This is a genomic window from Oxobacter pfennigii, assembly GCF_001317355.1.
Classification (GTDB): domain Bacteria; phylum Bacillota; class Clostridia; order Clostridiales; family Oxobacteraceae; genus Oxobacter; species Oxobacter pfennigii.
In genome coordinates this window covers 1-57,671 of the sequence record NZ_LKET01000062.1, presented here as the reverse complement: position 1 = coordinate 57,671, position 57,671 = coordinate 1, and the positions used below count along the sequence as shown (strand labels likewise).

General features: G+C 39.4%; 69 protein-coding genes, 2 tRNA genes and 2 other annotated features (1 of these 73 running past the window's edge). Of the genes, 70 read left to right on the top strand and 1 reads right to left on the bottom strand.

What is annotated here, in order from left to right:
• The 4 genes from OXPF_RS19055 to disA form a co-directional block, all read left to right on the top strand.
• Positions 1-321, top strand: the 3' portion of a protein-coding gene (locus tag OXPF_RS19055) for a protein arginine kinase (RefSeq protein ID WP_054876801.1). The gene continues 705 nt to the left of window position 1, outside the view; only the last 321 of its 1,026 coding nucleotides appear in the window; its start codon lies off the left edge, out of view; its stop codon occupies positions 319-321.
• A gap of 9 nt (positions 322-330) precedes the next feature.
• On the top strand, positions 331-2,763 hold the full coding sequence (locus OXPF_RS19050; RefSeq protein WP_054876800.1) for an ATP-dependent Clp protease ATP-binding subunit: 2,433 nt from the start codon (positions 331-333) through the stop codon (positions 2,761-2,763).
• Positions 2,764-2,887: 124 nt separating this feature from the next.
• Positions 2,888-4,240, top strand: coding sequence for a DNA repair protein RadA (gene radA / locus OXPF_RS19045; protein ID WP_054876799.1), 1,353 nt, complete (start codon positions 2,888-2,890; stop codon positions 4,238-4,240).
• A gap of 2 nt (positions 4,241-4,242) precedes the next feature.
• A complete protein-coding gene (gene disA, locus OXPF_RS19040; protein ID WP_423230589.1) occupies positions 4,243-5,316 on the top strand; it encodes a DNA integrity scanning diadenylate cyclase DisA in 1,074 nt (357 codons plus the stop codon).
• 26 nt (positions 5,317-5,342) lie between these two features.
• On the opposite strand, the gene OXPF_RS19035 is transcribed toward disA, so the two are convergent.
• On the bottom strand, positions 5,343-5,750 hold the full coding sequence (locus OXPF_RS19035) for a nucleoside triphosphate pyrophosphohydrolase family protein (RefSeq protein ID WP_054876798.1): 408 nt from the start codon (positions 5,748-5,750) through the stop codon (positions 5,343-5,345).
• A gap of 257 nt (positions 5,751-6,007) precedes the next feature.
• Here OXPF_RS19035 and OXPF_RS19030 point away from each other — a divergent pair, with 257 nt between their 5' ends.
• The 66 genes from OXPF_RS19030 to OXPF_RS18700 all read left to right on the top strand — a co-directional run bounded on the left by OXPF_RS19030 (position 6,008) and on the right by OXPF_RS18700 (position 57,338).
• Positions 6,008-6,496 carry a CarD family transcriptional regulator gene (locus OXPF_RS19030; RefSeq protein ID WP_054876797.1) on the top strand — a complete coding sequence of 163 codons (489 nt, stop codon included), beginning with the start codon at positions 6,008-6,010 and terminating at the stop codon, positions 6,494-6,496.
• Between the two features lie 156 nt (positions 6,497-6,652).
• Positions 6,653-7,762: a PIN/TRAM domain-containing protein gene (locus OXPF_RS19025; protein WP_054876796.1), complete on the top strand. Its 1,110-nt coding sequence runs from the start codon at positions 6,653-6,655 to the stop codon at positions 7,760-7,762.
• Between the two features lie 75 nt (positions 7,763-7,837).
• Positions 7,838-8,554, top strand: coding sequence for a 2-C-methyl-D-erythritol 4-phosphate cytidylyltransferase (gene ispD / locus OXPF_RS19020; protein WP_242854459.1), 717 nt, complete (start codon positions 7,838-7,840; stop codon positions 8,552-8,554).
• A 4-nt stretch (positions 8,555-8,558) separates the two neighbouring features.
• Positions 8,559-9,038 (top strand): 2-C-methyl-D-erythritol 2,4-cyclodiphosphate synthase, encoded by a 480-nt coding sequence (gene ispF, locus OXPF_RS19015; protein ID WP_054876795.1) that lies wholly within the window; start codon positions 8,559-8,561, stop codon positions 9,036-9,038.
• Positions 9,022-10,683, top strand: coding sequence for a YbaK/EbsC family protein (locus OXPF_RS19010; protein ID WP_054876794.1), 1,662 nt, complete (start codon positions 9,022-9,024; stop codon positions 10,681-10,683). Before ispF ends, OXPF_RS19010 begins: the two co-directional genes overlap by 17 nt.
• A gap of 292 nt (positions 10,684-10,975) precedes the next feature.
• Positions 10,976-11,184 (top strand) — a binding site (T-box leader).
• A 79-nt stretch (positions 11,185-11,263) separates the two neighbouring features.
• Positions 11,264-12,661 (top strand): cysteine--tRNA ligase, encoded by a 1,398-nt coding sequence (gene cysS, locus OXPF_RS19005; RefSeq protein ID WP_054876822.1) that lies wholly within the window; start codon positions 11,264-11,266, stop codon positions 12,659-12,661.
• A gap of 205 nt (positions 12,662-12,866) precedes the next feature.
• On the top strand, positions 12,867-15,899 hold the full coding sequence (locus OXPF_RS19000) for an EAL domain-containing protein (protein ID WP_054876793.1): 3,033 nt from the start codon (positions 12,867-12,869) through the stop codon (positions 15,897-15,899).
• Between the two features lie 39 nt (positions 15,900-15,938).
• Positions 15,939-16,364, top strand: coding sequence for a Mini-ribonuclease 3 (locus OXPF_RS18995; protein WP_054876792.1), 426 nt, complete (start codon positions 15,939-15,941; stop codon positions 16,362-16,364).
• 98 nt (positions 16,365-16,462) lie between these two features.
• Positions 16,463-17,350, top strand: coding sequence for a 23S rRNA (guanosine(2251)-2'-O)-methyltransferase RlmB (gene rlmB, locus OXPF_RS18990; protein ID WP_083480049.1), 888 nt, complete (start codon positions 16,463-16,465; stop codon positions 17,348-17,350).
• Between the two features lie 10 nt (positions 17,351-17,360).
• Complete coding sequence (locus OXPF_RS18985) at positions 17,361-17,873, top strand: NYN domain-containing protein (protein ID WP_083480047.1); 513 nt, start codon at positions 17,361-17,363, stop codon at positions 17,871-17,873.
• A gap of 81 nt (positions 17,874-17,954) precedes the next feature.
• On the top strand, positions 17,955-18,605 hold the full coding sequence (gene sigH, locus OXPF_RS18980; protein ID WP_152967812.1) for an RNA polymerase sporulation sigma factor SigH: 651 nt from the start codon (positions 17,955-17,957) through the stop codon (positions 18,603-18,605).
• Positions 18,606-18,691: 86 nt separating this feature from the next.
• Positions 18,692-18,765 (top strand) — tRNA-Gly (locus OXPF_RS18975).
• A gap of 4 nt (positions 18,766-18,769) precedes the next feature.
• Positions 18,770-18,845 (top strand) — tRNA-Thr (locus OXPF_RS18970).
• 77 nt (positions 18,846-18,922) lie between these two features.
• Positions 18,923-20,119 (top strand): elongation factor Tu, encoded by a 1,197-nt coding sequence (tuf, locus tag OXPF_RS18965; protein ID WP_054876777.1) that lies wholly within the window; start codon positions 18,923-18,925, stop codon positions 20,117-20,119.
• Between the two features lie 250 nt (positions 20,120-20,369).
• Positions 20,370-20,519 (top strand): 50S ribosomal protein L33, encoded by a 150-nt coding sequence (gene rpmG / locus OXPF_RS18960; protein ID WP_054876791.1) that lies wholly within the window; start codon positions 20,370-20,372, stop codon positions 20,517-20,519.
• Between the two features lie 61 nt (positions 20,520-20,580).
• Positions 20,581-20,829, top strand: a complete 249-nt coding sequence (gene secE, locus OXPF_RS23685) for a preprotein translocase subunit SecE (protein ID WP_054876790.1) — start codon at positions 20,581-20,583, stop codon at positions 20,827-20,829.
• A 37-nt stretch (positions 20,830-20,866) separates the two neighbouring features.
• Positions 20,867-21,388, top strand: coding sequence for a transcription termination/antitermination protein NusG (gene nusG / locus OXPF_RS18950; protein WP_054876789.1), 522 nt, complete (start codon positions 20,867-20,869; stop codon positions 21,386-21,388).
• 97 nt (positions 21,389-21,485) lie between these two features.
• Positions 21,486-21,911, top strand: a complete 426-nt coding sequence (gene rplK / locus OXPF_RS18945; protein ID WP_054876788.1) for a 50S ribosomal protein L11 — start codon at positions 21,486-21,488, stop codon at positions 21,909-21,911.
• 50 nt (positions 21,912-21,961) lie between these two features.
• Positions 21,962-22,657 (top strand): 50S ribosomal protein L1, encoded by a 696-nt coding sequence (gene rplA / locus OXPF_RS18940; RefSeq protein ID WP_054876787.1) that lies wholly within the window; start codon positions 21,962-21,964, stop codon positions 22,655-22,657.
• 28 nt (positions 22,658-22,685) lie between these two features.
• Positions 22,686-22,807 (top strand) — a sequence feature (ribosomal protein L10 leader region).
• A 32-nt stretch (positions 22,808-22,839) separates the two neighbouring features.
• The gene (gene rplJ / locus OXPF_RS18935) at positions 22,840-23,334 is read left to right on the top strand and encodes a 50S ribosomal protein L10 (protein ID WP_054876786.1); all 495 of its coding nucleotides are present in this window, start codon (positions 22,840-22,842) and stop codon (positions 23,332-23,334) included.
• A 72-nt stretch (positions 23,335-23,406) separates the two neighbouring features.
• A complete protein-coding gene (gene rplL / locus OXPF_RS18930; RefSeq protein ID WP_054876785.1) occupies positions 23,407-23,781 on the top strand; it encodes a 50S ribosomal protein L7/L12 in 375 nt (124 codons plus the stop codon).
• Positions 23,782-24,120: 339 nt separating this feature from the next.
• Complete coding sequence (rpoB, locus tag OXPF_RS18920) at positions 24,121-27,897, top strand: DNA-directed RNA polymerase subunit beta (RefSeq protein WP_054876783.1); 3,777 nt, start codon at positions 24,121-24,123, stop codon at positions 27,895-27,897.
• Between the two features lie 36 nt (positions 27,898-27,933).
• A complete protein-coding gene (gene rpoC / locus OXPF_RS18915; RefSeq protein ID WP_054876782.1) occupies positions 27,934-31,449 on the top strand; it encodes a DNA-directed RNA polymerase subunit beta' in 3,516 nt (1,171 codons plus the stop codon).
• 216 nt (positions 31,450-31,665) lie between these two features.
• Positions 31,666-31,908 carry a ribosomal L7Ae/L30e/S12e/Gadd45 family protein gene (locus tag OXPF_RS18910; RefSeq protein WP_054876781.1) on the top strand — a complete coding sequence of 81 codons (243 nt, stop codon included), beginning with the start codon at positions 31,666-31,668 and terminating at the stop codon, positions 31,906-31,908.
• A 20-nt stretch (positions 31,909-31,928) separates the two neighbouring features.
• On the top strand, positions 31,929-32,306 hold the full coding sequence (rpsL, locus tag OXPF_RS18905) for a 30S ribosomal protein S12 (RefSeq protein ID WP_054876780.1): 378 nt from the start codon (positions 31,929-31,931) through the stop codon (positions 32,304-32,306).
• 129 nt (positions 32,307-32,435) lie between these two features.
• Complete coding sequence (gene rpsG / locus OXPF_RS18900) at positions 32,436-32,906, top strand: 30S ribosomal protein S7 (protein ID WP_054876779.1); 471 nt, start codon at positions 32,436-32,438, stop codon at positions 32,904-32,906.
• 100 nt (positions 32,907-33,006) lie between these two features.
• A complete protein-coding gene (fusA, locus tag OXPF_RS18895; protein WP_054876778.1) occupies positions 33,007-35,076 on the top strand; it encodes an elongation factor G in 2,070 nt (689 codons plus the stop codon).
• A gap of 40 nt (positions 35,077-35,116) precedes the next feature.
• Complete coding sequence (gene tuf, locus OXPF_RS18890; protein ID WP_054876777.1) at positions 35,117-36,313, top strand: elongation factor Tu; 1,197 nt, start codon at positions 35,117-35,119, stop codon at positions 36,311-36,313.
• Positions 36,314-36,687: 374 nt separating this feature from the next.
• Positions 36,688-36,996 (top strand): 30S ribosomal protein S10, encoded by a 309-nt coding sequence (rpsJ, locus tag OXPF_RS18885; protein ID WP_054876776.1) that lies wholly within the window; start codon positions 36,688-36,690, stop codon positions 36,994-36,996.
• 84 nt (positions 36,997-37,080) lie between these two features.
• A complete protein-coding gene (rplC, locus tag OXPF_RS18880) occupies positions 37,081-37,713 on the top strand; it encodes a 50S ribosomal protein L3 (RefSeq protein WP_054876775.1) in 633 nt (210 codons plus the stop codon).
• A 24-nt stretch (positions 37,714-37,737) separates the two neighbouring features.
• Positions 37,738-38,358: a 50S ribosomal protein L4 gene (rplD, locus tag OXPF_RS18875; protein ID WP_054876774.1), complete on the top strand. Its 621-nt coding sequence runs from the start codon at positions 37,738-37,740 to the stop codon at positions 38,356-38,358.
• On the top strand, positions 38,358-38,645 hold the full coding sequence (gene rplW, locus OXPF_RS18870) for a 50S ribosomal protein L23 (RefSeq protein ID WP_054876773.1): 288 nt from the start codon (positions 38,358-38,360) through the stop codon (positions 38,643-38,645). The genes rplD and rplW overlap by 1 nt, the downstream gene beginning before the upstream one ends.
• 32 nt (positions 38,646-38,677) lie before the next feature.
• Positions 38,678-39,511 (top strand): 50S ribosomal protein L2, encoded by an 834-nt coding sequence (rplB, locus tag OXPF_RS18865; protein ID WP_054876772.1) that lies wholly within the window; start codon positions 38,678-38,680, stop codon positions 39,509-39,511.
• A 34-nt stretch (positions 39,512-39,545) separates the two neighbouring features.
• The gene (gene rpsS, locus OXPF_RS18860) at positions 39,546-39,830 is read left to right on the top strand and encodes a 30S ribosomal protein S19 (RefSeq protein ID WP_054876771.1); all 285 of its coding nucleotides are present in this window, start codon (positions 39,546-39,548) and stop codon (positions 39,828-39,830) included.
• Positions 39,831-39,852: 22 nt separating this feature from the next.
• Complete coding sequence (gene rplV / locus OXPF_RS18855; protein WP_054876770.1) at positions 39,853-40,188, top strand: 50S ribosomal protein L22; 336 nt, start codon at positions 39,853-39,855, stop codon at positions 40,186-40,188.
• Between the two features lie 14 nt (positions 40,189-40,202).
• A complete protein-coding gene (gene rpsC / locus OXPF_RS18850; protein WP_054876769.1) occupies positions 40,203-40,880 on the top strand; it encodes a 30S ribosomal protein S3 in 678 nt (225 codons plus the stop codon).
• 18 nt (positions 40,881-40,898) lie between these two features.
• A complete protein-coding gene (gene rplP, locus OXPF_RS18845; RefSeq protein ID WP_054876768.1) occupies positions 40,899-41,342 on the top strand; it encodes a 50S ribosomal protein L16 in 444 nt (147 codons plus the stop codon).
• Positions 41,332-41,544, top strand: a complete 213-nt coding sequence (gene rpmC / locus OXPF_RS18840) for a 50S ribosomal protein L29 (protein ID WP_054876767.1) — start codon at positions 41,332-41,334, stop codon at positions 41,542-41,544. The genes rplP and rpmC overlap by 11 nt, the downstream gene beginning before the upstream one ends.
• 18 nt (positions 41,545-41,562) lie before the next feature.
• Complete coding sequence (gene rpsQ, locus OXPF_RS18835) at positions 41,563-41,817, top strand: 30S ribosomal protein S17 (RefSeq protein ID WP_054876766.1); 255 nt, start codon at positions 41,563-41,565, stop codon at positions 41,815-41,817.
• Positions 41,818-41,845: 28 nt separating this feature from the next.
• Positions 41,846-42,214, top strand: a complete 369-nt coding sequence (rplN, locus tag OXPF_RS18830; RefSeq protein WP_054876765.1) for a 50S ribosomal protein L14 — start codon at positions 41,846-41,848, stop codon at positions 42,212-42,214.
• Between the two features lie 23 nt (positions 42,215-42,237).
• Positions 42,238-42,567 (top strand): 50S ribosomal protein L24, encoded by a 330-nt coding sequence (gene rplX, locus OXPF_RS18825; RefSeq protein ID WP_054876818.1) that lies wholly within the window; start codon positions 42,238-42,240, stop codon positions 42,565-42,567.
• Between the two features lie 20 nt (positions 42,568-42,587).
• Positions 42,588-43,130 carry a 50S ribosomal protein L5 gene (rplE, locus tag OXPF_RS18820; protein ID WP_054876764.1) on the top strand — a complete coding sequence of 181 codons (543 nt, stop codon included), beginning with the start codon at positions 42,588-42,590 and terminating at the stop codon, positions 43,128-43,130.
• A 16-nt stretch (positions 43,131-43,146) separates the two neighbouring features.
• Positions 43,147-43,332 (top strand): type Z 30S ribosomal protein S14, encoded by a 186-nt coding sequence (locus OXPF_RS18815; RefSeq protein ID WP_054876763.1) that lies wholly within the window; start codon positions 43,147-43,149, stop codon positions 43,330-43,332.
• A gap of 29 nt (positions 43,333-43,361) precedes the next feature.
• Positions 43,362-43,760 (top strand): 30S ribosomal protein S8, encoded by a 399-nt coding sequence (gene rpsH / locus OXPF_RS18810; RefSeq protein ID WP_054876762.1) that lies wholly within the window; start codon positions 43,362-43,364, stop codon positions 43,758-43,760.
• 27 nt (positions 43,761-43,787) lie between these two features.
• A complete protein-coding gene (rplF, locus tag OXPF_RS18805; RefSeq protein WP_054876761.1) occupies positions 43,788-44,330 on the top strand; it encodes a 50S ribosomal protein L6 in 543 nt (180 codons plus the stop codon).
• A gap of 15 nt (positions 44,331-44,345) precedes the next feature.
• Positions 44,346-44,714 (top strand): 50S ribosomal protein L18, encoded by a 369-nt coding sequence (rplR, locus tag OXPF_RS18800; RefSeq protein WP_054876760.1) that lies wholly within the window; start codon positions 44,346-44,348, stop codon positions 44,712-44,714.
• 13 nt (positions 44,715-44,727) lie between these two features.
• On the top strand, positions 44,728-45,225 hold the full coding sequence (gene rpsE / locus OXPF_RS18795; protein WP_054876759.1) for a 30S ribosomal protein S5: 498 nt from the start codon (positions 44,728-44,730) through the stop codon (positions 45,223-45,225).
• Positions 45,226-45,237: 12 nt separating this feature from the next.
• Positions 45,238-45,417 (top strand): 50S ribosomal protein L30, encoded by a 180-nt coding sequence (gene rpmD, locus OXPF_RS18790; protein ID WP_054876758.1) that lies wholly within the window; start codon positions 45,238-45,240, stop codon positions 45,415-45,417.
• A gap of 26 nt (positions 45,418-45,443) precedes the next feature.
• A complete protein-coding gene (gene rplO / locus OXPF_RS18785) occupies positions 45,444-45,884 on the top strand; it encodes a 50S ribosomal protein L15 (protein WP_054876757.1) in 441 nt (146 codons plus the stop codon).
• Positions 45,885-47,156: a preprotein translocase subunit SecY gene (secY, locus tag OXPF_RS18780; protein WP_054876756.1), complete on the top strand. Its 1,272-nt coding sequence runs from the start codon at positions 45,885-45,887 to the stop codon at positions 47,154-47,156. It abuts the gene before it with no gap.
• A 287-nt stretch (positions 47,157-47,443) separates the two neighbouring features.
• On the top strand, positions 47,444-48,190 hold the full coding sequence (map, locus tag OXPF_RS18775; RefSeq protein ID WP_054876755.1) for a type I methionyl aminopeptidase: 747 nt from the start codon (positions 47,444-47,446) through the stop codon (positions 48,188-48,190).
• A 21-nt stretch (positions 48,191-48,211) separates the two neighbouring features.
• Positions 48,212-48,490 carry a KOW domain-containing RNA-binding protein gene (locus OXPF_RS18770; RefSeq protein ID WP_242854457.1) on the top strand — a complete coding sequence of 93 codons (279 nt, stop codon included), beginning with the start codon at positions 48,212-48,214 and terminating at the stop codon, positions 48,488-48,490.
• A gap of 28 nt (positions 48,491-48,518) precedes the next feature.
• Complete coding sequence (infA, locus tag OXPF_RS18765; protein WP_054876754.1) at positions 48,519-48,737, top strand: translation initiation factor IF-1; 219 nt, start codon at positions 48,519-48,521, stop codon at positions 48,735-48,737.
• A 13-nt stretch (positions 48,738-48,750) separates the two neighbouring features.
• Entirely contained in the window at positions 48,751-48,864 is a 114-nt protein-coding gene (gene rpmJ / locus OXPF_RS18760) for a 50S ribosomal protein L36 (RefSeq protein ID WP_054876753.1), read from the top strand.
• Positions 48,865-48,976: 112 nt separating this feature from the next.
• Complete coding sequence (gene rpsM, locus OXPF_RS18755; protein ID WP_054876752.1) at positions 48,977-49,348, top strand: 30S ribosomal protein S13; 372 nt, start codon at positions 48,977-48,979, stop codon at positions 49,346-49,348.
• Positions 49,349-49,364: 16 nt separating this feature from the next.
• Positions 49,365-49,766, top strand: a complete 402-nt coding sequence (gene rpsK / locus OXPF_RS18750; protein WP_054876751.1) for a 30S ribosomal protein S11 — start codon at positions 49,365-49,367, stop codon at positions 49,764-49,766.
• A 20-nt stretch (positions 49,767-49,786) separates the two neighbouring features.
• Entirely contained in the window at positions 49,787-50,407 is a 621-nt protein-coding gene (rpsD, locus tag OXPF_RS18745; protein ID WP_054876750.1) for a 30S ribosomal protein S4, read from the top strand.
• Positions 50,408-50,470: 63 nt separating this feature from the next.
• On the top strand, positions 50,471-51,418 hold the full coding sequence (locus tag OXPF_RS18740; protein ID WP_054876749.1) for a DNA-directed RNA polymerase subunit alpha: 948 nt from the start codon (positions 50,471-50,473) through the stop codon (positions 51,416-51,418).
• 13 nt (positions 51,419-51,431) lie between these two features.
• Positions 51,432-51,773: a 50S ribosomal protein L17 gene (gene rplQ, locus OXPF_RS18735; RefSeq protein WP_054876748.1), complete on the top strand. Its 342-nt coding sequence runs from the start codon at positions 51,432-51,434 to the stop codon at positions 51,771-51,773.
• Between the two features lie 102 nt (positions 51,774-51,875).
• Positions 51,876-52,715 (top strand): energy-coupling factor transporter ATPase, encoded by an 840-nt coding sequence (locus OXPF_RS18730; RefSeq protein WP_201779745.1) that lies wholly within the window; start codon positions 51,876-51,878, stop codon positions 52,713-52,715.
• On the top strand, positions 52,706-53,566 hold the full coding sequence (locus tag OXPF_RS18725) for an energy-coupling factor transporter ATPase (RefSeq protein ID WP_054876746.1): 861 nt from the start codon (positions 52,706-52,708) through the stop codon (positions 53,564-53,566). Before OXPF_RS18730 ends, OXPF_RS18725 begins: the two co-directional genes overlap by 10 nt.
• Positions 53,563-54,360, top strand: coding sequence for an energy-coupling factor transporter transmembrane component T family protein (locus OXPF_RS18720; protein WP_054876745.1), 798 nt, complete (start codon positions 53,563-53,565; stop codon positions 54,358-54,360). The genes OXPF_RS18725 and OXPF_RS18720 overlap by 4 nt, the downstream gene beginning before the upstream one ends.
• 36 nt (positions 54,361-54,396) lie before the next feature.
• A complete protein-coding gene (truA, locus tag OXPF_RS18715) occupies positions 54,397-55,131 on the top strand; it encodes a tRNA pseudouridine(38-40) synthase TruA (RefSeq protein WP_054876744.1) in 735 nt (244 codons plus the stop codon).
• 208 nt (positions 55,132-55,339) lie between these two features.
• Positions 55,340-55,783 (top strand): 50S ribosomal protein L13, encoded by a 444-nt coding sequence (gene rplM, locus OXPF_RS18710; RefSeq protein WP_054876743.1) that lies wholly within the window; start codon positions 55,340-55,342, stop codon positions 55,781-55,783.
• Positions 55,784-55,805: 22 nt separating this feature from the next.
• Complete coding sequence (rpsI, locus tag OXPF_RS18705) at positions 55,806-56,198, top strand: 30S ribosomal protein S9 (protein ID WP_054876742.1); 393 nt, start codon at positions 55,806-55,808, stop codon at positions 56,196-56,198.
• A 315-nt stretch (positions 56,199-56,513) separates the two neighbouring features.
• Positions 56,514-57,338 carry a hypothetical protein gene (locus OXPF_RS18700; protein ID WP_054876741.1) on the top strand — a complete coding sequence of 275 codons (825 nt, stop codon included), beginning with the start codon at positions 56,514-56,516 and terminating at the stop codon, positions 57,336-57,338.
• Positions 57,339-57,671 lie beyond the last annotated feature (333 nt).

Genomic DNA, 57,671 nt, shown 5'->3' with positions numbered 1-57,671 from the left:
GGGCAAATAATCAATATGGAGCGAATTGAAAGGGCAAAGCTTTTACAATCCGGAAGGGCAAGGATGGAGGACAGCATATGGAGAGCCCTTGGAATACTCCAGAATGCCAGGGTGCTGTCAAATAATGAATCTTTAGGATTAATGTCTAATGTCAGACTGGGAATAGAGCTCGGAATAATAAAGGATATAGACATTACAACTTTAAATAAGCTGATGATAAATACTCAGCCGGCAACATTGATTAAACTTGAGGGCAAAGACCTCGATACCGAATCTAGAGATGTAAAAAGAGCAAAATATGTAAGAGAAAATTTAAAATGAGGTGATTAAATGTTATATGGAAGATTTACCGAACGCGCACAAAAGGTACTGCTTTTAGCGCAGGAAGAAGCCCAATATTTTGACCATAGCTATGTAGGTACTGAACATGTACTCTTAGGAATAATAAAAGAAGGCGAAGGCAACGCATCCAACATATTAAAAAGGATGGGCGCAACCCTTGAGAAAGTAAGGGAACAGGTAGAGGCACTGGAGGGAAAAGGCGTACCCTCAATGTATCAAAGCGAAATAGCATTAACTCCAAGAACTAAGAGGCTTCTGGAACTTTCCATAATAGAAGCCAGAAATTTAGGACACAATTACGTTGGCCCTGAACACATGCTCTTAGGTCTTATAAAAGAAGGAGAAGGAGTGGCAGTCACTGCTCTTCAAGCTCTTGGCGTGGACTTTAACAAAATACGGGAAGAAATAATAAAGAGCTTAAGCGAGACCATACCCGGAAAGAAAAACGAAGCGGTTCATAAAGATACCAGCACACCCACTCTTAATGAGCATGGCAGGGATTTGACGGAAATGGCAAGGGAAGGCAAGCTCGATCCGGTTATAGGCAGAGAAAATGAGACAGAAAGATTGGTTGAAATACTGTCAAGAAGAACCAAGAACAATCCGGTTTTAATAGGCGAGCCCGGAGTCGGAAAGACAGCAGTGGTTGAGGGATTAGCCCAGAGGATTGTTGACGGCAGAATTCCTGAAATACTTAAAGATAAAAGAGTAGTTACCCTTGATTTATCATCAATGGTGGCAGGCTCCAAATACAGAGGCGAATTTGAAGAAAGACTTAAAAAGGTCATGGTTGAAATTAAAAAATCTGGCAATGTAATACTCTTCATAGACGAAATGCACACAATTATAGGCGCTGGTGCTGCCGAAGGGGCAATTGATGCATCCAACATTTTAAAACCTGCATTGGCAAGGGGAGAAATACAGTGCATCGGTGCAACAACCATCGATGAATACAGAAAGCATGTAGAAAAGGATTCGGCACTGGAGAGAAGGTTCCAGCCTGTAATGGTTGGTGAACCCGATAAAGCAGCTGCTGTTGAAATATTAAAAGGATTAAGAGATAAATATGAAGCACACCACAGAGTAAAAATAACCGATGAAGCCATAGCTGCAGCAGTCAGTTTATCCGACAGGTATATCACAGACAGGTATCTTCCCGATAAGGCCATTGACCTTATTGATGAAGCTGCATCAAGGGTAAGGCTTCAGGTCTTTACAGCACCTCCCGACCTCAAAGAAGTTGAAGGCAGGATACTTGAACTGGAAAAGGAAAAGGAAGAAGCCATAAGAAGCCAGGACTATGAAAAGGCAGCAAGGTTAAGAGATGAAGAAAAGGAATTGAAGGAAAAGCTGGATAGCTTAAAGGGCAACTGGAGACAGCAGAGCGAGAACACCATGCCTATAGTGGGTGAAGAAGAAATAGCAGGAGTAGTTGCAAAATGGACCAATATCCCTGTAAATAAACTTACGGAAAAAGAATCAGAGCGGCTTTTAAAGCTTGAAGAAATACTCCATAACAGGGTTATAGGGCAGGAGGAGGCAGTAAGAGCCGTCGCAAGAGCTGTGAGAAGGGCGAGAGTCGGGCTTAAAGACCCTAAGAGGCCAATAGGCTCCTTCATATTCTTAGGTCCTACAGGAGTGGGGAAAACAGAGCTGTCAAAGGCCCTTGCCGAAGCAATGTTCGGTGATGATACGGCCATGATTAGAATAGATATGTCAGAATATATGGAAAAGCATACGGTGTCAAGGCTGATTGGATCTCCTCCCGGATATGTGGGATTTGACGAAGGCGGACAGCTGACAGAAAAGGTCAGAAGGAATCCATATTCGGTGCTGCTGTTTGACGAAATAGAAAAAGCCCATCCCGATGTGTTCAATATACTTCTTCAGATACTGGAAGACGGAAGGCTGACTGACGGCAAAGGAAAGACCGTTGATTTTAAAAACACCATAGTTATAATGACATCAAACGTAGGCGCCCACACCATAAGAAAGCAGAGAACTTTAGGCTTTGCCGTAAGCGAAGTGGAAAAGGAAGCCTCCTATGAGAAAATGAAGGAAAATGTCCTTGATGAATTAAAGCACACCTTCAGGCCGGAGTTCTTAAACAGGCTGGATGAAATAATAGTATTCCACCAGCTGGAAGAGGCCGACTTAAGCCAAATTGTCGACCTCATGTTAAAGGATGTGGCTAAGAGGTTAGATGAGCTTGAAATTAACGTGGAATTTGACGAGGATGCCAAGAAAAACCTTACTAAAGAAGGATTTGACTTAAATTACGGTGCAAGGCCTCTAAGAAGGGCGATACAAAAAATTGTGGAAGACAAATTGTCAGAAGAGATGCTAAAAGGTACAATTCAAAAAGGTGACAGCATAATTGTACGGGCAGATGGCGATAAACTGGACTTTGCTAAAAAATAGCTGAACTTAAGTGCGGCGCACATAAAACCTCCATATCAAAAGATGTGGAGGTTTCTATTTATGCATATATTGGTATAATTAAAATGATGTTAAAAAGTTGGTATCATCAGAGGGGTAATTAAGTATGAAAACAAAAACTATTTTTGTATGTAATGACTGCGGATATGAATCACCGAAATGGATGGGAAAATGTCCGGGCTGTGGAAGCTGGAATTCCTTTACCGAGGAAATAGAAGGGGAAAGCAGCCAGCAGCTGTTTAAAAATGAGTCGTCTCCAAAAAAACTTGCCTCTATTGAAATAGAAGAAGAGGACAGATATAAAACTGGAATGGGTGAATTAGACAGAGTATTAGGAGGAGGCATTGTTAAAGGCTCTCTTGTTTTAGTGGGAGGAGACCCGGGAATTGGAAAATCGACTCTTTTGCTTCAAATATCCGATAGTATAGGCAAAGCAAATAAAACCATACTATATGTATCTGGAGAAGAATCGGAAAAACAAATAAAATTAAGAGCCGCCAGGCTTAAAATTGACTCTGATAATCTATATATAGTATCAGAGACAGATATATCAATAATAGAAAAATATATACATGATTACAAACCATCGGTAGCCATAATTGATTCCATTCAAACGGTATACAGGGGGGACCTCACCTCGGCTCCCGGCAGCGTAAGTCAGGTAAGAGAGGCAACGTCCACCCTCATGAGGATAGCAAAATCAACAAACACAGCAGTGTTTATTGTAGGCCATGTTACAAAGGAAGGTGCCATAGCAGGACCCAGGGTTTTAGAACATATGGTGGATACTGTGCTGTATTTTGAGGGTGAAAGACATCATACATACCGTATTCTAAGGACCGTTAAGAATAGATTTGGTTCCACAAATGAGATCGGAATATTTGAGATGAGGGATGCAGGCTTAGTCGAGGTTATGAATCCTTCGGAAATGATGCTGTCAGGCAGACCCAGTGGAGTTCCGGGTACAGTTGTGGTGTGCAGTATGGAGGGTACCCGTCCTATGTTAATTGAGCTTCAGGCATTGGTAAGTCAAACGGGTTTTGGTATGCCAAGGCGTATGGCGACAGGAATTGATTATAACAGGGTGGTATTGCTTATGGCTGTACTGGAAAAAAGGGTGGGCTATGAGCTTCAAACCTACGATGCCTATGTAAATGTGGCAGGAGGAATAAAGATTGATGAACCTGCAGCTGATTTAGGCATAATATGTTCCATAGCCTCCAGCTTCAAAAACAGCAATATTAATTCTAAGATGATTGTTTTGGGAGAAGTAGGTCTAACGGGGGAAGTAAGAGGAATAAGCTTTATTGAAAAAAGAGTACAGGAAGCCTTAAAGCTGGGATTTGATACAGTGGTCATACCGGAGGATAACTTAAAAGCCGTGAAGGATATAAAAGGTATGAAAGTATTAGGAGTCAAGGATGTGTATGAAGCTCTTGATATAGTTTTAGGAGGGTAATAATGCAGGGCAGAATGAGGGAAAAGGAATTTTTAAGCATATTAAGAATGGTATCCCCGGGAACACCGCTAAGAGACGGTCTGGATAATGTGCTTCGTGCGAAAACCGGGGCTTTAATTGTCATAGGGGACAGTGAGGAGATTTTGCGCCTGGTTGAGGGGGGCTTTAATTTAAACAGCGAGTATTCCCCTTCATACCTTTATGAACTTGCGAAAATGGACGGCGCCATAATATTAAGCTCTGATCTTAAAAAGATTCTATATGCAAATACCCACCTGATTCCCGATCCTTTTATAACAACAAAAGAGACGGGAACCAGGCATCGAACTGCAGAAAGGGTGGCAAAACAGACAAATGCTGTTGTAATATCCATATCCCAGAGAAGAAATATTATAACCATATATAAAGGAAGTATGAAGCATGTCTTAAAGGATACATCCATAATAATTGCCAATGCAAATCAGGCTATTCAAACTCTGGAAAAGTACCGTTCTGCTTTTGACCAGGCCATGAATAATTTATCTGCGTTGGAATTTGAGGATCTTGTGACTTTATATGACGTCTCTTTGGCAGTGCAGAGATCTGAGATGGTATTGAGAATAGTGGATGAGCTTGAAAAATATATTTATGAGCTTGGAAATGAAGGCCGTTTAATAAGCATGCAGATGAGCGAGCTGGTTAATAATGTTGAAGCAAACAGTGTCCAGCTTATAAGAGATTATATATACCCTATGGATGCCCTATACAGGGATAGTCTTCATAATATCGCTTTGATGTCCGACGATGAGCTTTTGGATCTTTTGGCAATATGCGGCAACATTGGATATGCAGGGGATGTAGGAGTCCTTGATCAGCCTGTATCTTCAAGGGGATACAGAATATTGAACAAAATACCCAGGCTTCCTTCGGGAGTAATAGATAATTTAATCAGCACCTTCGGAAATTTTCAAAATATATTAAAGGCTTCCAACGAGGAGCTTGACAATGTGGAAGGTATAGGCGAAATCAGGATAAAGGCAATAAAGGAAGGCTTAAGAAGACTAGAAGAACAGGTGCTTTTAGACAGGCATATATAAAATTAAAAAACCCGCATTATGCGGGTTTACCTAAGATTATATCTGCCAAGCATCATTAATTTGCTGTACTCTTTTAAAATAACGTCATACATATTAATATCAAGTACATTACAAAGTGAAGCGACATAATATAAGTTACTGCCAATTTCTTTTTCAAGCACCTCTCTGCATTTCTCGCAAAGGGCTCCATCAATGTGGTTGCTCATACATTTATTAAAATCATCAAGAGTCATATCTTCAGGTATTTCAGCAGGAAATTCCTGCTTCTTTGCCTTTATCTCTATACATCCGCATGAAGTGATGGATTTGGATAGAGCCCTGTTTATTCTGGCACCTGACTCCTGTAATTTTGATAAAACATCCATTATGCTTTTATGCCTTATTAGGGATTCTGATACAATATTTTGAAAATCGTCAATAATAACATCTTTCATTATTAATTCACTCCCTGGCAGCTTTTAGTTATTTAAGATAATTATAGTTTTTATTTACTGTATTTGTCAATCTATCTCAAGAGTAATATAAAACTTAATTTTATATATTTCTTATTTAGAGCGTAGTTTTATAGTGTAATTTACAAAAGTTCAGCGAACTATTAAAATTATTTGCGGTATTTACAAAGTTGCTTTATCATAATTACCCCTTGGTGAGTATTCTGGTATTAGAACTATAATTCAAGGGGTGGATGCATATGTTTAATATTGGCGATAAAATAGTATATCCCGTATATGGTGCAGGTATAATTGAATCTGTAGAGGAAAAGGAGATACTGGGTGAAAAAAAGAAATATTACATTTTGAGAATTCCAATAGATGATATGAGAGTTATGATACCCATGGACTCAATGGATGATTTTAGAATAAGGAATGTAATAAGTTATAATGAACATTATGAGGTATTGGATGTTTTCAGGCAAAAGACATCGGATAGTCTGGACAATTGGAGCAAAAGATACCGCAATAATATGGATAAAATAAGAAGCGGTAACATCTATAGTATCGCCGATGTTATTAAAAATCTGATGATAAGGGATAGGGAGAAAGGTTTGTCACCGGGAGAGAAAAAAATATTAGAAAATGCCAAGCAAATACTCTTCAGTGAACTGATTGTGGTAACAGGTTTGAAATTCTATGAAATAGACAGGATAATTGAAGATACTCTATTCGGTGAGGACAGTTAATAAATATTTAAGGTTTAATTAGGTTGAATTTTTTCGGTATATATAATATATTAAAATTAATACCCATGGAGATATTATGGTAATTTACAGCGATATTTTGAAATATTGTTTAATGTATAAAGTATTTGTAAATACTAAGATAAGGAGGTGAAGCTTTTGCTAAATAAAATAATTCGAATATTGTTTTCGATAATCGGACTTATTCTTGGATTTACGTTATCGTTAACATTGCTGAGAACAGACTTTATACAGAATTTGGCTATTATTCAACAAGGTAGTTTCAATGAAATATTGTTTTTTGTTATAGGGACCCTTTTAGGCGGAATAATATTTTTTATAGTGTCACCTTTGATAGTAACACTGGTACGAAAGATTACGGAATTTATTGAAACCAGCATTCAAAAGATGCCTATGAACGACATTTTTCTGGCTATCTTCGGATTGATTATCGGGTTGGTCATTACCAATCTTTTTGCAGGTTCCCTGAACAATTTACCTTATAATATTGGCACAATTCTGGTTCTCATATTGAATATTGTATTGGGATCAATCGGTGCCAATATAGCAATAAAGAGGAAAGAAGAACTTTATAACTTATTTTCTTTCTTTAAGAAAATAGGCAATAAGCAAAAAGCTCAAAAAGGTGAACATAGAGTACAGCCTAAAGTATTAGATACAAGTGTAATAATTGATGGCAGAATTTTTGATATCTGCCAGACAGGATTTGTGGAAGGCCCTCTTGTCATACCGGGATTTGTTTTGGAGGAATTACGCCATATTGCCGATTCTTCCGATTCGCTTAAAAGGAATCGCGGAAGAAGGGGTTTGGATGTTTTAAACAGAATCCAGAAAGAACTTAACATTCCCGTTGAAATGGTGGAGAAAAATTTCGAAGGTGCCGTGGAAGTGGATATAAAGCTTTTAAAGCTTGCCCAGATGCTAGGAGGCAAGGTTGTTACAAATGACTATAATCTGAACAAGGTAGCAGAATTTCAGGGCGTGGATGTGTTGAATATAAACGAACTTGCCAATGCAGTAAAGCCTGTGGTATTACCCGGTGAAGAAATGCTCATTCAGGTTATAAAGGACGGTAAGGAAACAGGGCAGGGTATTGCTTACTTAGACGACGGAACCATGATAGTCGTTGACGGAGGCAGAAAATATATAGGTGAAAACATAGAAGTAGTAGTGACCAGTGTGCTTCAAACTGCCGCAGGCAGGATGATTTTCGCAAAGCCTAAGGCACAAATGGATAAAGCAGTTTAACTATAAATTCCGTGGAAACACGGAATTTATTTCAATTTTTTGTAGCTTTATTGTTTAGCAAAAGGGGGAAGAAATTTGTACGGAGGTTTAAGTATAGGTGCTGTAGTTGTAGCAGCCGGCAAAGGTAAAAGGATGGGAGCAGAAGTAAATAAGCTATTCCTTGAAATAAATAATAAGCCTGTTTTAGCATATACACTTGAGGCTTTTGAGTCCTCACAATATGTGGACAGTATTATTATAGCGGCAAATGAAAATGAAATGGATTATATAAAAAAAGATATAATCGACAGATATAAGATAAATAAGATAAAAAAATCCATCAGCCTGGTTGCGGGAGGAGAAATAAGGCAGCAATCCATAATTAAAGGATTAAGTGAATTGAAGGGCGCTTGTGATATTATAGTAACCCATGACGGTGCAAGACCTCTCGTAACATCTCAAATAATTGACTTGAGTGTTGAGGAAGCAGAAAAATATGGTGCTGCGGCCTGTGCCGTTCCCCTTAAAGACACAATCAAGGTAGTGGATGAAGAAGGCTTTGTATTAAGCACACCGGAAAGAGCTACTTTATACGCTATACAAACTCCTCAGACCTTTAAATTTGATATACTTTTCAGTGCCCATAGAGAAGCTGTAAAAAATGAATTTATAGGGACAGATGATACCGTTCTTGTGGAAAGACTGGGTTTTAAAATAAAATTATTTTCAGGAAGCTACGAGAATATAAAAGTTACGACTCCCGAGGATATATACATTGCTGAAGCAATATTGAATAACAGAAAGAGGGGGTAAATATATGAGAGTCGGAATGGGATACGATGTACATAAGCTAGTTGTAGGACGGGACCTTATAATAGGCGGAATTAAAATAGAATTTGAAAGGGGGCTTTTAGGTCATTCGGATGCGGATGTTTTAGTTCATGCCATCATGGATGCGCTTTTAGGAGCAGCCGCATTAGGAGACATTGGCAGGCACTTCCCCGATGCTGAAGAAAAGTACAGAGGAATATCAAGTATTGAATTGCTTCATAATGTAAATTGCCTCCTTAAAAAAGAAGGATGTATAGTAAATAATATCGATGCTACCATAGTGGCACAAAGGCCTAAAATGGCACCTCACATAGAAGATATGAGGCTTAGTATTTCAAAGGCCTTGGAAATTGACATAAAATGTGTAAATATCAAAGCTACCACTGAGGAAGGCCTTGGATTTACAGGCAGCGGGGAAGGAATTTCTGCCATGGCGATTGCAAGCATAGATGAGATTAAAGTTTAGCGTCAATAAAGGGAAAGGATATGATTTACATATGAGAGTATCTTCATTGCTTATGCCCACTTTAAAAGAAGCGCCGGCAGATTATGTAACATTAAGCAGCCGTCTTATGGCGAGGGCAGGCCTTGTAAGAAGGATTTCACCCAGATTGTATAATTATCTTCCTTTAGGCCTTAAAGTGCGAAGTAAGATAGAGGAATCCTTAAGGAGGGAATTAGAAAAGTTAAGGAGCCAGGAGATAGATATACCTGGCCTTGTATATAAGGAAACCCCGGAAAATTCTCATTTTTTTGTGGATATATTAAAAAAGGATGTTAAATCCTACCGGGCATTTCCATTGTATCTGTATCGCATAGGACAGATATTAAATACAAGAGAAAAAGGGCGGGATACTTTTATAAATTCCAGAGTATCCTATGCGATGGAAGCATACTTCTTTGAGAAGGACAATAGAAATAGCGAAACATCATACGAAATCATATATAAGCTGTTTTCGAATGTACTGGGCAGGTTGAATATGAGATATTGTATAACAAGCTATGATGAATTTAACACTCAAGAGTTTATAACTCATAGCCATGAAGGAGAAGATGAGTTTATAACTTGCAGCCAGTGCGACTACATAGCAGATGTAAAAACAGCAAAATGTCTTCCGGAGGGGGGAAATTCCGAGGAGTTTTTAAAGCTTGAAAAGATTTCAACTCCGGATATTAAGACTATAGATGAGCTTAAAGCTTTTTTACAAATTGATGCAAAAAAGCTTGTCAAAACCCTGATCTATAAAATTGACGGAAAAACTGTGGCGGCACTGATAAGAGGAGACAGATCACTAAATGAAAAGAAACTTTTAAGGCTTATAAAAGGAAAGTCCATAGTGATGGCGGATAAAGACGTCGTTGAAAAAGTCACTGATGCTGAATTGGGTTTTGCAGGCCCTATTGGGATAAAAGCAGATATATTGGTTGCAGATGATGAAGTTTTAAACATGAAAAATTGGGCGGCAGGAGCAAACGATACAGGTTACCATTATATAAACGTGAATTACGGCAAAGATTTTACGGCAGATATTATAGGGGATTTAAAGGTCTTTACGGAGAAGGATAATTGCCCATATTGCAGCAGCCCCGTTAGTTTTAAAAAAGGAATAAAAATAGGTCATTTGTCAAAAATAGGCACTGAACTGGCAGGTTCAATAAATGCCTATTATATTGACGAAGACGGAAGTGAAAAATACTCTCATGCTTTGGAGCTTTCCATGGATATTGACCGGATAATAGTGTCCATAATAGAACAGCACAATGATGAAAGCGGTATTATCTGGCCGATACTTGCAGCACCATTTGATGTGGTTATCATACCGGTTATTTCAGTTAATGAGGAGCAGGTGAAATTATCTGAGAGCATATATGAAAACCTGGTTGAAATGGGTTTCAATGTCCTTTTGGATGACAGGAACGAGCGGGCCGGAGTAAAATTCAAAGATGCCGACCTTGTTGGAATCCCTATAAGGATTACTGTGGGCAAAAAAGCAGGCGAAGGCATTGTGGAATATAAGAAGAGAACAGACATAGCTCCTGTGGATGTTAAAGTCGAGGATGTTTATCCAAAAATAAAGAAAGAATTTGACATACATATGGACAACCTTTAAAGGATGTAGGAAATATTGACAGGATAGAAAAATTGAATGAACAAATACAAAATCAGCTAAATCTAATGTATTCCATAAAGTAAAACTTTTAGTTTATGTTATGTAATTTGACAATTTGGGCAAACTAATTTATGTAAGGTAATCAATAATCCTTCATATTGGCTCATTCAAAAACGGCAGCAATACAGAATTGTATCTGCTGTTTTTGATGTAAAGAATATAATAATATAGCAGTTATTTTATAATTGTAGACAAAATTAAGTCAATAGAATAAAATATGTAAAAGAAAGGTGTAAATACTTTGAGTGGGAAGTGTAGGTATTTAAGGTCCTAAGAGAGCAGTCGCCATGGCTGAAAGCAACTGCGGATACATATGCTGAAAGTGCGCCCAGGAGTATCAGGCTGGAAATAAGTATAGCCTGGCGGAGCCTCCCGTTAAAGAGATATGAGTCGGGTGAAAGCCTGAACAGAGTGGAACCGCGGATATACTTCGTCTCTGATATGAGAAGGAGTCTTATTTATTTTTTTGCATAGTAAATATAAGTTGCTTAATATTTAATAAGGAGAATTTTATATGGGAATCAAAATCTTTAATACTCTCACCAAGGCAAAGGAGGATTTCGTACCCTTAAAGGAAGGCGAAGTCTCCATGTATGTGTGCGGACCTACGGTATATAATTTTTTTCATATAGGAAATGCCAGGACATTTATTTCCTTCGATACCATACGACGCTATTTTGAATACAGAGGATATAAGGTTAATTTTGTGCAAAACTTTACGGATATAGATGACAAGATGATTAAGAAGGCTAATGATGACGGAATCACCGTAAAAGAATTGGGGGATAAATTCATAGAAGAATATTATAAGGACGCTGATGCATTGGGCTTGAAAAGAGCTACAATAAATCCGAGAGCAACAGAGCTTATAGATGAAATAATAGATTTTATAAAATCTCTGGAAGAAAAAGGTTTTGCTTATAATGTTGACGGAGACGTCTATTTTAATACCGTCAGATTCAATGAATACGGCAAATTGTCTCATCAAACCCTCGACGATTTAGAAGCCGGTGCCAGGGTGGATGTTGATGAAAGAAAAAAAGATCCCATGGATTTTGCTTTGTGGAAGAAAAAGAAGCCAGGTGAACCTTCCTGGGATAGCCCCTGGGGCCAAGGCAGGCCGGGATGGCATATAGAATGCTCAACTATGGCATCAAAGCTCTTAGGAGATACGATTGATATTCATGCAGGAGGTTCAGACTTAATATTTCCTCATCATGAAAATGAAATTGCACAAAGTGAGGCAAAGACGGGAAAACCCTTTGCCAGGTATTGGATGCATGGAGCATTCTTAAACATAAATAATCAGAAGATGTCTAAGTCTTTAAACAACTTTTTTACTGCAAGGGATATATTAAATGAATATGAGCCTGAAGTAATAAGGCTGTTCATGCTGTCAGGACATTACAGGACACCCCTTAATTTCAGCATGGACTTACTGGAGCAGTCAAAAGCCGGATTGGAGCGTTTTTATAACTCAATCAACAATCTTGAATACATTTTAGAGACGGTAGTGGATAGGGATTTAAACAGCGATGATTCTGAACTATTAAAGAGGATAGATGCTTATAAAGAAAGGTTTATTGAGGTTATGGATGATGACTTTAATACGGCTGACGGTATTTCTGTTATATATGACCTGGTAAGGGATGTAAATACAAACATAAAGCCTCAATCTCCCAAAATACTTATTAAAAAAGCCCTTGATATGATAAGGGAATTAGGAAAACCATTAGCCTTGCTTCAAAAGACAACTCAGGGCGAGCTGGATTTAGAAATTGAAAAGCTTATAGAAGACAGGCAGAAGGCCAGAAAGGAAAAAAACTGGGCTCTTTCAGATAAAATAAGGGACGACTTAAAAGCAAAGGGCATTATTCTTGAGGACACTCCTCAGGGAGTCAAGTGGAAGAGGATATAAAAGCCCAGCCTATTTATCAATAATAGAATTTTACGGATATCTGATTGTAAAGAAGCACAAGCTTTTTACAATCAGATATCTTTTAATTTTGTCATAATTTATGCAAAATAAATCGAATTACAAAGGAATTTTAGTTTTTATCTCGAAGTATCATATGTTTACTAATGAAAAGGCGCCTAAAAGGCTTAGATATGGGGGAAGTTAAGTGAGAATCACATGCAAAATTGTTCTAATCCTTATGTTGCAGTTTACATTAAGCTTTAGTCAAGCCTTTGCAAGCATACCTACAATTAGTTTTCAGGCTGAAGATAATTTTCCGCCTTTTAAATTTATACAAAATAACAGGTTTATGGGTTTTGAGGCAGATTTAAGCAATCTTATTTTTAGACCGGAGGATTATTACATAGAGTATTCTACAGATATATGGGAGAATGTATATACGAGATTAAAAAACGGGGAAATTGATACCGGAGGACTTGTAGCTGTAAGTGAAAAGAGAAAGAGTGAGGTTTTGTTTTCAAAACCCGTATTAAAGGCATATTACGCTATTTACACTAAAAAAGATATGGAACAGCTTAAGATTGAGGATCTTAAAAACTATTATGTAGGTGTAGGCAGGGTACAAAACTCCGAAGAGCTTTTGAAAACCCGGCTCAATATTATGAACTATTTTTCATATACAGACATAGAAAAGGCCATAGAGGCCCTAAACAGAGGAGAGATACAGGTTTTATTTGAAAGTCAGGAGGTAGTAAACTATTTTCTCATAAAGAAAGGGTTAAGTGGAGAAATAGTTCCAAGGGTTACCAACTTATATCCAACAGAAATAGTTTTCGGGGTGAGTAAAAAAAATCCTGCCTTGGTGGAATATATAAATAGGCGAATGGATGAGCTCCGGGCCAATGGAATATATGAAGAGCTTTATCAGAAGTATTTTTTTACACATTCAATATATTACAATGAGCTGCGTCAAAAGTGGCTGTATATATACGGTGTGATAATCCTCAGTGCCATAATGATCATTTTTACTCTATTGCATTTTTATATTATAAACCTTAAGAAAAAAATATACAAAGAGCAGGGCTTTTCCACCAGCATTGTGGAATCTGCCAATATATTTATACTCATCTGGAAAAAAGATGGCGCTTTGTTGAAGTTTAATAAATATGCCCAGAGAGTTACCGGCTTTTCACAGGATGAGGTTTGCGGTCGCAAGTGGATGACAACGATAATCCATGAAAGCATGCACTCCATGGTATTGAAAATGCTTGACTACAATGAGGATAAAAGCATGACTTCATTATATGAGATACCTGTATTATGTAAAGATAGCGGCAGTATCAATATTATCTGGAATAACAGCGCAATTTACAATGAGGATGAAAAACCTGAAATGGCTGTATTTATGGGTATAGATATAACGGAGCTCAAAAAAGCCCAGAATGAGCTTAAAAAAAGCTATAAAGAGCTAGAAACGGTATATGAGGAACTGGCTGTAGCCGAAGAAGAATTAAGAAATCAGTACGGAGAGCTGCAAAGCAGCAAGGAGGCATTGGAGGAGAGTCAGGGGCGCTACAAGCTGGCTGTGGATGGTGTCAATGACGGCGTATGGGACTTTGACTTTAAAACCGGCAAAGTTTTTTATTCAACAAGATGTAAAGAGATGCTGGGCTTTAATGAAGGTGAAGTAAAAGACGGCTTAAGAGCCTGGGCAAAATATATTCACCCTGAAGATATCAAGACATTTAAAACCATTATAATGGATCATTTTGAAGGGGAAAATGCCCACTACTCTCAGGAGCTAAGGCTTAAGACAAAGGATGGAGGCTATAAATGGATTTTATGCAGAGGAAAGGCCGTTTTTGACAGTGACGGAAAGCCCGTAAGAGCAGCCGGTTCTTTAACAGATATAGACGGAAGGAGAAAAGCTGAAGAGACCATTCATAATATGGCTTACTATGATATGCTGACGGGCTTGCCTAATCGTACTCTGCTCTATGAAAGGATATCTTCGGTATCATCACAGGCAGCAAGATTCAGCAGGAAATTTGCCATTATATTTATGGATCTGGATAATTTTAAATCTATAAATGATACCTTGGGACATGATTTAGGGGATAAGCTTTTAAAAAATATTGCGGATGTTTTAAAGGAGAATACCAAGGATAAGGGAATATTGGCGCGGCTTGGCGGTGATGAATTTGTGCTGCTTATTTCAAAAATGAAATCAATAGTTGATGTGACAGATGCAGCTGAAAAAATACTTGAAGTCCTTCAGAAGCCCGTAGAAGTTGAAGGCAGCGAATTATATATTACTTCCAGCATGGGCATTGCTATATACCCCGATGATGGCACAGATGCTAGGACCCTCCTTAAAAATGCGGATACTGCCATGTATTTTGCAAAGGAAACAGGTAAATGCAATTATAGGTTTTATTCAAGCGAAATGAATGACAAAATAGTAAATAAGGCAAATATGGAAATTAAATTAAGACATGCTGTAAAAAACAATGAATTGGGCGTATTTTACCAGTTGCAGGTGGATATTCAAACAGGTGCTGTTACGGGTGTTGAAGCTCTGGCAAGATGGGAACAATCAAAATATGATTTTGTTTCTCCCGATGATTTCATACCTTTAGCCGAAGAAACAAGCCTCATAGTGCCTATTGATGAGTTTGTGCTTAAAAATGCCTGTATGCAGAATAAGACATGGCAGGATATGGGTTATCCGCCGGTTCATGTTTCAGTTAATATTTCCGCACATCAGTTCCAGTATCAAAACATTATAGAAACCATAGGTTGTATACTGGACAAGACAGGTATGGATCCTAAGTGGCTGGTGGTGGAAATAACCGAGAGTGCAGCATTAAAGGATTTTGATTCTACCGTTAAAGTTATTAATAGGCTTATGGAAAAAGGTGTCCAGATATCCTTAGATGATTTTGGAACAGGATATTCGTCCCTTTATTACCTTAAGCAACTGCCTATAAACATGCTTAAAATAGATAAATCATTTGTTGCCGGTATAACAAGGGATCCAAAGGAAGAGAATATTATAAATGCGCTTATTATGCTGGCTCACAGTATGGGCATAAAAGTTGTGGCAGAAGGTGTTGAAACACAGGAGCAGCTTGAGTTTCTAAGGGACAAGGGCTGCGATATTGCTCAGGGATTCCTGTTTAAAAAGCCTATGCCTCCTAAAGATGTTGAGTATTTAATTAAGGCTGGAAAATTATAAGGCTATTTTGCTTTTAGTTTTGTGAAAGAGAGTGTGTATATGACAGAAGAAATTATTAAAGCCATCAGAGAGGCCGATGATGTCATGGATATAAGGGATGTCGCGGCTTTAAATCCTTTGGTGCTTGCATACATCGGGGATGCTGTGTATGAAGTATACGTAAGGACTCATATTATTTTGAAGGAGCCCCAAAAGTCAGTTCACAAGCTTCATACAATGTCTATTAACTACGTCAAGGCTCATGCCCAATGGGAAATGGTACACAAGTTAAAAGGAATTTTGACGGAAGAAGAACAAAATATAGTCCGAAGGGGAAGAAATTCAAAATCAGGAGGTGTACCTAAAAACGCCGATGTTGTAGAATATAGAGAGGCAACAGGATTTGAAGCCCTTATAGGGTATTTGTATTTATCGGGTAACATAAAAAGGCTGGAGGAAATAATAAAATATTGTATATCTGAATAAGTGCATTTGTGGATATAATAATGACAAATATAAATTTCGGGATTGGTGATAAAATGGTTGTAAATAGAAAGAAGCAGGGCCAAAAGGACACAAGAGGCATGAATAAACCGGCAGGAAAACTCGGGAAGGAAAGAAGGCAGACAGAAAGAAAGCCTTATAAAACTGATGATGACAGAAAGCCCATTGCTAAAAATATTATAAAGCAGGAGAAGACTGAAATTAAGGAAGTAAATAATGCTTACGAGGATATTCCAAGGCTTGAAGGGAGAAATCCCGTTCTTGAAGCATTGAAATCCGGCAGGACTATAGAAAAGCTGTATGTTGCAAAAGGAAGTCTGGAAGGCTCCATTAAGCAAATTATATCCATGGCAAGAGAAAAGGGTATTGTCATAAATGAAATCGACAGAGTGAAAATGGATGCCATGTCAGAGACAAGGAGCCATCAGGGTGTAATAGCAAATGTATCACCCTATACATATGTTGAGGTTGAAGATATATTGAATTTTGCGGCTGAAAGAAATGAAAAGCCTTTTATAGTGATACTTGATGAGATATATGATCCTCATAACTTAGGCTCAATTATAAGGACGGCTGATGCCAGCGGGGTTCACGGGATTATTATTTCCAAGCGCAGGGCTGTAGGCCTTACCCCTGCAGTTGCAAAAGCTTCAGCAGGCGCAATTGAATATGCGAAAGTTGCAAAGGTTACTAATATTTCTCAGACGATCCGTCAGCTTAAGGATAAAGGTGTATGGATAGTTGGTACCGATGCGGATGGAGAAAAGTCATATTACGAATCCGACTTAACCGGCCCCATAGCTCTTGTTGTAGGAAGCGAAGGAGAAGGGATGGGGAAACTTGTGAAGGAAAGCTGCGATTTTATTGTTAATCTGCCTATGAAAGGGAATATATCATCACTTAATGCCGGAGTAGCTGGTGCAATTGTAATGTATGAGATACTCAGACAAAGAATCTTAAAAGGCTAGGGTGAGGGCTTTGAAATATTTTTTAATTGTAGACGGCTATAATATGATAAATTCATGGCCTGAATTGAAAACCATAGGGGAGGACAACCTGGAGGATGCCAGAGTTAAGCTTACGGAGCTTTTGGAAAACTACAGAGCATATAAGGGTATTAAGGTCGTGGTTGTGTTCGATGCCCATATGGTTAAGGGAAGCATGGAAAAAAGGGAGTTTCATGGAGGGTTGGAGGTAGTATATACAAAAGAAAATGAGACTGCCGATGCTTTTATAGAAAAAGTGGTGGATGAAATTGGAAGAAAGCATAATGTGCTGGTAGCCACATCCGATTGGCTGGAGCAGCAGATTGTGCTTGGGAGAGGAGCAGCAAGAATCTCGGCAAGAGAGCTTAGGGAAGAAATGCTAAGAGCTCAGAAAATCATGCGGGACAAGTATAAAATCAAGCCTTCGGCAGAAAAGCAGAGCATAGAAAACAGGATCCAAGGGGAAGTTTTAGAAAAACTTGAGAAAATAAGGCGGGAGCGTTGATATTCCTTGACTTTGGTTTCGTAGTTAGGGTATAATCAATTTATGAATGTCGACCCTAAAAGCTTACTGGAGGCGGTATAATTGAAACATGACGCAAATGCCCGCGAGTACAACAACGATTCCTATGATCACATGCTGGATGAAGAGATCGTTCATCTTGCAAAGAATGGGGACGTGGAGGCCCAGGAATATCTGATAAATAAATATAAAAATTTTGTTAGGGCCAAAGCCAGGTCATATTTTCTTATTGGAGCCGATAGGGAAGACATCGTTCAGGAAGGTATGATTGGTCTTTATAAGGCTATTAGGGATTTTAGGCAGGACAAGCTTTCTTCTTTTAGAGCTTTTGCGGAGCTTTGTATAACCCGCCAGATTATCACTGCCATTAAAACTGCCACCAGACAAAAACATATACCCCTCAACTCATATATTTCTTTGAACAAGCCAATATATGATGAAGAATCGGACAGAACCCTTCTCGATATACTTTCCGGTACAAGGATATCCGATCCGGAGGAATTGATAATAAGCAGAGAAGAGCTTATTAACATAGAAGCTAAAATAGGTGAGGTTTTGAGCGGTTTAGAGTGGGAGGTATTAAGATCCTACCTTGACGGCAAATCCTATCAGGAGATTGCATGTGATCTGGACAGGCATGCTAAGTCAATTGATAACGCTCTGCAGAGAGTAAAAAGAAAATTGGAGAAATATTTAAAAATCAGGGAAATATAATACTATTGACATAGCAAAAAAAGCGGAGTAAAATATGATAGCGTGAAATTAGTTTTACACATTTCATAATTTAACGCAATAAATAAGCGGGTATAGCTCAATGGCAGAGTTCCGGCTTCCCAAGCCGGCCGTGCGGGTTCGATCCCCGTTACCCGCTCCAATGCGCTCATGTAGCTCAGTCGGCAGAGCACGTCCTTGGTAAGGACGAGGTCACCGGTTCAATCCCGGTCATGAGCTCCATTTTAATATTTTCACGCGGTACACCAGGTTAAGTTTATTTAATAAGCTTACATACATTCAATAAGGAGGAAAAAGAAATGGCAAAGGCAAAATTTGAGAGAAATAAGCCCCATGTAAATATTGGAACAATAGGACACGTAGACCATGGTAAGACAACATTAACAGCAGCAATAACATTTGTTTTATCAAAGGCAGGCGGAGCAGAAGCAATAAAATATGACGAAATAGACAAGGCGCCGGAAGAAAAAGAAAGAGGAATTACAATCAATACAGCACACGTAGAATACCAGACAGACACCAGGCACTATGCCCACGTTGACTGTCCGGGACATGCTGACTATGTAAAGAACATGATAACCGGAGCTGCACAGATGGACGGAGCAATCCTTGTTGTATCAGCAGCAGACGGTCCGATGCCACAGACAAGAGAGCACATACTTTTAGCACGTCAGGTTGGTGTACCATACATCGTAGTATTCTTGAACAAAGCAGATATGGTTGATGACCCTGAATTAATCGAATTGGTAGAAATGGAAGTAAGGGAATTATTAAACGAATATGAATTCCCGGGCGATGACACACCAATAATCGTAGGATCAGCATTGAAAGCACTAGAGAATGCAGATGATCCTGAAGCGACAAAATGCATCCATGATTTAATGGCAGCAGTAGACAGCTATATACCAACTCCTGAAAGACAGGTTGACAAACCATTCTTAATGCCTGTAGAAGACGTATTCACAATCACAGGACGTGGAACAGTTGCAACAGGAAGAGTGGAAAGAGGAATATTAAAAGTAGGGGACGAAGTAGAAATAGTAGGCTTATCAGAAGAAAAGAGAAAGACAGTAGTAACAGGAGTAGAAATGTTCAGAAAGCTCCTTGACCAGGCACAGGCAGGAGACAATATCGGAGCGCTTTTAAGAGGCGTGCAGAGGAATGAAATTGAAAGAGGACAGGTACTGTGCAAACCTGGTTCAATACTTCCACACAGCCATTACAAGGGCCAGGTATACGTATTAAAGAAAGAAGAAGGCGGAAGGCATACACCATTCTTCAACGGATACAGGCCACAGTTCTACTTCAGGACAACAGACGTAACAGGAACATTGCAGCTTCCAGCAGGAGTTGAAATGTGCATGCCTGGAGACAACATTACAATGGAGATCAAGCTTATCACAAACATAGCAATGGAAGAAGGCTTAAGATTTGCTATACGTGAAGGCGGTCATACAGTAGGATCCGGAGTTGTATCTGAGATATTAGACAAATAGTTTAATATATGGCAGAAGAAGATGGGGGTTACCCCTCTTCTTTTGCTGTTAAATAATATATTAATGCAAAGAGCGCAGTTGCCATTTATATAGTAGTAATGTAAATGATTGTTGATTTTTAAAAATATTTCGGTTAAAATATTGTAGTATTGATACACTATACAATAAATTACATTTGTAATGGCTTTTGCAAGCTGGTGTTGAATAAAATTTGACACTTTGGATAGATAATACTTAGGAGGTGTTGGTTGTGAGAGTCAAAATTACTTTAGCATGTTCAGAATGCAAACAGAGGAACTATAATTCAATGAAGAACAAGAAAAATGATCCTGATAGGCTTGAGATGAGCAAATACTGCAAATTCTGCAGAAAGCATACACCGCATAAGGAAACAAAATAGCACGGAAAGCTTGAGTATATAATTTCATGAATTTATATACTGGCTAAGAATGTGAATTGTTATGGCCTTAGAAGCAAAAGCTAAATCTGAAAAACTACCGAAGGGGATGAGTGACATGTTCAAAGGAGTTTTTGATTTTGTCGTTGATAGCAAAAACGAGTTTAAAAGAATAACCTGGCCTGATAAAGACAAAGTAATAAGATCAACAAGCGTGGTTTTGACAGCTATTGTACTACTGACATGTTTTGTCTGGCTCTTAGACTCTGTGTTTAATTTAGCTCTTAGTAATTTCTTGAAATTACTGAAATAGCGAAAAGGAGGTAGGGACGAAGTTTGTCCCTTGCAATATGGCAGAAAGCGCTAAATGGTATGTTGTCCATACCTATTCAGGATATGAAAATAAAGTAAAAGCTAATCTGGAAAAGACGATTGAAAACAGGAGTCTGCAAAATTTAATATCTGATGTCAAGGTCCCCATTGAAGAATCTGTTGAGATTAAAAACGGAAAGAAAAAGGTAGTTCAGAGGAAAACATACCCTGGATATGTACTCGTAAAGATGGTAATGAGTGATGAGTCCTGGTACGTAGTGAGAAATACTAGAGGTGTAACAGGCTTCGTGGGTCCGGGTTCCAAGCCAATACCTCTGACTGATGCGGAAATTCGGTCCATGGGGGTAACACAACCCCAGGTATCTATAGATATATCAATTGGCGAAAATGTTAAGGTGGTTTCAGGGCCATTTGAAAATTTTGTTGCCCTTGTTGAAGAAATAAATGTAGTCAAAAGAAAGATTAAGGCTTTTGTCAACATGTTTGGCCGTGATACTCTGGTAGAGTTTGATTTCGACCAAATCGAAAAGATTGAATAACATAGTTAATAAAGGTATGTAACTTAAGTTGCTATACCTTTTTAAGTGGGAGGGTATATACCCGCCATACCACATTTTTTAAGGAGGTGTAAGTTCTATGGCGAAGAAAATAGTAGGAATGGTAAAACTCCAATTGCCAGCTGGAAAAGCTACACCAGCACCACCTGTTGGTCCTGCACTTGGTCAGCACGGTGTAAATATAATGGGGTTTTGCAAAGAGTTTAATGCAAAAACTGCTAATCAGGCAGGTTTGATAATACCTGTAGTTATTACAGTTTATGCTGACAGATCCTTCAGTTTTATTTTAAAAACTCCTCCGGCAGCCGTTTTAATTAAGAAGGCTATCGGTATTGAAAGTGGCTCTGGAGTTCCGAATAAAAATAAAGTCGGTAAACTGTCACAAGCAAAGCTTAGAGAAATTGCTGAACTTAAAATGCCTGATCTAAATGCTGCATCTGTAGAAGCTGCTATGAGCATGGTAGCCGGTACAGCAAGAAGCATGGGCGTAGTAGTAGAAGAATAGCAAATATAGTGGGAGGCTAAAACCGTTATTACCACAAGGGAGGTTTATTAATGAAACGAGGTAAAAATTATCAGGAAAGTGCTAAGCTTATAGACAGAGCTATGCTATATACACCAAGTGAAGCTCTGGATTTAGCAATACAGACATCAAAAGCTAAATTTGATGAAACAGTAGAGCTTGCAGTAAAGCTTGGTGTTGACCCCAGACATGCGGATCAGCAGGTCAGGGGAGCAGTAGTTCTTCCCCATGGAACTGGTAAGACTGTCAGAGTGCTGGTTTTCGCCAAAGGCGATAAAGCTAAAGAAGCAGAAGGTGCCGGTGCTGATTTTGTAGGAGCTGAAGAGCTTGTTGACAAAATCCAGAAAGAAAACTGGTTTGAATATGATGTTGTAGTTGCAACTCCCGATATGATGGGCGTTGTAGGAAAATTGGGTAGAGTGTTAGGACCAAAAGGACTTATGCCTAACCCCAAGTCAGGAACCGTAACATTTGATGTTGCCAGAGCAATTGCAGAAATCAAGGCCGGTAAGGTTGAATACAGGGTTGATAAAACAAGTATTGTCCACGTGCCATTAGGTAAAAAATCCTTTGGTGTTGAGAAATTGAATGATAACTTCAAAGCACTTATGGAAGCAGTTGTAAAGGCTAAGCCTGCCGCTGCAAAGGGACAATATTTAAAAAGCGTTGTTGTTTCAAGCACAATGGGCCCCGGAATCAAAATCAACACTGCCAAGGTTCTTGAATAATATTTGACATAGCATAAAAATGATGATAATATAAATGCATTGTACACCGTAGACTGCAGGTGCGAGAGCTTAAATTACTTGCCTGCATAGGTGGTTGGGTTAAGATAATCAAACCTTCCATGTCTACTGGAAGGTTTTTTAATTTGTTTCGTTACCAAGATATAAGGAGGTGTACTAAAAGTATGGGCATCAAACAAGAAAAGGAAGCTATGGTCCAAGAGATTAAAGATAAGCTTACAAAGGCTCAAACTGTTATAATGGCCGATTACAGAGGTTTGACAGTTGAAGAGGATACTGAATTAAGGCGTAAATTCAGAGAAGCAGGTGTTGAATACAAGGTATTGAAAAATACATTGACTTCTATAGCAGCTAAAGAAGCCGGCATAGAAGGATTGGATGCATACCTTGCAGGTCCCACATCATTTGCCTTCGGGTATGATGATGCTACAGCACCGGCAAGAATTTTAAATGACTTTGCCAAAGACCACAAAAAACTTGAATTAAAAGGCGGTCTGGTTCAGGGTAAATTATTCAATGTTGATAATGTAAAGGAGCTTGCTACAATACCGCCAAGAGAAGTACTCATAGCAAAACTTCTCGGAAGCTTCAAGGCTCCAATGTCCAATTTTGCATACCTTGTTAATGCAATAAAGGAAAAGAAAGAACAGGAAGCATAAAAAAGCCATAATCAAAGGGCGAAAAATACGCAAAAAATAATTAATTAAAATAATTTCGGAGGTGTAGTAAAAATGACTATTCAAGAAATCATTGATGCTATAAAAGGTTTAAGTGTATTGGAATTAAATGAGTTGGTAAAGGCTGCTGAAACAGAATTCGGAGTTAGCGCTGCTGCTCCTGTTGCTGTAGCCGGAGGTGCAGGCCCTGCTGCAGCAGCAGCACCTGCTGAAGAAAAGACTGAGTTCGACGTAGTACTTGCCAGTGCCGGAGCAGAAAAGATTAAGGTTATAAAAGTTGTAAGAGAGTTGACGGGACTTGGGTTAAAAGAAGCTAAAGACCTTGTTGACGGAGCTCCTAAAACTGTTAAAGAAGCTGTTTCAAAAGAAGAAGCTGAGCAGATTAAAGCTAAGCTTGCTGAAGTTGGAGCTACAGTTGAATTGAAGTAATTAAAGATAAAGCCCTCAAAAGAGGGCTTTTCACTTTTATGCCCATTTTCTTTGATTAAAAGGTGCATTTAAACTTTTTTTAATATTTTTTAAAACTTTTAATATTTTTTATTGACGTGAATATTGTATTATGTTAAAATTATTAATTGCATTGAATAATAAAGGTAATATACAAAATAGGGAAATTTACACTTTTTTATGCAGATTCCCTAGAATATTTATAATATTTTTAGGAAATATTATATTAATAGGTAAAAAAAATAAGTTCTGGTACCAAAAGTATAAAAAGATGAAATTTTATGCTTTTGGACATTATTGCTTAATAAGGGGTGAAGGTTAATGGTACATCCTGTCCAGGTTGGAAAAAGGACCCGAATGAGTTTTTCCAAAATTCATGAAGTGTTGGATATGCCAAATTTAATCGAGGTCCAGCTGAATTCCTACAAGTGGTTTTTAGACGAGGGTCTCAAAGAGGTATTTGACGATATCAATCCTATACAGGACTACACCGGAAATTTGGTGTTGGAGTTTATTGATTATTCGCTGGATACGGATAATTTGAAATACCAGGTTGAAGAGTGTAAGGAAAGGGATGCAACATACGCAGCCCCTTTGAAGGTTAAAGTTAGACTTATAAACAGAGAAACAGGCGAAGTCAAGGAACAGGAAGTCTTCATGGGAGATTTTCCTTTAATGACGGATCAGGGAACATTTATAATAAACGGAGCTGAGCGAGTTATTGTAAGTCAGCTGGTGCGCTCTCCGGGAGTGTATTATGCCGAAACCTTTGACAAGTCAGGTAAAAAGCTTCATTCAGCCACTGTAATACCCAACCGCGGTGCGTGGCTTGAATATGAAACAGATTCTAACGATATACTTTCTGTAAGAATAGACAGAACCAGAAAGCTTCCTGTTACAGTTTTAATAAGGGCATTAGGTTATGGTACAGACGCTGAGATTATCCAGCTCTTCGGCGAGGATGAAAAATTAAAAAATACCATAGACAAAGATAATACCAAAACTAAAGAGGAAGGCCTTCTCGAGGTCTATAAAAGACTGAGACCGGGTGAGCCTCCCACAGTTGAAAGCGCATTATCTTTGCTTGATGCATTATTTTTTGATCCTAAGAGATATGATTTATCTAAGGTTGGAAGATATAAATTCAATAAAAAATTAGCTCTTGCATCCAGGATACTTGGTCAGGTAGCTGCTGAAAAAATTGTAGATCCCAATACGGGTGAAATCATTGCCGATGTGGATAAAAAAATTGACAGGGATATGGCAGTGAGAATTCAGAATTCCGGTATAAATGAAGTATACCTTTTAGTAGATGGAAGAAAAGTCAAGGTGTTAGGAAACGGATTTGTTGACATACATAAGCAGGATATGAAGTTTAGAATTGACGATCTCAATATAAGAGAGATGGTGTATTATCCTGTATTAAAAGAGATTATGGAACAATCCGCATCTGAAGATGAATTCAGAAACACCGTGAAAAGCAGAATAAATGAGCTTATACCTAAGCATATAATCAAAGCTGATATTTTTGCATCCATAAACTATAATTTAAATTTAGCTTATGGTATAGGCCATACTGATGATATAGATCATTTAGGTAACAGAAGGTTAAGGTCTGTCGGCGAGCTTTTGCAAAACCAGTTCAGGATAGGTCTGTCCAGAATGGAGAGAGTTGTTAAAGAGAGAATGACAATTCAGGATCTTGATGTAATAACTCCTCAGGCCCTTGTAAATATAAGGCCTGTAGCAGCTGCCATTAAGGAGTTCTTCGGAAGCTCCCAGCTTTCACAGTTTATGGACCAGACCAACCCATTATCTGAGCTTACTCATAAGAGAAGGCTGTCGGCATTGGGGCCTGGGGGTCTTTCAAGAGAAAGGGCTGGGTTCGAAGTAAGAGACGTACATCACTCTCATTATGGGCGTATGTGTCCTATAGAAACACCGGAAGGACCAAACATTGGTCTTATAGGTTCTCTTTCCACTTATGCAAAAGTTAATGAATATGGTTTTATTGAAACACCGTACAGAAAAGTGGATAAGCAAAGAGGAATAGTTACAAATGAAATATTGTACTTAACTGCCAACGATGAAGATGAGTACGTTATAGCCCAGGCTAATGAGCCCCTTGATGAAGAGGGAAGGTTCATTGATAAAAGGGTTGTAGCAAGGGATAAGGAAGAGACGGTGGTCGTACCAAATAACGAGGTCGACCTTATGGACGTTTCTCCAAAACAGGTTGTATCAGTAGCCACGGCTATGATACCCTTCCTCGAAAATGACGATGCCAACAGAGCATTAATGGGCTCTAACATGCAGCGTCAGGCAGTGCCCCTTCTTCGTACCAGCGCGCCTATAGTTGGAACGGGAATTGAGTACAAAGCGGCACTGGACTCAGGAATCATACCTCTTGCAAAAAATGACGGTGTGGTTATCAGGGTAAGTGCAAATGAAGTAAGGGTTAAAAGAGATTCTGACGGCGGGACAGATACTTATAAATTATTGAAATTTAAGCGTTCAAACCAAGGCACTACCATAAATCAAAGACCCATCGTGACTAAAGGCGATGTACTTAAAAAAGGCGATGTTATTGCTGACGGTCCGTCCACGGATATGGGAGAAATTGCTCTTGGCAAGAACATATTGATAGGATTCATGACATGGGAAGGTTACAACTATGAGGATGCCATGCTCATATCCGAACAGCTGGTAAAGGAAGATGTATTTACTTCAATACACATAGAAGAATATGAAGCAGAGGCCAGGGATACAAAGCTTGGACCCGAAGAAATTACAAGAGACATCCCCAATGTAGGTGAGGAAGCGCTGAAGGATTTGGACGACAGGGGAATCATAAGAATAGGAGCCGAAGTAAGGTCAGGAGATATCCTGGTTGGAAAAGTTACACCAAAAGGCGAGACTGAGCTTACTGCAGAAGAAAGGCTTCTAAGGGCAATATTCGGTGAAAAAGCCAGGGAAGTAAGGGACACATCCCTTAGAGTTCCTCACGGTGAAGCCGGTATTATAGTTGACGTAAAAGTCTTTACAAGAGAAAACGGAGACGAACTTCCTCCGGGAGTTAATGAACTTGTACGCTGCTATATAGCCCAGAAGAGAAAGATATCCGTAGGAGATAAAATGGCGGGAAGACACGGTAACAAGGGTGTTATTTCAAGGGTTATGCCTGAAGCTGATATGCCTTTCCTTCCTGATGGTACACCGCTCCAGATAGTATTGAATCCTCTTGGTGTTCCGTCACGTATGAATATAGGCCAGGTATTGGAGGTTCATCTTGGGTTTGCTGCTTCAAAGCTTGGCTGGCATGTTGCAACTCCTGTTTTTGACGGAGCTACCGAGAATGACATCATGGATCTTTTGGAACAGGCAGGCTATTCAAGAGACGGGAAATCCGTACTCCGCGATGGCAGAACAGGTGAAGCTTTTGATAACAAGGTAACTGTCGGATATATGTATATATTAAAACTTGCCCATTTGGTTGACGATAAAATACATGCCAGGTCTACCGGACCTTATTCACTGGTAACTCAGCAGCCCTTAGGGGGTAAGGCTCAGTTCGGTGGACAGAGATTCGGAGAAATGGAAGTATGGGCATTGGAAGCATATGGGGCCGCTCATACACTTCAGGAGATATTAACCGTTAAATCCGATGACGTGGTAGGCCGTGTTAAAACATATGAATCAATAGTCAAAGGCGAGAACATTCCCGAACCGGGAGTGCCTGAATCCTTCAAAGTATTGATCAAGGAACTTCAGTCCCTGTGCCTGGATGTTAAGGTCTTGTCCGATGACAATCAGGAAATCACCATCAGAGAGTCTGTTGAAGATGATGTTGAGGATCTTGATGTAAATATCGAAGGAAGAGAAGATTTCGATTCCGGAGAAGATTTTACAGGGGTTCTTGATGTGGAAGGAACAGATGAGGACGAAGAGGATTTCGACCTTAATATAGAGGACTTTGGAGATATAGAAGAAATCGGCAGCCAGCCGGAAGCAGAAGAAGACATTGAAGAGCTTAATGAAGATGACTTTGAAGATATAGAATACGAAGAAGAAGATTTCGAAGATGACCAATTAGATTAAGTACACAACTTTATAAAGTGAAGGGAGGATGTCCCCTTGTTTGAGTTAAACTATTTTGATTCCATACAAATAGGCCTTGCATCTCCTGAGAAAGTCAGGGAATGGTCAAAGGGAGAAGTTAAGAAACCAGAAACCATCAACTACAGGACATTAAAGCCGGAAAAGGATGGGTTGTTCTGTGAGAGGATATTTGGACCGCAGAAAGACTGGGAATGCCACTGCGGTAAATATAAAAGAGTAAGGTATAAAGGAATAGTATGTGACCGCTGCGGTGTTGAGGTAACAAAATCAAAGGTCAGACGTGAAAGAATGGGTCATATTGAGCTGGCAGCCCCTGTCTCGCACATATGGTATTTCAAAGGAATTCCTTCAAGGATGGGCCTTATACTGGATATGTCGCCCCGGGCTTTAGAGAAGGTCCTCTATTTTGCAGCTTATGTTGTAATAGATACAGGCACCACACCCCTTGCCAAAAAGCAGCTTTTAACTGACAAGGAATTTAGGGAAGCTCAGGAAAAGTACGGTCTGAGCAGTTTCCATGCAGGTATGGGCGCCGAGTCTATAAAGGAATTATTGAGAGAAATAGACTTAGAGAAGTTGAGTAAGGAATTGAGGGATGATTTAAAAACCAGCTCGGGTCAAAAAAGGGTGAGGAGCATAAAGAGGCTGGAAGTGGTTGAAGCCTTCAGAAAGTCCGGAAACCTTCCTGAGTGGATGGTTTTAGATGTAATTCCCGTAATTCCGCCGGATTTAAGGCCGATGGTTCAATTGGACGGAGGAAGGTTTGCCACTTCAGACCTTAACGATTTATACAGAAGAGTTATCAACAGAAATAACAGATTAAAAAGGCTTCTGGATTTACAGGCTCCGGATATCATTGTCAGAAATGAAAAGAGGATGCTTCAGGAAGCGGTGGATGCCCTGATAGATAACGGCAGGCGCGGAAGACCGGTAACAGGGCCGGGAAACAGGCCGCTAAAATCCCTGTCTGATATGCTGAAAGGAAAGCAGGGAAGATTCAGGCAGAACCTCTTGGGAAAACGTGTTGACTATTCAGGCCGTTCTGTTATAGTTGTCGGACCGGAACTTAAAATGTATCAGTGCGGACTTCCCAAAGAAATGGCGCTTGAGCTCTTTAAACCCTTTGTTATGAAAAAACTGGTGGAAGAAGGCTATGCTCATAACATTAAGAGTGCAAAGAGAATGGTTGAAAGGATTAAACCCGAAGTATGGGATGTATTAGAGGATGTTATTAAGGATCATCCGGTACTCCTTAACCGTGCTCCTACCTTACATAGACTTGGAATACAGGCATTCCAGCCTATTCTTGTAGAGGGAAGAGCAATAAAACTCCATCCTTTGGTGTGTACTGCATATAACGCTGACTTCGACGGAGACCAGATGGCCGTTCACGTGCCCTTGTCGGTTGAAGCTCAGGCTGAAGCAAGGTTTTTAATGCTTGCTGCAAATAACATATTAAAACCCCAGGACGGTAAGCCTGTAGTAGTTCCTACTCAGGATATGGTTCTCGGTTCATATTACCTGACCATCGATAAAGAAGGGGAGATTGGGGAAAACAAGGTTTTCTCTTCCATCGATGAAGTAATAATGGCTTACAATTTGAAAGAAGTGGGACTCCATGCTTCTATCAAGGTAAGGGTTACAAAAGAATATGAAGGAAAAACATATACCAAGATTATAAATGCAACTCCGGGAAAATTGATGTTCAATGAAGCCATATCTCAGGATTTGGGCTTTGTAGATAGATCAAATCCTGACCATGTATGCGATCTTGAAGTTGATTTCCTGGTAGATAAGAAGAATTTGGGAAGGATAATAGACAGGTGCTATAAAGTTAACGGACCTACAAAGACTGCTATTATGCTTGATAATATCAAATCTCTGGGATATCATTTCTCAACAATCGGTGCTGTTACGGTATCGGTATCGGATATGATAATTCCTGATGAGAAGGAAAAACTTCTTTCCCAGGCTGATTCCGATATAGATAAGATAGAGAAAATGTTTAGAAGGGGTCTTATATCTGAAGAGGAAAGGTATGAAAAAGTTATCTCTAAATGGACTGAGACAACTGACTCGGTAACCGACGCTCTTATGAAGAACCTGGACAGATTCAATCCTATATATATGATGGCTAACTCAGGAGCCAGGGGTTCTAAGAACCAGATAAGACAGCTGTGCGGAATGAGGGGATTGATGGCAAATCCATCAGGTAAGATTATTGAGCTTCCTATAAAAGCAAGCTTCCGTGAAGGCTTAAACGTGCTTGAATACTTTATATCAACCCACGGAGCCAGAAAAGGTCTTGCAGATACGGCGCTTAGAACTGCTGACTCCGGATATTTGACAAGAAGGCTGGTTGATATAAGCCAGGACGTTATAATAAGGGAAGAAGACTGCGGAACAGACCAGGGAGTGTGGGTAAGCGAGATAAGGGAAGGCAATGAAGTTATAGAAAGCCTCCACGATAGGCTGGTGGGAAGGTATACGGCTCTTGAGGTTGTACATCCTGAAACCGGTGAGCTTATCATAGGCAAGAATGAATATCTTACGGATGAAATAGCTACAAAGATTATAAATGCAAATATAGAAAAAGTTAATATAAGAACTGTAACATCCTGTAGAACCAGATACGGTATATGTTCGAAATGCTACGGAATGAACATGGCAACTGGCGAAAAGGCATACATCGGTGAAGCGGTAGGTATAATTGCAGCCCAGGCTATAGGTGAGCCGGGTACACAGCTTACAATGAGAACATTCCATACAGGCGGTGTTGCCGGTGCCGACATAACCCAGGGTCTTCCAAGGGTTGAGGAGCTTTTCGAGGCAAGGAAGCCAAAGGGGCTTGCAACAATTTCCGAAATATCAGGTACAGTAAAGGTAAATGAAAATAAGAAGAAGAGAGAAATCATCGTAACTTCAGAAGGCGGAGAATCAAAAACCTATCAGATCCCTTATGGCTCAAGGCTTAGGGTTAATGATGGCACTGTGGTTGAAGCTGGCGATGAACTGACTGAGGGCTCTGTAAATCCTCATGATATACTGGCCATCAAGGGAGTTGACGGCGTAAGAATTTATCTCTTGTCTGAAGTACAAAAAGTTTATAGGATACAGGGTGTTGATATAAACGATAAACATATAGAAGTAATCGTAAGGAACATGCTAAGAAAGATAAAAATAGAAGATCCCGGCGATACCGATATGCTCTCCGGCGGATTGGTAGATATATTTGAATTCGAAGAAGAAAACGCTAAGGCCGAAGAAGCAGGGCTGAAAAAAGCAACGGGCAAGGTTATTTTACTTGGAATAACCAAGGCATCCCTTGCAACAGACTCCTTCCTGTCAGCCGCATCCTTCCAGGAAACGACAAGAGTACTGACAGATGCTGCAATAAAGGGTAAGGTAGACCCCCTTGTAGGATTAAAGGAGAATGTGATCATAGGTAAGCTCATTCCTGCCGGCACCGGTATGGCAAGGTACAGGACTGTGGCAGTTCATACCAAATCTGAAGAAGATACCTTGCTGTAGGAAATTTTACAGCATGAATGTTCTTTGCAATTAAACTTAAGAATCGCCTGGAAATTAACAACAGGTTGACATTGACAATTTATGATGCTAAAATACTGAATGTATGATTTTTTGGAAGATATGCAGATAACCTCCCTTATAAGGGGGGTTTACTGCTGTGAATTTTATCCCTGATTCATTTTAAAAGATTGTTATTAGGGAAAGGATGGATTGTTTATGATTACCAGGCTTCAAGGTAAAAAGGTTGTAGGTGTAAAACAGACCTGTAAATACATCAAAATCGGTAAAGTGATAAGCGTATATCTTGCAAAAGACGCCGACCATAAAATTATACAGCCCATAGAAGAACTATGCAGGCAAAACAATGTAGAACCTATATTTGTAAATTCCATGAAAGAATTAGGATATATGTGTGGTATTGATGTTGGTGCTGCAACCGCGGCATTAATAAATGAATGATTTTGAAAGGAGGTGTACTAATGCCAACTATTAACCAATTGGTAAGGCGCGGCAGAGAAAAAGTTACTCAGAAATCTACTGCTCCGGCTCTCAAAGAGTGTCCTCAAAAAAGAGGCGTATGCACAGTTGTTAAAACAACAACCCCTAAGAAACCTAACTCAGCTTTAAGAAAAATTGCCAGGGTTAGACTTACTAATCAAACAGAAGTAACTGCATACATTCCCGGTATCGGACACAATCTTCAGGAACACTCCGTTGTTCTTATAAGAGGTGGAAGAGTTAAGGATCTGCCTGGTGTAAGGTATCATATAGTAAGAGGTACTTTGGATGCAGCAGGTGTTGCTAACAGAAAGCAGGGAAGGTCCAAATACGGTGCCAAGAGAGCAAAGAAAAAATAATTGAATAAAACAAGTGCTTATGTATAAGGCAAGCATTTTATATATATATTTGCTAAAGTACTGAGCACTGACGGCAGAAATACTGCCGAGTACCGATGATATAAACATTATGTTAAGGAGGGAAGCAAAGTGCCAAGAAAAGGATATATTGCAAAAAGAGACGTATTACCGGATCCTGTTTACAATAGCAAAGTTGTTACCAAGCTTATAAATAACTTGATGCTGGATGGCAAAAAAGGTGTGGCACAGAATGTTTGCTATGATGCTTTTGATATCATAGCAAAGAAAACCGGCAAAGAGCCTTTAGAAGTATTTGAAGCTGCAATGAACAATATCATGCCTATACTTGAGGTAAAGGCAAGGCGTATTGGCGGTGCAACATATCAGGTTCCAATAGAAGTAAGGGCAGACAGAAGGCAGACTCTTGGTTTAAGATGGCTTCTTGCTGCATCTAGAAAACGTGGAGAGAAGTACATGAGGGAAAGGCTTGCAAACGAACTCATAGATGCTTCAAACAACACTGGAACATCAGTTAAGAAAAGAGAAGACACTCATAAAATGGCGGAAGCCAATAAAGCATTTGCACATTACAGGTGGTAATTTAGTATCATAAATCTACATCTTTGTGCAGAATTTTATACTATTTACTGAATTTTTTGGGAACTATAAATAGTGATTTTAATATGAGAGGAGGATTACTGTGCCTAGGCAGTTTCCGTTACAGAAAGTAAGAAATATTGGAATAATGGCTCATATAGATGCAGGGAAAACTACAACGACTGAAAGAATCCTGTTCTATACCGGAAGAACACACAAATTAGGCGAGGTACATGATGGAGCGGCTACAATGGACTGGATGGTTCAGGAGCAGGAGAGAGGTATTACTATAACTTCTGCAGCTACAACGGCTCAATGGAAAGAGCATGTTATAAACATCATTGATACGCCAGGGCACGTAGATTTCACAGTAGAAGTTGAAAGGTCACTTCGTGTTCTCGATGGTTCAGTCGCAGTTTTCTGTGCTAAAGGTGGGGTTGAGCCTCAGTCTGAGGCAGTCTGGAGACAGGCTGACAAATATAGTGTTCCTCGTATAGCGTTTGTAAATAAAATGGATATAATGGGCGCGGACTTCTTCAGAGTGGTAGACATGATGAAGGAAAGACTCCGTGCCAATGCAATTCCAATTCAGCTTCCTATAGGTAAAGAAGATACCTTCAGCGGTATTATAGACCTTGTAAAGAATGCTGCAATACTATATACCGATGAACTTGGAACAAGAAGTGAGGAAACTCAAATCCCTGATGAATTAAAAGATTTAGCTGAAGAATATAGATTGAAGCTTATAGAAGCTGTTGCTGAACAAGACGAAGAGCTGATGATGAAATACCTTGAAGGTGAAGAATTAACGGAAGAGGAAGTTGTTAGAGGGATAAGGCAGGCTACAATAGACAATAAAATGACTCCTGTTACCTGTGGTTCTTCCTACAGGAACAAGGGCGTTCAGTCTCTTTTGGATGCAGTTATCGCTTACATGCCTTCACCGGTGGATATTCCGCCTGTAAAAGGTATAGACCCTGCAACCCAGGAGGAAATAGAAATTCCGGCAAGTGATGAAGAACCATTCTCAGCTTTGGCATTCAAGATCATGACCGACCCATATGTTGGTAAACTGGCATTCTTTAGAGTATACTCAGGTGTTACAAGTTCCGGATCTTATGTATTTAACTCTACTAAAAACAAGAGGGAAAGATTCGGACGTATCCTTAAGATGCATGCAAACCATAGGGAAGAGATTGAGGAAGTCAGGACAGGTGATATAGCAGCTGCGGTTGGATTAAAGGACACCACAACAGGTGATACCCTTTGCATGGAAGATAAGATAATAATATTGGAATCAATGGAATTCCCCGAACCAGTTATCAGGGTAGCCATTGAACCTAAGACAAAGGCAGCCCAGGAAAAAATGGGTATAGCCTTGTCAAAGCTTGCTGAAGAAGATCCGACATTTAAAACTTATACCGACCAGGAAACGGGGCAGACGATTATTGCAGGTATGGGTGAATTGCATCTTGAAATCATAGTTGACAGACTTATGAGAGAGTTCAAGGTGGAAGCCAATGTTGGTAAGCCTCAGGTTGCTTACAAGGAAACTATCAGAAAACACACTAAGATTGAAGGTAAATTCGTCAGACAGTCCGGCGGACGAGGTCAATTCGGCCATGTATGGCTTGAGCTTGAACCAAAGGAAAGAGGAACAGGCTACGAGTTTGTTAACAAGATCGTGGGCGGTGTTATTCCTAAGGAATACATACCGGCAGTTGATGCAGGTATCCAGGGTGCTATGGATAATGGTGTTCTTGGAGGCTACCCCGTTGTGGATGTCAAGGTTTCCTTAGTAGATGGATCATACCATGAAGTTGACTCATCTGAAATGGCATTTAAGATAGCAGGTTCCATGGCATTTAAAGATGGTATGGCAAAAGCAGACCCGGTACTTGTTGAACCTATAATGAAGGTTGAAGTTACTGTTCCCGAAGATTATATGGGAGACGTAATCGGTGACTTAAACTCAAGGAGGGGCAGAATCGAAGGTATGGAAGCAAGGGCAGGTGCTCAGGTAATAAGGGCATTCGTACCTCTTGCAGAAATGTTCGGTTATGCAACTACATTAAGGTCCAGGACTCAGGGAAGAGGAACCTACACAATGCTCTTCGACTATTATGAAGAAGTGCCTAAAAATATAGCTGACGCCGTACTAGGCGCCAAATAAGAATTAGAATATCGGTTTTGATGTAAAGGAGGAAAAAGAAATGGCAAAGGCAAAATTTGAGAGAAATAAGCCCCATGTAAATATTGGAACAATAGGACACGTAGACCATGGTAAGACAACATTAACAGCAGCAATAACATTTGTTTTATCAAAGGCAGGCGGAGCAGAAGCAATAAAATATGACGAAATAGACAAGGCGCCGGAAGAAAAAGAAAGAGGAATTACAATCAATACAGCACACGTAGAATACCAGACAGACACCAGGCACTATGCCCACGTTGACTGTCCGGGACATGCTGACTATGTAAAGAACATGATAACCGGAGCTGCACAGATGGACGGAGCAATCCTTGTTGTATCAGCAGCAGACGGTCCGATGCCACAGACAAGAGAGCACATACTTTTAGCACGTCAGGTTGGTGTACCATACATCGTAGTATTCTTGAACAAAGCAGATATGGTTGATGACCCTGAATTAATCGAATTGGTAGAAATGGAAGTAAGGGAATTATTAAACGAATATGAATTCCCGGGCGATGACACACCAATAATCGTAGGATCAGCATTGAAAGCACTAGAGAATGCAGATGATCCTGAAGCGACAAAATGCATCCATGATTTAATGGCAGCAGTAGACAGCTATATACCAACTCCTGAAAGACAGGTTGACAAACCATTCTTAATGCCTGTAGAAGACGTATTCACAATCACAGGACGTGGAACAGTTGCAACAGGAAGAGTGGAAAGAGGAATATTAAAAGTAGGGGACGAAGTAGAAATAGTAGGCTTATCAGAAGAAAAGAGAAAGACAGTAGTAACAGGAGTAGAAATGTTCAGAAAGCTCCTTGACCAGGCACAGGCAGGAGACAATATCGGAGCGCTTTTAAGAGGCGTGCAGAGGAATGAAATTGAAAGAGGACAGGTACTGTGCAAACCTGGTTCAATACTTCCACACAGCCATTACAAGGGCCAGGTATACGTATTAAAGAAAGAAGAAGGCGGAAGGCATACACCATTCTTCAACGGATACAGGCCACAGTTCTACTTCAGGACAACAGACGTAACAGGAACATTGCAGCTTCCAGCAGGAGTTGAAATGTGCATGCCTGGAGACAACATTACAATGGAGATCAAGCTTATCACAAACATAGCAATGGAAGAAGGCTTAAGATTTGCTATACGTGAAGGCGGTCATACAGTAGGATCCGGAGTTGTATCTGAGATATTAGACAAATAGTTTAATATATGGCAGAAGAAGATGGGGGTTACCCCTCTTCTTTTGCTGTTAATTTTTATAGTTTTCTGCAATATGGAAATTATAAGGCAAAACCATAAAAAAACAGTAGTGTTAAGAAACTATACTCTTGTATTATTCTAGTTTTTAGTGTAAAATATAAGAGTTGTGATGTTTTAGGACTGCGATGATACAAGAGGTTGCTGGGTAACCAGGTAATTCTTGTTGAGAATGTCCGAATCAAGAATCGGGCGACGTGGGTATTGAGTATTTCTGCGCTGTTTTTTGCTTTGAAGTAAGAAACACGTGGTTCAGTGTACAGATACCCGTTGTCGTACGTAAGCTAATAGCGTGCGATGAAAAGGAGGGAATTGAAAATGGCAAGCCAGAAAATCAGAATCAGATTAAAAGCATTTGATCACAATGTTCTTGATCAGTCAGCTGAGAAGATAGTTGACACAGCTAAGAAAACAGGTGCTAAGGTTTCGGGACCAATCCCGCTTCCGACTGAAAAGGATATAATAACTATCCTTAGGGCACCACACAAATACAAGGATTCAAGAGAACAGTTTGAGATCAGGACTCATAAAAGACTGATTGACATACTGAGTCCAACACCCAAGACAGTTGATGCTCTTATGAGATTAGACCTGCCTGCAGGTGTTGATATTGAAATCAAGCTTTAAAATAATATAGATTCGTATAGTGATTCCACTGCGAGCTATTATGACCGCTTATGCGATCCGCTAATATGTTGAGGAGGTGTAACAATGAAAAAAGCGATAATTGGCAGAAAAGTCGGTATGACTCAAATTTTCGATGAAGCAGGAAGGGTAATACCCGTATCCGTTGTGCTGGCAGGACCATGCGTTGTTGTTCAGAAGAAAACAGTAGAAAAAGACGGATACAGTGCTATCCAGGTAGGTTTTGAAGAAATAAGGGAAAACCTTGTTAACAAGCCTTTAAAAGGACATTTCTCAAAGGCCAACTTGGCTCCTAAGAGATTTTTAAGAGAGTTAAGAACCGAGGATGCAGAAAACTACAATGTAGGTGATGTATTTAAAGCCGATGTTTTCACAGTAGGTGAAAGAATAGATATCAGCGGTATTTCTAAAGGTAAAGGATACCAGGGTGTTATCAAAAGATGGAATGCAAGCAGGGGACCTGTAACTCACGGCTCAAAATTCCACAGAGCAGTTGGTTCCATGGGTGCTTCATCAGATCCATCCAGAACATTCAAAAACAAGAAGATGCCAGGACATATGGGAAATGCCAATGTTACTGTACAAAATCTTGAAGTAGTCAAGGTTGATACAGATAAAAATGTTATTTTGATCAGAGGCGGAATTCCAGGACCCAGAAAGGGTTTGGTAGTTATAAAAGATACTGTTAAAGTTAAGTAGCTTTGATAGAAAGGAGGATGAACGATGCCTAAAGTAGCTTTATATAATACAAAAGGCCAACAGGTCGGAGATATAGAACTTTCAGAAAACGTTTTCGGAGCAGAAGTAAATGTGGAGGCTATGCATCAGGTTGTAAAAATGCAGCTAGCCAATAAAAGACAGGGAACTCAGTCGGCATTGACAAGAGCAGAAGTTGCCGGAGGAGGAATCAAACCCTGGAGACAAAAAGGAACAGGCAGAGCAAGACAGGGGTCAATAAGGGCACCGCAGTGGATACACGGCGGAGTTGTGTTTGCACCAAAGCCGAGGGATTACAGCTACACAGTTCCCAGGAAGATAAAAAGGCTGGCAATGAAATCAGCGTTATCATCAAAAGTTGCTGATAACAGCATTATAGTTCTTGATGAACTTGCAATGGAAGCTCCCAAGACTAAAATAGTAGCTGACATGTTAAAGACATTAAATGTAAACAAAGGCTTGATAGTTGTTCCGGAAAAGGATGAAGCTGTTTACAGGTCAGCAAGAAATATAGAAGGTGTGGCAATACTTCCGGTTAACAACCTGAATGTATATGACATTTTGAAATATGATAAATTTATTATAACGAAAGACGCCGTATCCAAGGTGGAGGAGGTGTTCGTATAATGAAAAGCGTATACGATATTCTAAGAAGACCCATAGTTACAGAAAAAAGCATGGCGGCTATGGGCGAGAGAAAATACACATTTGCAGTTGACATACATGCTGATAAGACCGAAATAAAGGATGCTGTTGAAAAAGTATTCGGTGTTAAAGTTGAGAATGTATGCACAATCAAAATGTTAGGTAAAAAGAAAAGAGTAGGAGTTCACTTGGGGAAAAGAGCGGATTGGAAGAAAGCTATAGTGACACTCACTCCCGACAGCAAATCAATAGAGTTTTTCCAGTCTTAATCAACTATTAGTGTCAGAAGGAGGGAAATAAAATGGCAGTTAAAAAATATAACCCTACTTCACCAGGCAGAAGGGGCATGACTGTTGCTACTTTCGAAGAGTTAAGCAAAGTTGAACCAGAGAAATCCCTTTTGGTATCAATTAAAAGGACTGGTGGAAGAAACGCTCAGGGTAAAATAACTGTTCGTCACATAGGTGGCGGTAACAAATTAAAATACAGAATAATCGATTTTAAAAGAGATAAGGACAATATACCTGCTAAAGTTGCTACAGTAGAATACGATCCGAACAGAACTGCATATATAGCGCTTTTAAATTATGCAGATGGTGAAAAGAGGTATATTATAGCTCCTGTTGGATTAAAGGTAGGAGATACTGTTATATCCGGCGCAGATTCAGATATTAAGGTAGGAAATGCGCTTCCTATAAAAAATATACCTGTAGGTACATTCATTCACAACATAGAGCTCAGAGCCGGAAAAGGCGGACAGCTGGTAAGAGCTGCCGGAAACGGTGCGCAGCTTATGGCTAAAGAAGGAGAATATGCCCAGGTAAGGCTGCCTTCCGGTGAAGTCAGAATGATAAGGTTAGAGTGCAGGGCAACTATAGGAACTGTAGGCAATGTTACTAATGAAATAGTCAGCATTGGTAAAGCAGGCCGTAAGAGAAACATGGGTATAAGGCCGACTGTCAGAGGTTCCGTAATGAACCCGGTAGACCATCCGCACGGCGGCGGTGAAGGCAGATCTCCAATAGGTCATCCAGGGCCGCTTACACCATGGGGTAAACCTGCTCTTGGTTACAAGACAAGGAAACACAAAAAGTATTCAGATAAGTTTATCGTAAAGAAAAGGAATTCTAAGTAATAAATTGTAACCTGTATGAAGGGAGGCAAATAATTTGAGTAGATCAGTTAAAAAAGGACCATTTGTTCAGGAAGCGTTGATGAAAAGAATAACTGAGATGAATAAAAAAGGCGAGAAAAAGGTTATAAAAACATGGTCAAGAAGTTCAACCATATTTCCTCAGATGGTCGGACACACTATAGCCGTTCATGATGGAAAGAAGCATGTTCCGGTATATGTAACCGAGGATATGGTAGGCCATAAATTAGGTGAATTTGCATTGACAAGAACCTTTAGAGGCCACGGAAATCATACAGAAAGATCAACGTCATTGAAATAATCCCAGGAAGGAGGTCAAGATGATGGAAGCTAGAGCTATAGCTAAGTATGTTAGGATATCTCCGAGAAAGGTTAGAATAGTTTTGGATCTTATCAGAGGTAAAAATACAAAAGAAGCATTATCCATATTGAAATTTACACCAAAAGCTGCATCAGAAGTAGTCTTAAAGATCGTGAAATCAGCAGTTGCAAACGCGGAAAACAATCATGAGATGAATGCAGATAATCTATATATTGCTGAAACTTTTGCAGATCAGGGACCGACTTTGAAAAGGTTTCAGCCTCATGCACAGGGTAGGGCGTTTAGGATTCACAAAAGAACCAGCCATATAACTGTTGTAGTAAAAGAAAGAGCATAAAGGAGGGATATAGATTGGGTCAAAAGGTACATCCACACGGTTTAAGAGTTGGCGTTATAAAGGATTGGGATGCAAGATGGTATGCTAACAATAATAATTTCGCTGATTTGCTGATAGAAGATAATAAAGTAAGAGAGTACATTAAAAAGAAACTCTTTATAGCCGGAATTTCAAAGATAGAAATCGAAAGGGCAGCAAACAGGATAAAGGTTAATATCTCCACTGCTAAACCTGGAATAGTAATCGGAAGAGGCGGAGAAGGCGTTGACCAGACTAAAAAAGAATTAGAAAAAATGACCGGTAAAAACGTCCTGATAAATATCGTTGAAATAAAAAATCCGGAAGTAAATGCTCAGCTTGTTTCAGAAAACATAGCTGCTCAGCTTGAAAAGAGAATATCTTTCAGAAAAGCCATGAAGCAGGCTATGAACAGAGCTATGAAATCCGGAGCAAAAGGAATAAAAACAACTTGTTCAGGAAGACTTGGAGGAGCGGAAATAGCCAGATCCGAAAGTTATCATGAAGGAACTATTCCATTGCAGACTCTTCGTGCCGATATCGAGTATGGTTTCGCAGAAGCTGATACAACTTACGGCAAAATAGGAGTAAAGGTCTGGATATATAAAGGAGAGGTTCTTCCAAAGGCAAAAAAGGCGAAGGTAGCAGGAGAAACGGAAGCTGCCAGCAAGTAAGAAGGGAGGATAATACTTATGTTAATGCCTAAAAGAGTTAAACACCGTAGGGTTCACCGCGGCAGAATGACTGGTGTGGCAACAAGGGGCAACACAATATCATATGGTGAATATGGAGTAGTAGCCCTTGAGCCGTCATGGATAACCAGCCAGCAGATTGAGGCTGCGAGAATTGCTATGACAAGATATATTAAAAGAGGTGGAAAGGTCTGGATTAAAATATTCCCGGATAAGCCTGTAACTGAGAAACCTGCTGAAACACGTATGGGTTCTGGTAAAGGTTCACCTGAATATTGGGTAGCAGTTGTTAAACCAGGCAGAGTACTGTTTGAAATAGCCGGAGTTGCTGAAGAAACAGCAAGAGAAGCTATAAGACTTGCTTCACATAAACTTCCTATCAAATGTAAATTTGTTAAGAGGTCAGACTTTGAAGAAATGGGTGGTGAAAGCAATGAAAACTAGAGAATTGGAAAATATTCGCGGTAATGATGTTTCTTCATTGAAAACCAAGGTGGAAGAGTTAAAGCATGAACTTTTCAACTTAAGATTCCAGTTAGCTACAGGACAGCTTGATAACCCCATGAGAATAAAAGAGGTAAAGAAGTCTATTGCACAGGTAAAAACAATAATTATGGAAAAAGAGTTAAAATCCTTTGGGGCATAATGGAAGGAGGTCTGTTTTGTGGAAAGAGCATTAAGGAAAACCAGAATAGGAAAAGTGGTTTCTGATAAAATGGAAAAGACCATTGTTGTTGCAGTAGAAACAAGGGTACGCCATTCGGTAACTCGTAAGATAGTAAACCGTACAACAAAGTTTAAGGCACATGATGAAAATAATGAAGCCGGCGTAGGCGATAAAGTTAAAATAATGGAAACAAGGCCGTTAAGTAAAGATAAAAGATGGAGACTAGTACAAATAATTGAGAAAGCTCAATAATCCCTGAAGTTGAAAGGAGGGTACATCAATGATTCAACAGCAGAGTTTATTAAAAGTTGCAGATAATTCCGGTGCAAAAGTAATAATGTGCATCAGGGTTATGGGAGGTTCTACAAGAAAGACCGGTAACATTGGTGATATCATTGTAGCGAGTGTAAAGAGTGCAACACCCGGGGGTGTTGTTAAAAAAGGCGATGTTGTTAAAGCCGTTATAGTAAGAACTGTACAGGGAAAGAGAAGGCCTGATGGTTCACATATAAGATTTGATGAGAATGCTGCAGTTATAATAAAAGATGATAAGCAGCCAAGGGGAACCCGTATATTCGGACCCGTTGCAAGAGAGTTAAGGGAAAGAGATTTTACAAAAATACTTTCACTTGCTCCAGAAGTACTATAGTACGGGAGGTGGCGTAAGTGACAATGAATAAAGTTCATGTAAAAAAAGGAGATACAGTCGTTGTTTTATCCGGCAAGGATAAAGGTAAAAAGGGCAAGGTTCTCGGCGTGTTAGCCTCTGAAAATAAAGTTCTTGTTGAAGGAGTGAATATGCTTACAAAGCATGAAAAACCCAGCAAGAAAGTAGCTAAAGGCGGCATTATCCACCAGGAAGGAGCCATAAATTCATCTAAGGTTGCTGTTTACTGCCCGAGCTGTGCAGCAGGTAGGAGAGTTGGCCATTCCATATTGAATGATGGTAAAAAAGTTAGAAAATGTGTTAAGTGCGGTGAGATTTTAGATAATCAGAAGTAGTATGAAAGGAGGTAACTTACATGGTGCCAAGGCTTAGAGAAAAATACGAAAAGGAAATAGCACAAGTTCTTATGCAAAAGTTCGGATATAAGAGTTCCATGCAAATTCCTAAACTTGAAAAAGTAGTTTTAAATATGGGTGTGGGTGATGCAAGAGAAAACCCTAAACTTATGGATGCTGCTACTGCAGACCTTTCACTAATCACCGGACAGAAGGCTGTTGTAACCAGAGCTAAAAAGTCAATTGCAAACTTTAAAGTGAGAGAAGGAATGGCCGTAGGCTGTAAGGTAACTTTAAGGGGAGCAAGGATGTACGAGTTTGTTGACAAACTTTTAAATATAGCTCTTCCCAGGGTAAGAGACTTCAGGGGAGTATCAGATAAAGCTTTTGATGGCAGAGGAAATTACTCATTAGGTATAAAAGAACAGTTAATATTCCCAGAAGTAGAATATGACAAGGTTGAAAAAGTAAGAGGAATGGATATCATATTCGTAACAACTGCAAAGACTGACGAAGAGGCACGTGAGCTATTAAAACTGCTCGGAATGCCATTTGCACAGTAATAAAGGAGGGAAGACTGTGGCAAAGAAATCTATGATTGAAAGATGGAAGAAGACACCTAAGTTTTCGTCCAGGGCATATACAAGATGCAGAATATGCGGAAGGCCCCATGCAGTATTGAGTAAGTTTGGCATTTGCCGTATCTGCTTTAGGGAAATGGCTTACAGAGGCGAAATTCCCGGAGTTAAGAAGGCAAGCTGGTAATTCCTATTGAATGAAAGGAGGCAGAAACAATGGTCATGACTGATCCAATTGCTGATATGTTAACACGTATCAGAAATGCTAATATAGTAAGACACGAGATAGTAGATATTCCGGCTTCCAATATTAAAAGAGCAATCGGTAATATATTGATGGAAGAAGGATTTGTTAAGAAAATAGAAGAGCTTATGGATGGTTCGGTTCCAATCATCAGGCTGACTATGAAATACGGTCAGAGCAAGGAAAGGGTTATAACCGGATTGAAAAGGATAAGCAAACCAGGACTTAGGGTATATGTAGGAAAAGAGGATATTCCTAAAGTACTAGGCGGCCTTGGTATTGCGGTAATATCAACAAGCAAAGGTATTATGACTGATAAACAGGCAAGGAAAGATGGTTTAGGCGGAGAAGTCCTTTGCTATGTATGGTAATACTAACATTGAATGGGAGGTGTAGACATGTCGAGAATTGGTAAGCTTCCTGTTGTTATACCCCAGGGCGTTGCAGTTAACGTAGATGCTGAAAACGTTATAACTGTAAAGGGGCCTAAAGGTACATTGACAAAGGGAATGCATAAAGATATTAGTATTAACATAGAAGATGACAAAATTGTTGTCACAAGACCTGATGACCAAAAAGAACACAGAGCCCTCCACGGATTGACAAGGGCATTGATAAAGAACATGGTTACCGGTGTAACCGACGGATTCCAAAAGGGACTTGACCTTGTTGGAGTAGGTTACCGTGCGGCTGTTAACGGAAAGAAACTGGTTTTGACAGTAGGGTATTCACATCCTGTGGAAATGGGAGAAATAAATGGGATAACCTATGAAACTCCTTCACCAAACAAAATATTGGTAAAGGGAATCGATAAGGAACTGGTAGGACTTATCGCCGCACAGATAAGAGAAGTAAGACCACCAGAGCCATACAAGGGCAAAGGTATAAAATACGAAACAGAAGTAGTTAAGACTAAGGAAGGAAAGACCGGTAAGAAATAGAAAGGAGTGAACTGAATGCTGAACAAACCAGTAAGAAACGAGGCAAGAATTAAGCGTCACATGAGATCAAGAAACAAGATCCATGGTACAGCAGAACGTCCGAGATTGAACGTATTCAGGAGCGAGAAGAACATATACGCTCAGATTATAAATGACGACCTTGGCCGTACTTTAGTAGCAGCTTCAAGCCTTGACAAAGAGCTGAAGGAGACTATTTCTGCCGGCAGCAATAAAGAAGCAGCGAAGGCAGTTGGCGAATTGATTGCTAAAAAGGCAAAAGAGGCAGGACTAAGCAAAGTAGTTTTTGATAGAGGTGGTTATATATACCACGGTAGAGTAAAGGAACTGGCAGAGGCTGCAAGGCAAGCTGGACTTGAATTCTAAAGGAGGGAAATAAATGCGAATCGATCCAAGCAATTTGGACCTTAAAGAAAAGGTTGTTTTTATAAACCGTGTAACAAAGGTTGTTAAGGGCGGCCGTAACTTCAGATTTGCTGCCATAGTGGTTGTCGGAGACGGCAATGGCCACGTAGGAGTAGGTACCGGCAAATCCGTTGAAATTCCGGAAGCAATAAGAAAAGGCATCGAAGATGCAAAGAAGCATCTTATAGATGTTGCAATAGTAGAAAATACAATTCCCCATGAAATAGTTGGTATATTCGATAAAGGCAAAGTTCTTATCATGCCGGCTAAAGAAGGTACAGGAGTTATAGCAGGCGGACCTGTTCGTGCAGTTTTAGAACTTGCAGGTTTGAAAGATGTTAGAGCAAAATCCCTTGGGTCAAATAACCCCAAGAATATGGTTAATGCAACTATCGATGGGTTATCCAGACTTAAGACGGTAGAAGATGTAGCAAAGCTGAGAGGCAAAACCGTCGAAGAGATATTAGGTTAGGGGGGAGCTACCTTGGCTAAACTTAAAATTACTCTGTTAAAGAGTTTGATAGGCAGAAAAGATGATCATATAGCAACTGCTCATGCTCTTGGACTAAAAAAGATCAACAATGTTGTTGAACACGATGACACAGTCCAGATAAAGGGTATGATCAATAAAATCGGATATCTTTTAAAAGTAGAAGAAATATAATCTTAACCGGAATAGGAGGTGCAGAAATGAAACTTCATGAACTTAAGCCAACAGCAGGAGCCACAAAGACTCCAAAAAGAAAAGGCAGAGGAACAGGTTCAGGCCAGGGTAAAACCGGCGGCAGAGGACAGACCGGTCAGAAATCACGTTCAGGCGGCGGTGTAAGGCCGGGATTTGAAGGAGGTCAGATGCCACTACACAGAAGACTTCCTAAGAGAGGTTTCACCAATATTTTTGCAAAAGAATATGCAGAAGTTAAAATATCAGATTTAGACGTGTTTGAGGCCGGAGCTACAGTTACTCCTGAAACGCTTCTTGAAAATAATATAATAAAAAAGACATTAGACGGCATAAAGATACTTGGGAACGGTGAGATTTCAAAGAGCTTGACAGTAAAAGCCCATAAGTTTACCTCTTCAGCCGCACAGAAGATAGAAGCAGCTGGAGGAAAAGTAGAGGTGATATAGTTGTTGTCAACTTTGCGCAACGCTTGGAAAATACCGGATCTTAGAAGACGACTTATATTCGTTGTAATAATGCTTGTAGTATACAGGGGAGGGGCCTTTATTCCTGTACCATATATAAATACCGACGTGGTACAGCAATTTGTCTCTCAGGGAGCCTTATTCGGCTTTTTCGATATACTGTCAGGCGGAGCATTTAAAAACTTTACTATTTTTGCAATGGGTATAGTTCCATACATCAACTCTTCAATTATAATAAACCTTTTGACAATTGCTATTCCGAAACTGGAGCAAATGTCAAAAGAAGGTGAAGATGGAAGAAAGAAAATAGCTCAAATAACGAGATACGGAACTATTGTGCTTGGAACTATTCAAGCCTTTGGCCTGACACTTCTTATAAGAAGCCAGGGAGCTATTATTAAAGATTCTCCATTCCATTTGTTCATAATAATAATTACACTTGTTGCCGGTACATCCTTCCTTATGTGGCTGGGTGAGCAGATTACCGACAAGGGAATAGGCAATGGTATATCGCTGCTTATTTTCACAAGTATTATATCCAGGTATCCCAGCATGGGTTTCCAGATCAGCGGACTTGTATCCGCCGGCACTGCAGATTGGTTTGAAGTAATAATTTTCATTGCTTTTGCCTTAATAAGCATTATTGCCGTTGTGACAATGGACCTTGCAGAACGCAGGATACCTGTACAGTATGCTAAAAAGATGGTAGGAAGAAAAATGTACGGTGGTCAGAGTACTCACATACCAATCAGCGTAAGCTCGTCCAGCGTAATTGCAATAATATTTGCAATGTCCATAATGCAGTTCCCGGCTACAATAGCAGCATTTGTTCCTAATGCGGGATGGGTGTCTGCCTTCAATAAAGGCGGGATATTCGGGACTGACAGTTGGCTGTACATCATAATATACTTCCTGCTGGTAATATTCTTTACATGGTTCTATACCGGCATAACCTTTAACACAAAGGAAATGGCGGAGAACATGAAGAAGAACGGCGGATTTATACCCGGTATAAGACCCGGGAAGCCAACTGCAGACTATGTTCAGTCTATATTAAACCGTATAACTCTGATAGGTGGAACTTTTGCAGGTATTATAGCCCTTACTCCTTATTTTCTGGATAAGTTTACCGGACTTAAAGACCTGTACTTTGGAGGTACATCAATTCTGATAGTTGTAGGTACTGCTCTTGAACTGGCTAAACAGTTGGAAGCTCAGATGACCATGAGACATTATCAGGGATTCCTAAAATAGCATATATTCGCCATTCTGATTTAATTGTTCAAAAATTGGGGATGATTTTATCATGAGGCTTTTAAGCCTCATGAGGCAGGGATATGCTTATGAAATGGGTACACAGCTTGACTGTGTCATATATCTTGACAGGTAATAACTAATTATTGGGAAATGAGTCTAAGGTATATACAAGTTAAACTGCTCCCTTGATTGACTACTGCTGAAATAGGGCTTCACCCTAAGTAGATTGAGAGCAAGATATTAGGAATGTAAAGATATTTGCGAATTTTTGGGGAGCGGTTAAGATGATTGTGATAAAATCCGATAATGATATTATATATATGAAACAAGCAGGAAAAGTCGTAGCTATGACACTTGAAAAGGTTAGAGAGGTAATCAAACCTGGTGTTACTACAGCATATATCGATAATTTTGCTGAACAGTTTATCCTAGGGCAAAATGCTATTCCGGCTTTTAAAGGACTGTACGGCTTTCCGGCCACTTTGTGCATATCAATCAATGAAGAGGTTGTGCATGGCATCCCAGGCGACAGGATACTTAATGAAGGAGACATAGTCAGCATAGATTGCGGCGCAATGATTAATGGCTTCTACAGCGATGCAGCAAGAACATATCCTGTTGGAACAGTGTCAAAAGAGGCCCGAAAATTGATTGATGTCACACAAGAAAGCTTCTTTAAGGGCATTGAAAATGCCCGAATAGGAAAAAGGCTGGAGGACATATCCCATGCCATACAGGTATATGTGGAGAAGCATGGATTTTCAATAGTCCGGGATTATGTTGGCCATGGCATAGGCAGAGCCATGCACGAAGACCCCCAGGTCCCCAATTACGGAAGACCTGGAAGGGGTGTAAGACTTGTTAAGGGTATGTGCCTTGCAATAGAGCCCATGGTAAATATGGGCGGTTACCAGGTTAAAACTCTTTCAGATGAATGGACTGTGGTTACTGCAGACGGAAGTTTATCTGCTCATTATGAAAACACCATTGTCATACTGGATAAAGGCCCCGAGATCCTGACAGTCATATAAGCTAAAATGAGGTGAACATCATTGGAGTCAGAAAGAATTATTCTGGGGCAAATAGTACGTTCGAAAGCAGGAAGAGATAAGGACAAATACTTTGTCGTCATGGGTTTGGACGGGAAGGAATACGCATTGATTTGTGACGGAGAATTGAGAAAGGTTGAAAAGCCCAAGAGGAAGAAAATCAAACATCTCGATGTTCATAATCATGTAGCACATGATGTCAAAGCAAAAATTGAATCCAATATGAGAATAAGCAATGGTGATATAAAAAACAGTTTGAAGTCACTGGGTTTGATTGATTAATCTAATTATAAGGAGGTTTGATTACCTTATGTCTAAAGATGATGTTGTAGAGTTGCAGGGTACTGTTATCGAGGCTTTACCAAATGCAATGTTTCAGGTAGAATTAGAAAATGGGCATAAAGTACTCGCTCATATATCAGGAAAATTAAGAATGAATTTTATAAGGATTCTTCCAGGAGATAAGGTCACCATAGAATTATCGCCCTATGATTTAACTCGAGGACGTATAACGTGGAGAGCAAAATAAAGGAGGGTAAGCCATGAAGGTAAGGCCATCGGTAAAACCTATATGTGAAAAATGCAAGATAATTAAAAGACATGGCAAAGTGATGGTTATCTGTGAAAACGCGAAACATAAACAAAAGCAAGGTTAATAAAACAAATTAGTACTATATGGGAGCGGCTGCATCAAATACTATTGTATGGATGTCCTTATAGACTGATTTAATAAATACACAAATTAAAACCAGGAGGTGTAAGTAATTAATGGCTAGAATAGCAGGTGTTGACCTACCAAGAGAAAAAAGGGCAGAAATAGGTCTTACTTATATATTTGGCATAGGGAGACCAAGAGCCAATAAGATACTCCAGGAAACAGGCATAAGCCCTGATACCAGAGTTAAAGATCTTACAGAAGCAGAAGTCAACAAATTAAGGGAATATATAGATAAAAGCTTCAAAGTTGAAGGTGATTTAAGAAGAGATGTTTCCCTTAGTATAAAAAGGCTAGTGGAAATTGGTTGTTATAGAGGAATACGTCACAGAAGAGGACTTCCGGTCAGAGGACAGAAGACCAAGACAAACGCAAGGACCAGAAAAGGACCTAAGAGGACTGTTGGCGTAAGAAGGAAAAAATAATTAAGGAGGGAAATGAATGGCAGCTCAACCTAAGGGTAAAAAGGTTACTCGCAAGAGAAGAGAACGCAAAAATGTTGAACGCGGCGCAGCCCACATACAATCAACATTTAATAATACAATTGTTACTTTAACTGACACAACTGGAAATGCTCTTTCATGGGCCAGTGCCGGCGGACTTGGATTCAGAGGTTCAAGGAAAAGCACTCCCTACGCTGCTCAGATGGCTGCAGAAACAGCTGCAAAATCAGCAATGGAACATGGCTTAAAGTCTGTAGAGGTTTTCGTTAAGGGACCTGGTTCAGGCAGAGAAGCAGCTATCAGATCACTACAGGCGGCAGGATTGGAAGTCAGCCTTATAAAGGATGTTACACCTATTCCTCATAATGGCTGCAGACCACCTAAACGCAGAAGAGTATAACTTAAGGAGGTGCAAAAAACATGGCAAGATATACAGGCCCGGTATGCAGATTATGCAGAAGAGAAGGCATAAAGCTTTTCTTAAAGGGAGATAGATGTTATTCTGACAAGTGTTCCGTACAAAAAAGAACATATGCTCCCGGACAACATGGCCAAAGCAGAAAGAAGCTTTCAAACTATGGTGTTCAGTTGAGAGAAAAGCAAAAAGCCAGGAGAATATATGGTATCCTTGAAACCCAGTTCAGAGAATATTATGAAAAAGCAGACAGGAAGAAAGGTATCACCGGTGAAAATCTCCTGAAGCTTTTGGAAACAAGATTGGATAACGTTGTTTTCAGATTAGGATTCGCAAGCTCAAGAACAGAAGCAAGACAGCTGGTTAATCACGGACATTTTACTGTAAACGGAAAGAAGGTTAACATACCTTCATATAAGATTTCGGTTGGAGATGTTATAGCTGTCAAGGAAAGCAGCAGAAGCAGCGAAAAGTTCAAAGCTTTAGCAGAGGTCGCTGTAACTACTCCGCAATGGTTATCTGTAGAAATGGATAAACTTGAGGGAAAGGTTATTGCAGATCCTAAGAGAGAAGATATCGATATACCAGTACAAGAAACACTGATTGTTGAGTTATATTCTAAATAATTAATGTAGGATTAATTGCCCTCAATATAGTAATAAGAAATTCAAAAGGAGGGTTTCATAGGTATGATTGAAATAGAAAAGCCCAAAATAGAATGCGTTGAGACAAGCGAAGACGGCAGCTATGGCAAGTTTGTAATAGAACCATTGGAAAGAGGTTACGGAACTACCCTTGGTAATTCATTAAGAAGAATTCTCCTATCCTCTCTGCCCGGAGCAGCTGTTACATCCATAAAGATTGACGGCGTGCTTCACGAATTCTCAACGGTACCTGGAGTAAAAGAGGATGTCACTGAAATAATCTTAAACCTTAAGAGTCTTGCATTAAAAATTAATGGAGACGGGCCAAGGACGGTTTACATTGACACCCGCGGTGAAGGAGAAGTTACTGCAGGTGATATCAGGAGTGAAGGCGATGTAGAGATAATCAACAAGGATATGCATATCGCCACATTAAGTGAAGATGCAAGATTATATATGGAAATCAATATCGATAAGGGCAGGGGTTATGTTCCGGCAGAAAAGAACAAGGAAGCAAACCAGCCCATCGGTATGATCCCTGTTGATTCAATCTATACACCGGTTAAGAGAATTAATTACAGCGTAGAAGACACTCGTGTCGGCCAGGTAACTGATTACGATAAACTTACTTTTGAAATATGGACCAATGGAACAATAAAACCCGACGAATCATTGAGTCTTGCTGCAAAAGTTTTGATTGAGCACCTTAAACTCTTTATGACTTTAACCGATCATGTATCAGATGTGAATATCATGGTTGAAAAGGAAGAAGACAAGAAGGAAAAAGTGCTCGACATGACAATTGAAGAGCTCGACCTCTCAGTAAGATCTTATAACTGCCTGAAGCGCGCAGGAATAAATACTGTGGAGGAACTCACTCAGAGGTCTGTTGAAGATATGATGAAGGTAAGGAATCTCGGTAAGAAGTCCCTTGAAGAGGTTGAACAAAAACTGGCTGCATTAGGGTTAGGTTTAAAACAGAGCGAAGAGTAAAGGAGGGAATTACATGGCTGAACATAGAAAGCTTGGTCGCCCGACAAATGAAAGGGTTGCTATGCTTAGAAACCTCACAACAAGCTTCTTGAAATATGGCAAGGTCCGCACAACTGTGATGAGAGCTAAGGAAGTAAAAAGCATAGCTGAAAAGATGATTACCCTTGGCAAAAGAGGGGATTTACATGCAAGGCGTCAGGCGCTTTCATACTTGCTTGATGAAACAGTTGTGACCGATTTGTTTACAAAAATAGCTCCCAAGTATTCTGAAAGAAGCGGTGGCTACACCAGAATTCTTAAAGAAGGTCCAAGAAGAGGCGATGCAGCCGAAATGGCTATATTGGAGCTAGTTTAATTATTTTGATTTAGACATCTTGAGGGATTAAGTTATGTGTAGAAAAGTTTGCTAACTTAGTCCCTAATTTATTTAATTTCTGACCTCCAAAGAGAAGGTGTAATAATGGAGAAAATGATTGAAACAAAAGATCTGAATTATCAATATAAAACTGATGAAAATAAAGAAGAGATATCAGCGTTAAATAAAGTGAATATTGACATAAAAAAAGGTGAATTTGTTGTTATAATCGGCCATAATGGCTCAGGAAAATCCACCCTTGCAAAGCATATGAATGCATTATTGCTCCCCACTTCAGGAAAAATATATGTTAAGGGCATGGATACCGGTGAAGAAAAATATCTATGGGATATAAGGCAGGCTGCAGGGATGGTTTTCCAAAATCCCGATAACCAGATAGTTGCTACCATCGTTGAAGAAGATGTAGCCTTTGGACCTGAAAATCTTGGTGTTGAGCCGGGAGAAATCAGAAAAAGAGTGGATGAATCATTAAAGTCAGTAGACATGTACCAGTTTATGAAGCATGGTCCTCATTTGCTTTCGGGAGGCCAAAAGCAAAGAGTTGCAATTGCCGGAGTAATTTCAATGAAACCTGAGTGCATAGTTTTGGATGAGCCTACCGCCATGCTTGATCCTTCAGGAAGGAAGGAAGTTATCAATACCATCAAAAAACTTAATAAGGAGGAGGGTATAACCATCATCCTTATTACCCATTATATGGAAGAAGCGGTAGATGCAGACAGGGTAATTGTGATGGAGGAAGGAAAAGTAGTATTGTCGGGCACTCCAAAAGAAGTATTCTCAAAGGTTGAGGAGCTAAAAAGCATAGGACTGGACGTACCTCAGATGACTGAACTTGCCTTTGAATTAAAAAAAGAAGGCATAGATATAAGTCCCGATACTCTTACAATTGATGAAATGGTGGTGCAGCTATGCCGATAAAAGTAGAGAATCTTACATATATATATATGCCGGGAACACCATTTGAATCAACTGCCCTTGACAATGTTACACTGCAAATAAATGACGGTGAATTTGTAGGCCTTATAGGACATACGGGTTCCGGTAAATCCACCCTGGTTCAGCATTTAAACGGGCTTTTAAAAGCCAGCTCAGGAAAGATATTTGTAGATGATATAGAGATAACAGCTAAAGGTACCAATTTAAAGGCCGTAAGGCAAAAGGTAGGCCTGGTCTTTCAGTATCCCGAACATCAGCTCTTTGAGGAAACTGTGTATAAAGATGTAGCCTTTGGCCCTAAAAACTTAGGTTTAAGCAATGAAGAAGTGGATTTGAAAGTGCGCCAGGCTTTGGAGATGGTGGGACTTGATTACGAAGAAAGCAAAGTTAAATCTCCCTTTGACTTAAGCGGAGGCCAGCGGAGAAGAGTTGCAATTGCAGGGGTACTGGCTATGGATCCCAAGGTTTTAATACTGGATGAACCTACGGCAGGCTTGGATCCAAGAGGCAGGGATGCAATTTTAGGGGAGATTAAAAGCTTACATGATAAATACAACAAAACCACCATACTGGTATCTCACAGTATGGAGGATATTGCAAAACTGGTAGACAGAATAATAGTCATGAATGAAGGAAGATGTATTTTAACGGGAAGTCCCAAGGATATATTCAAGGAAGCAGATACTTTGATAAAGGTAGGCCTGGGTATTCCTCAAGTTACGGCTCTGGCTAGGGAACTTAAATCAAAAGGTATTGACTTCAAAGATGATGTTCTGACAATTGAAGAAGCCAAACAGGAAATTATTAAGTTTTTAAGGAGCAGGAAATCATGATAAAGGATATTACAATAGGGCAATACCTGCCCGGAGATTCCTCCATCCATAATCTTGACCCCAGAGTTAAAATATCTGCCACCTTCATTTTTATGATAAATCTTTTTATTATTAATAATTTTTTAGGCTATGTTCCTAATTTAATATTTCTTATTTCGGTGATTATAATTTCTCGCATTCCAGTCAAATATATTTTTAAAGGCTTAAAGCCTATTCTTGCTATTTTGATAATAACGGGACTTTTAAATATGTTTTTGACAACAGGTACAGAGTTATACAGATTAGGGCCTTTAGTTATTACTTATGAAGGCTTAAGGCTGGCTGCCTTTATGATTTTAAGGCTGATTTTTCTCATCATAGGTACCTCAGTACTGACCTTAACCACATCCCCAATATCCCTTACAGACGGTATTGAGCACCTTTTAAACCCTTTAAAAAGAATAGGCGTGCCTGCTCATGAACTGGCAATGATGATGACCATAGCCCTAAGGTTCATACCTACGCTTTTAGATGAAACAGATAAGATAATGAAGGCTCAAATGGCAAGGGGTGCGGATTTTGAATCAGGAAACATCGTAAACCGGGCAAAGAACATGGTGCCATTATTAGTGCCTCTCTTTATCAGTTCCTTTCGAAGAGCCGATGATTTAGCCATGGCTATGGAGGCAAGATGCTACAGGGGTGGGGTAAACCGCACCCGCTTAAAGCAGCTTAAAATAAAAAACATAGATAAGGCAGCAATGGCAATAATTGTCCTGTTGGTAGCTGTTTCAGTGTACAGCAGATTTTTATAGTATGATACCCATATTTTTATAATCGGGGTTAAAGCTATGAGAAACATTAAATTGACAATTGAATATGACGGGACTAATTATAGCGGATGGCAGATACAGAAAAATTCTGTTTCCATCCAGGAATCTATTGAAAAAGCTATCATAACTGTCACTGGCCAAAGTATCAATCTTACAGGCTCCAGCAGGACTGACGCAGGAGTTCATGCTAAGGGAATGACAGCCAATTTCTTCTGTGACACAACGATACCCGAGAAAAGCATTGCAGCGGCTATAAACAGCAAGCTGCCGGAGGATATAGCAATTCTTGATGCACAATATGTGGATGAGAATTTTCACAGCCGTTACAGCAGTACGGGAAAGAGGTATTCTTATACCATATTGAACAGAAGAGTGTCATCACCCTTATTGAGAAATTTTGCTGCCCATGTGTGGTACCCGCTTTGTATCGACAGTATGAGGGAAGCCTGTAAATATTTTTTAGGCACCCAGGATTTTTCGGCCTTTATGTCCACAGGGAGTTCTGTCAAGACCACCATAAGGACCATAAGGCTTCTGAATCTCGTACATTCAGATGATATTATAAAGCTTTATATAGAAGCTGACGGTTTTCTTTATAATATGGTTAGAATAATATCAGGGACCTTGATTGACATAGGAAGGGGCATAATAAGCCCAAATGACATAACAAGGATAATAGAGAGCAAAGACAGGGAAAGAGCAGGAAAGACTGCCCCGCCTCAAGGCTTATGCTTAGAGGAGGTATATTATTAAAAAGCTTCGTGAAGGCCTGGAATTTCTAAGTATTCCTTGACACACCAGGCTAATTGTATTACAATATTTAGTGGTGTAAAAAGATCCACTAGCCCCGGATCTTTTATATATACGGATATAAAATAGGATTGCATAAGTTTCAGTATCCCGAGCTGAATTGCAGCAATTCCATGACAAGTAGTTTTTTATGAAAATAGGAGGGAAAAAAATGAAAACAACATATATTGCAAAGCCAGCAGATATCAACAGAAAATGGTATGTTGTAGACGCTCAGGGAAAAACTCTGGGAAGAATGGCATCTCAAGTTGCTTCAATATTAAGAGGAAAGAATAAACCAATATATACACCTCATATGGATACAGGTGATTTCGTTATAATAGTGAATGCTGAGAAGGTAGTACTTACAGGAAAGAAACTGGATCAGAAATTTTACCGGCATCATTCATTGTATCCCGGCGGCCTTAAAGAAACTTCATACAGGCAGCTTTTAAGTTCCAAGCCGGAGTTTGCAGTTTATGAGGCAGTTAGAGGAATGCTTCCTAAAGGACCTTTAGGAAGAAAGATGTTGAAGAAGTTAAAGGTTTTCAGAGGACCTGAACATCAGCATCAGGCTCAGCAGCCCGAAGTATTAGAAATTAAAACTGACAAATAAAGGCGTGAAGGGAGGATAAACCATGGCAAAGGTACAATATATCGGTACAGGTAGAAGGAAAAAATCAATAGCAAGAGTAAGGTTGGTTCCCGGTGAAGGAGCTATAACCGTTAACACAAGGGATATCCAGGATTATTTCGGTCTTGAAACATTAAGGACAATAGTTAAGCAGCCACTGGTTCTTACAGGAACTGCAGGCAAGTTTGACGTTGTGGCAAATGTTCATGGTGGTGGATACACAGGCCAGGCAGGAGCGCTAAGACATGGAATATCAAGAGCTTTACTTAAAGCTGATTTGGAATTAAGATCCGAGCTTAAAAAAGCTGGATTCCTCACAAGGGATCCAAGGATGAAGGAAAGAAAGAAATACGGCTTGAAGAAAGCAAGAAGAGCACCGCAGTTCAGCAAGAGATAATATATATGATCAAAATCAAGGAGCCACAGAAATGTGGCTTTCTTTGTTTATAGAGCATGTTTCATGATGATATATCAAGTTTTCTTATCTTATCGCATAATGACATTGGTTCTGATAAAATATATATAAAAGTAGATTATAGACTTATTACAAATAAACTTGGTTTTAGTATCTTATTCATTAAAACTTGAAAGTATAATATTTATAGCAATATTTATAATTGCTGAATTTTTTATAAAAAGAAAGCTTTTGTAAAATATCTAAATGATATGTGCTGACAGTCAATAATTATATAAATAGTTTTATGGAGGATAAATGAAAATTTCAAGGAATGCAAAAGCTAAAATAAAATTAACCATATTAATTATAACAATTTTATTGTTACTTGTAGCATGTAATAATAATGAAAATAAAGATGGAGATATAGTTCAGAAATGTAATGATATTTCAGAAAAAGATAATACTAATAAAGATATTATAGAACTAACTTTCATGCCGATACATAAGCAAACTTTAAAAGAGGGTCTACCTAAAAAAGAATGGGTTAAGGGAAAAAGTATTTATTTTGGTAATTTGCCAAACCAAAATGAAGCAACAATACATTTATATATTGACAATACCATTAATCCTGATTTAAGACCAGATGAAGGTGTAATATATGGGTTCTTAGAGCATAAGAATAAGCTTTATGAAATTGGAGTTGTTAGTAATTATAGAATAGATGATGTAAATGTTAATTTAGAGGACAGAACTTCTGACGGTATAAAGGATATTGAAATCGAAGGTGGCATGGGCTCAACTTATATGGAAATGAAAATAATTTCTTTTAATGAAACTAAGCAAGAGTGGGAAAATTTATTAACTATGGGTTCTCCAACTATTGTTGATTTAGATGGAGATGGTCAAGTAGAGTTAACTGCTGGCTCTGCAGGAAGTTTACCGCCATATTTAGATATATACAAATGGAATAATGATCAATTTGGAAAGGCCGATGTAAATGAAGCAACCAAAAGCGACTATGCAGGTTTACACGCAATAGACGGAACATGGTTTATTGAGACAGGACTATATGAAAATAGTAAGCCTTCTGAACATAAATTATTCAGATATGAAGCAGGAAAACTTATAGGAGAAGACTAATTATGTTAGTATAAAGCTACTGAATTTTTAAAACATATACAATAATTCCAATTATTTTATGCTTGAAATATAAATAGTAGGATAGTACACTAAAACAGTTTAAAGTCATTTACGCATGATTTACATACAGTTAAAATAGGAATTTTTAAATAAATCAATATATAATGAATATTCCGATGCGACGAAGTCGCAGTTCCGGAGCATTAGAAATCACTTGTCCGGAACTGGAAATCGCCTAAATCAAATATTACTCGCTAATAGACTTATCTAGTCCGTATACCTCGCGCATTGAAAAGTCTTTTGTAGCATCAATGCTTTCGATATTGATTTTGT

Excerpts from the sequence above, each read along its gene's own strand:
- OXPF_RS19050 (WP_054876800.1), top strand. The coding sequence starts at position 331 with ATGTTATATGGAAGATTTACCGAACGCGCACAAAAGGTACTGCTTTTA.
- radA (WP_054876799.1), top strand. The coding sequence starts at position 2,888 with ATGAAAACAAAAACTATTTTTGTATGTAATGACTGCGGATATGAATCA.
- disA (WP_423230589.1), top strand. The coding sequence starts at position 4,243 with ATGCAGGGCAGAATGAGGGAAAAGGAATTTTTAAGCATATTAAGAATG.
- OXPF_RS19035 (WP_054876798.1), bottom strand. The coding sequence starts at position 5,750 with ATGAAAGATGTTATTATTGACGATTTTCAAAATATTGTATCAGAATCC.
- OXPF_RS19030 (WP_054876797.1), top strand. The coding sequence starts at position 6,008 with ATGTTTAATATTGGCGATAAAATAGTATATCCCGTATATGGTGCAGGT.
- ispF (WP_054876795.1), top strand. The coding sequence starts at position 8,559 with ATGAGAGTCGGAATGGGATACGATGTACATAAGCTAGTTGTAGGACGG.
- OXPF_RS19010 (WP_054876794.1), top strand. The coding sequence starts at position 9,022 with ATGAGATTAAAGTTTAGCGTCAATAAAGGGAAAGGATATGATTTACAT.
- OXPF_RS18995 (WP_054876792.1), top strand. The coding sequence starts at position 15,939 with ATGACAGAAGAAATTATTAAAGCCATCAGAGAGGCCGATGATGTCATG.
- rlmB (WP_083480049.1), top strand. The coding sequence starts at position 16,463 with ATGAATAAACCGGCAGGAAAACTCGGGAAGGAAAGAAGGCAGACAGAA.
- tuf (WP_054876777.1), top strand. The coding sequence starts at position 18,923 with ATGGCAAAGGCAAAATTTGAGAGAAATAAGCCCCATGTAAATATTGGA.
- secE (WP_054876790.1), top strand. The coding sequence starts at position 20,581 with ATGGCCTTAGAAGCAAAAGCTAAATCTGAAAAACTACCGAAGGGGATG.
- nusG (WP_054876789.1), top strand. The coding sequence starts at position 20,867 with ATGGCAGAAAGCGCTAAATGGTATGTTGTCCATACCTATTCAGGATAT.
- rplK (WP_054876788.1), top strand. The coding sequence starts at position 21,486 with ATGGCGAAGAAAATAGTAGGAATGGTAAAACTCCAATTGCCAGCTGGA.
- rplA (WP_054876787.1), top strand. The coding sequence starts at position 21,962 with ATGAAACGAGGTAAAAATTATCAGGAAAGTGCTAAGCTTATAGACAGA.
- rplJ (WP_054876786.1), top strand. The coding sequence starts at position 22,840 with ATGGGCATCAAACAAGAAAAGGAAGCTATGGTCCAAGAGATTAAAGAT.
- rplL (WP_054876785.1), top strand. The coding sequence starts at position 23,407 with ATGACTATTCAAGAAATCATTGATGCTATAAAAGGTTTAAGTGTATTG.
- rpoB (WP_054876783.1), top strand. The coding sequence starts at position 24,121 with ATGGTACATCCTGTCCAGGTTGGAAAAAGGACCCGAATGAGTTTTTCC.
- OXPF_RS18910 (WP_054876781.1), top strand. The coding sequence starts at position 31,666 with ATGATTACCAGGCTTCAAGGTAAAAAGGTTGTAGGTGTAAAACAGACC.
- rpsL (WP_054876780.1), top strand. The coding sequence starts at position 31,929 with ATGCCAACTATTAACCAATTGGTAAGGCGCGGCAGAGAAAAAGTTACT.
- tuf (WP_054876777.1), top strand. The coding sequence starts at position 35,117 with ATGGCAAAGGCAAAATTTGAGAGAAATAAGCCCCATGTAAATATTGGA.
- rpsJ (WP_054876776.1), top strand. The coding sequence starts at position 36,688 with ATGGCAAGCCAGAAAATCAGAATCAGATTAAAAGCATTTGATCACAAT.
- rplC (WP_054876775.1), top strand. The coding sequence starts at position 37,081 with ATGAAAAAAGCGATAATTGGCAGAAAAGTCGGTATGACTCAAATTTTC.
- rplD (WP_054876774.1), top strand. The coding sequence starts at position 37,738 with ATGCCTAAAGTAGCTTTATATAATACAAAAGGCCAACAGGTCGGAGAT.
- rplW (WP_054876773.1), top strand. The coding sequence starts at position 38,358 with ATGAAAAGCGTATACGATATTCTAAGAAGACCCATAGTTACAGAAAAA.
- rplB (WP_054876772.1), top strand. The coding sequence starts at position 38,678 with ATGGCAGTTAAAAAATATAACCCTACTTCACCAGGCAGAAGGGGCATG.
- rplV (WP_054876770.1), top strand. The coding sequence starts at position 39,853 with ATGGAAGCTAGAGCTATAGCTAAGTATGTTAGGATATCTCCGAGAAAG.
- rplP (WP_054876768.1), top strand. The coding sequence starts at position 40,899 with ATGTTAATGCCTAAAAGAGTTAAACACCGTAGGGTTCACCGCGGCAGA.
- rpmC (WP_054876767.1), top strand. The coding sequence starts at position 41,332 with ATGAAAACTAGAGAATTGGAAAATATTCGCGGTAATGATGTTTCTTCA.
- rplN (WP_054876765.1), top strand. The coding sequence starts at position 41,846 with ATGATTCAACAGCAGAGTTTATTAAAAGTTGCAGATAATTCCGGTGCA.
- rplX (WP_054876818.1), top strand. The coding sequence starts at position 42,238 with ATGAATAAAGTTCATGTAAAAAAAGGAGATACAGTCGTTGTTTTATCC.
- rplE (WP_054876764.1), top strand. The coding sequence starts at position 42,588 with ATGGTGCCAAGGCTTAGAGAAAAATACGAAAAGGAAATAGCACAAGTT.
- rpsH (WP_054876762.1), top strand. The coding sequence starts at position 43,362 with ATGGTCATGACTGATCCAATTGCTGATATGTTAACACGTATCAGAAAT.
- rplF (WP_054876761.1), top strand. The coding sequence starts at position 43,788 with ATGTCGAGAATTGGTAAGCTTCCTGTTGTTATACCCCAGGGCGTTGCA.
- rplR (WP_054876760.1), top strand. The coding sequence starts at position 44,346 with ATGCTGAACAAACCAGTAAGAAACGAGGCAAGAATTAAGCGTCACATG.
- rpsE (WP_054876759.1), top strand. The coding sequence starts at position 44,728 with ATGCGAATCGATCCAAGCAATTTGGACCTTAAAGAAAAGGTTGTTTTT.
- rplO (WP_054876757.1), top strand. The coding sequence starts at position 45,444 with ATGAAACTTCATGAACTTAAGCCAACAGCAGGAGCCACAAAGACTCCA.
- map (WP_054876755.1), top strand. The coding sequence starts at position 47,444 with ATGATTGTGATAAAATCCGATAATGATATTATATATATGAAACAAGCA.
- infA (WP_054876754.1), top strand. The coding sequence starts at position 48,519 with ATGTCTAAAGATGATGTTGTAGAGTTGCAGGGTACTGTTATCGAGGCT.
- rpmJ (WP_054876753.1), top strand. The coding sequence starts at position 48,751 with ATGAAGGTAAGGCCATCGGTAAAACCTATATGTGAAAAATGCAAGATA.
- rpsM (WP_054876752.1), top strand. The coding sequence starts at position 48,977 with ATGGCTAGAATAGCAGGTGTTGACCTACCAAGAGAAAAAAGGGCAGAA.
- rpsK (WP_054876751.1), top strand. The coding sequence starts at position 49,365 with ATGGCAGCTCAACCTAAGGGTAAAAAGGTTACTCGCAAGAGAAGAGAA.
- rpsD (WP_054876750.1), top strand. The coding sequence starts at position 49,787 with ATGGCAAGATATACAGGCCCGGTATGCAGATTATGCAGAAGAGAAGGC.
- OXPF_RS18740 (WP_054876749.1), top strand. The coding sequence starts at position 50,471 with ATGATTGAAATAGAAAAGCCCAAAATAGAATGCGTTGAGACAAGCGAA.
- rplQ (WP_054876748.1), top strand. The coding sequence starts at position 51,432 with ATGGCTGAACATAGAAAGCTTGGTCGCCCGACAAATGAAAGGGTTGCT.
- OXPF_RS18725 (WP_054876746.1), top strand. The coding sequence starts at position 52,706 with ATGCCGATAAAAGTAGAGAATCTTACATATATATATATGCCGGGAACA.
- OXPF_RS18720 (WP_054876745.1), top strand. The coding sequence starts at position 53,563 with ATGATAAAGGATATTACAATAGGGCAATACCTGCCCGGAGATTCCTCC.
- truA (WP_054876744.1), top strand. The coding sequence starts at position 54,397 with ATGAGAAACATTAAATTGACAATTGAATATGACGGGACTAATTATAGC.
- rplM (WP_054876743.1), top strand. The coding sequence starts at position 55,340 with ATGAAAACAACATATATTGCAAAGCCAGCAGATATCAACAGAAAATGG.
- rpsI (WP_054876742.1), top strand. The coding sequence starts at position 55,806 with ATGGCAAAGGTACAATATATCGGTACAGGTAGAAGGAAAAAATCAATA.
- OXPF_RS18700 (WP_054876741.1), top strand. The coding sequence starts at position 56,514 with ATGAAAATTTCAAGGAATGCAAAAGCTAAAATAAAATTAACCATATTA.